Origin of the sequence: Winogradskyella psychrotolerans, from assembly GCF_018860545.1 — a bacterium.
Lineage (GTDB): Bacteria > Bacteroidota > Bacteroidia > Flavobacteriales > Flavobacteriaceae > Winogradskyella > Winogradskyella psychrotolerans_A.
In genome coordinates, this window is the sequence record NZ_JAHKPN010000007.1 from 1 (window position 1) to 47,519 (window position 47,519).

The window sequence follows — 47,519 nt, forward strand, 5'->3', positions numbered from 1 at the left end:
GGTTTACAGTGGAATACGATGAACCAAGCAACGGTGTGCGTAAAGAATTTAAAGCCCATTTTACTTTAAAAAGATAAGATTTAAATCTACTGATATAAAAGCCTGAACATTCTATAATGTTCAGGCTTTTTCTTTTGGTAGTATCAAGCTTGTGGTAGTTACATCTTATAATAGTCTAAAACCCATGCAAAGCAAATTGACGCGCAGTAACTAGAGTGAGATTAGTCTGATTCACTACATTGGTGATCTTTAAATATAACGAACGTAGAGATAGGATAGGATAGGATAGGATAGGATAGGATAGGATAGGGGATAGGATAGCCAGAAAGAGTAAATTATACTTAGAAATTTAACCTGTATGTTTTAACTATATTCTTGCAAACCAAAAAAGACCCAAATACATAATAAAAGTATTTAGGTCTTTAAATTTGTTTTAATGTCTGATTTATAAATTAAAGGCAAGTGTTAAAATGAAATCTGTTAACTTAGATTCAATTTGAGCAGTATCAGTTAAACCTTCAGAATATAATTGATAGTTGTAATCACGCTCTGATTGACTAAATGCAAAATCTAAACTAAGATCACCGAAATTATAACCTAAGCCTAAGGAATAACCAGTAAGATCACCATAAAAATTGTCGTTTTTATAAGGACTTTCTTCAAATCTATAGCCACCTCTGAAACTTAGTTGTTTATAACGATATTCTCCACCCAGTCTATATGAGATGGCAGAATCTAAATCATTACTAATACTAGTGTTCAAACTAGAAAAAACGGGATCTGTTGTTGGTTTAAATTTAGAAGTACTATAATCTTTTACAGCATAATCGAAACTTAATAATCCTTGTCTACCAAAAACATAAGCTAAACTACCAGTCACTTTCCCTGGTGTCTTTAATTTATATTCTTCGTATACATTAACCACATTAGGATTAACGATTTGATTAATGTTCGATCCATTCTCAAGTCTTGTAGTTGCTAGATATTGAGATGTTTCATCTGAAATTCTATACCAAGTAGGAGAGTTATAGGATATACCGACTCTAAATTCTTCAGTTATTTTGGCAATTCCACCAAGTTGAAATGAAAAGCCACTACCTGTGGTTAATAAATTGTTTTCGAAATCTACACGACTAACGGTAGAACTCGCGTTCGAGTTCGATTCATTAAGAAATGTGGATTGCTCATAATCTATAAAATGAGAATTCAGATTTAATCCAAGATAGAATTTGTCATCGTAACTTGTTGCAAAATTAAAAGCTAGTTTCCCGTTGTAACCTCTACTTGCATAAGCGTAGCGTTGGTTATAATTACCACCGTCTATACTAGAATAATAATAGTCACTTGTTTCATCTTCATCCGGGTTTATAATATAGCCCTCATATCCTAAAAAGGCCTGTTGGTTTTGAAAACCAAATATAGAACCGATTTCAGAATAAGCTTGTGAAACTGATTCTCCTGGTAAGGCGGAAATATCGTCGAGAGGTAATCCATTTGCATACGTAACAAAATAGGATCCAATAGTGTTATTTGGGTTCACACCACTCGCCACCCAATCATTATCTAAATCAGCAGTACGGTCATATGCAAAGCTTAATGAGAATTTTTTCCAACCGGAACTTGTATTCGTGTTTTTAAATACAAATGCAGCACCTAGTTGATTTAAATCTACATTAGTATTAGCATCAGAATTATAACTATCAAAATAATTAGTATCGTTATTTGTATTAAATATACCTAATGATACTGAGGCATGACTATTATTGAATATAGCAGAACCAGCAGGGTTTATATTAACACTAGACATATCTCCACCAAGGGCTCCGAAAGCTCCTCCCATCGCTCTGAAGCGCGCCGTTCCTTGAATCTCATCCATAGAATATCTTAGAGCATCATTAATGTCTTGAGCTAAAATATAAGACGTGCTTATTAAGCTTATGCCAAGCATAAGTAACTTTTTCATATGTGATTTTTTAGAATGTTTACAAAATTTTATCTTCTTCCCCCTCGTCTACTACTGCTAGAAGAACTACTGCTACCACTACTAGACCTAGAGCTGCTACTTGATGATCTTACAGTACTACTGCTAGAAGATCTTGACGAGCTAGAACTTGAGCGAACCGTTCCTGTAGATCTTGTAGTTCTAGTAGGTGTAACTGTTCTACTGGTAGGTCTCGTTATTGTTCTTCTAGTCGTTGTTGTAGGTCTAGTTGTTCTCAGAGTTCGAGTAGATCTTGTAGATCTTGTCGTTGTAGAAGGGTTTCTAACTGTTCTTGTCGTTGAATTAGTTCTAGTAAGATTATTTCGAGATAAGCTAGAGGTATTTGATAATCTACGTGTAGAATAATTATTTCTAGATAATGCAGAATTTGTTCTACGGTTTAAGTTGTTATTATTAAATAAGGATCCTCTTCTTGAATTATTATAGGCATACCTATTGTTTCTGTAGTAGCCATTGTTCCAACCATAATTATAATAGCCGTAACCATTGTTGTATCTCCAAGGAGCATAATGACCATAACCATATCCATAATATCCACTATATAACCAAGGGTTGTTCCAACCGTAACCGTAATTATAGCCCCAAGGTCTTGACCAACCATATCCAAATCCACCACCCCAAATCCAAGGACTGTTGTAGCCATACCAACCGTTATCAATATAATTAATGGTAACGGTATTACTGTTTTGTCCCCAGCCTCCGTAAGCAGGTTGTTGTTCTAGAGTATCTATGACTTGCTCTGTGTAATTCCCTTCATAAGAATCAATATCAGTAAAAATTTCGGACTCTTCTTGAATGGCATTAACTTCAGCTGAGTTTTCAGAGAAGTAATTTTTATAATAGTCAGAATCATTTACTGAAGTTGTAATAACTGTTTCTTCTGTATTATTTTCGTAATCTTCAGTAGCATAAATACCGTCATTGTCATAACCAGCATACTGAAACGAACCACAAGAAGTTAACACCGTTAAGAAACCGAGTGCAACAAAAAATGGCAATTTCTGAGTTAAAATAGTTTTAAATTGCATATCTCTTTTATTTTATTGTTGAACATAGCAAAAATAGTTAGTTTTGCTGTATTATTTAATACATTTAACATAAGCACAATATTTGTGCCAAAACACGGAAAATGAGTAAAAATCTTACTAGTAGAGCTGAAGATTATTCTAAATGGTATAATGAGTTGGTTGTAAAGGCTGATTTAGCAGAAAATTCTGCCGTTAGAGGTTGTATGGTTATTAAACCTTATGGCTATGCTATATGGGAAAAAATGCAAGCAGAATTAGATAGAATGTTTAAAGAAACAGGACATCAGAATGCTTATTTCCCATTGTTTGTGCCCAAAAGTCTTTTTGAAGCAGAGGAGAAGAATGCCGAAGGTTTTGCTAAAGAATGTGCCGTTGTGACGCATTATAGGTTGCAGAATGATCCTGATAATGAAGGGAAGCTAAGAGTAGATCCAGAAGCTAAACTAGAAGAGGAGTTGGTTGTAAGACCAACAAGTGAAGCAATAATTTGGAATACTTATAAAGGTTGGATTCAAAGTTATAGAGATTTGCCAATTTTAATAAATCAATGGGCAAATGTGGTGCGTTGGGAAATGCGAACACGTTTATTTTTAAGAACAGCTGAATTTTTATGGCAAGAAGGTCATACGGCACATGCAACAAAAGCAGAAGCACTTGCAGAAACAGAACTTATGAATGACGTTTACGCTGAGTTCGCTCAAAATTTTATGGCCATTCCTGTAATTAAAGGCGTAAAAACTGAAAGCGAACGTTTTGCTGGTGCTATTGAAACGTATTGTATTGAAGCTTTAATGCAAGATGGAAAGGCCCTTCAAGCAGGTACATCGCACTTTTTAGGACAAAATTTCGCTAAAGCTTTTGATGTTAAGTTTACAAATAACGAAGGGAAATTAGATCATGTATGGGCAAGTTCTTGGGGTGTTTCAACAAGATTAGTTGGCGCCTTAATTATGACTCACAGTGACGATAAAGGCTTAGTATTGCCACCTAATTTGGCTCCATCTCAAGTGGTTATTGTGCCTATATTTAAGACAGACGAACAGTTTGAATTAATTTCCGAAAAAGCAGAAAGTATCATTAAAGAGCTTAGAGCGCTAGGTGTTAGTTGTAAGTTTGATAAAAGAACAACACATAGACCAGGAGCAAAATTTGCGCAACACGAATTACAAGGTGTACCATTGCGAATTGCCATTGGACCAAAAGATTTAGAAAATAATACCGTTGAATTAGCAAGACGTGATACTTTAACTAAAGAAATTGTACCAATTGATGGTTTGGCGTCAACGATAAAAAATCTTCTAGAGCTTATACAAGAAGAATTATTTACCAAAGCTTTAAATTTTAGAGACGAGCACACCACAGAAGTCGACGATTTTGAAACTTTTAAAAACGTTTTAGAAAATAAAACAGGATTTATTTCAGCGCATTGGGATGGTACTATTGAGACCGAACAAAAGATAAAAGAGGCAACAAAAGCAACCATAAGATGCATTCCTTCAGAGAGTAAGAAAGAAGAGGGTGTTTGTGTTTATAGCGGAAAACCATCCAAGCAGCGTGTGCTTTTTGCTAAGGCTTATTAAATTTTTTTAAAAAAAAATTAATAAGGTGTTGCACAATTTAAAAATAGTTGTAAATTTGCATCCGCAATGGAAACGTTGCAGGTTCATTTAAATAATATAATAACCAAAATGGCCCGTTCGTCTATCGGCTAGGACGCATGGTTTTCATCCATGTAAGAGGGGTTCGATTCCCCTACGGGCTACAATTTTTAATAAGAAAATAATATAATGGCAAATCATAAGTCAGCTTTAAAAAGAATTAGAAGTAACGAAAAAAGACGTGTACTTAATAAGTATCAGCACAAGACAACTCGTAATGCTATAAAGAAATTGCGTGAGCTTACTGATGCTAAAGAAGCACAAGCTATGTTACCTTCTGTTATTAGTATGTTAGATAAATTAGCAAAGAAGAATGTTATTCACGCTAATAAAGCTGGTAACTTAAAATCTCAATTAACTAAACACGTTGCTGCAATCTAATTAATTGTAGTTTCTATTAAGATATTAAAAGTCTTTCCATATGGAAAGACTTTTTTGTTACCAGTATTTTGGAGTTTGTGCTTTAAGTATGCTCTTATTTTGTCTCTATCGTATAGCGAAGTAAATGTTATAATAAAGCGACTCTAATTCTCTCAAAAATTAAATGAGGTGGCATTATTAAAATAAACCTGTAATGTCACCATCATCACTAATATCTATGCCTTCAGAAGCAGGATGAGCGGGTAAACCAGGCATTCTCATCATATCACCTGTAATTGGTATTAAAAAGCCAGCACCAGATGCAATTTCAATTTCTCTAACCGTTATGCTAAAACCTTTAGGACGACCTAAAAGTTTAGGATTATCAGATAATGATTTTTCCGTTTTTGCGACACAGATAGCTAACTTATCTAAACCTAGTTTCTTAATACGTCTAAGTTGTCGTTTAGCATTAGATGTATATTCCACATAGTCAGCTCCATAAACCTTTTGGGCAATGGTTTCAATTTTAGATTCCACTTCATTGTCCCATGTATATAACGGTTTAAATTGAGTTGTGTTGGCTTCAACAACTTCAATGACTTGCTGTGCCAATTCAATAGCGCCTTCACCTCCTTTAGCCCAAACATCTGCAACAGCAACACGAATATTTTTAGTCTTAGCAAAATCTTTTATTATTTGAATTTCTTCAACACTATCGGATTCAAATTTATTTATGGCAATTATGGGTGATAGACCAAATTGTTCTATGTTTTCTATATGTTTTTCTAAATTTGGAAGTCCGTTCTCTAAGGCTTCTAAATTTGTGATTTTTAATGATTTTAAATCTGCTCCGCCATGATATTTAAAGCTCTAATTGTTGTTGTTAGTACTACTGCTTTTGGTGCGAGGTTGGCACTTTGACATTTAATATCTAAGAATTTTTCAGCTCCTAAGTCACATCCAAAACCGGCTTCTGTGACGGTATAGTCTGAAAAAGTCATTCCCATTAATGTGCCGATTACCGAATTAGTACCTTGAGCTATATTTGCAAAAGGTCCACCATGAATAATGGCGGGATTTCCTTCGATAGTTTGTACCAAGTTTGGTTTTATAGCATGTTGTAATAGGGCTGCCATAGCACCAGCAACTTTTAAATCTTTGGCATAAACGGGTTGGTTAGAAAATGTGTAACCAATAAATATATTGCCAATACGTTTTTTTAAATCACTTAAATCTTTAGCAATACAAAGAATTGCCATAATTTCTGAAGCCGCAGTAATATCAAAACCCGTCTCTCTTGGAATACCGGAAGACGTACCACCTAAACCAACAATAATGTTTCTTAAAGCTCTATCATTGACATCAAAGACACGCTTCCATGTCACCGTTCTTGGGTCTATACCTAAAGAGTTGGTTTTACTCTGAATATTATTATCAATTATAGCAGCGAGTAAATTATTCGCTTTTTCAATAGCGGAAAAATCACCTGTAAAATGTAAATTAATATCTTCTAATGGTATCACTTGTGCAAACCCACCTCCCGTTGCACCACCTTTTATTCCAAATACAGGACCTAAAGACGGTTCCCTAAGTACAACGGTTGTTTTTTTGTTAAGTCTATTTAGAGCTTCAGATAGGCCAATGGATATTGTTGTTTTTCCTTCGCCAGCTGGAGTCGGTGATATGGCAGATACTAAAATTAGATTGCTCTGATTTGCTTGAGTTTTATCTATGTACGATATTGGAATTTTTGCCTTGTTTTTTCCGTACATTTCAATACTATCAGGGTCAATTCCAAATTTTTTAGCTATTTCTGATATTGGCTTTAAGGTGACTTTTTTTGCTATCTGAAGGTCTGTCATAATAGTAAATGATAGGATTGTTCTTCTCAAAGTTAGAAGAATGATAGCGCATAAATTGTGATTTTTATCATGTGTAAAATTCTATTTTAAACTCTTTTATAACTAAATGCATTAAAGATTGTAACTTTGCAGTAAATTCTTAAAGATGCACAAAGCAGGTTTTGTAAATATTATAGGTAATCCTAATGTTGGAAAGTCCACGTTAATGAATGCGTTTATTGGTGAAAAATTATCAATAATTACATCTAAAGCGCAAACAACAAGGCATCGGATTTTAGGGATAGTCAATGGTGATGATTTTCAAGTTATTCTAAGTGATACACCAGGAATTATAAAACCGGCTTACGAATTACAAGAATCTATGATGGATTTTGTAAAGTCGGCTTTTGATGATGCCGATGTTCTAATTTATATGGTGGAAATAGGAGAGAAAGAGCTTAAAGATGAGGCGTTCTTTAATAAGATTACCAATTCAAAAATTCCTGTTTTATTGTTGTTGAATAAAATTGATACTTCCAACCAAGAACAACTTGAAGAACAATCAGAATTATGGCAAAGTAAAGTGCCAAATGCTGAGTTTTTTCCCATTTCTGCAACTGAAGGATTTAACGTTCAAAATGTATTTGATAGAATTATAGAATTACTACCAGAGTCACCGGCGTTTTATCCTAAAGATCAATTAACAGATAAACCAGAACGGTTTTTTGTAAATGAAGCTATTAGAGAAAAAATTTTAATGCATTACAAAAAAGAAATTCCGTATGCCGTGGAAGTAGATACCGAAGAGTTTTTTGAAGAAGATAATATCATTAGAATGCGTTCTGTGATAATGGTAGAGCGTGAGACACAAAAAGGTATTATCATAGGTCATAAAGGTTCTGCTTTAAAACGTGTTGGGGTAGAAGCGCGTAAGGATTTAGAGAAATTCTTTGGGAAGCAAGTGCACTTAGAATTGTACGTAAAGGTGAATAAGAACTGGAGATCTAATCAGAACCAGTTAAAGCGTTTTGGGTATAATCAGCGGTAAACTTTAATGGTGTCTTCCATAAATGCATGCAATTTCTGCATTTCAGACATGCCTTTTGAGCGTCCAATCCTTCCTGCAAAATACAATACAAACCAAAGTACTATCATGATGAATGATAGGCATAATTGTACGGCATAAGAATTCCCTAAAGTGACATTAGTATAAGCCCAAATTCCAAAACCAAAAAATAACCCAGCGACTATAAAGTGTAAAAACATAAATAGTGTCCAGACGGTTGGATTTGGTCCAAATAAACCATGTACAATAGCTTTATTTTCTTCGGTTTGATTAATTTCTAAGTGTAACTGAGGGGACCAAAAATGTTGATCTTTTTTCGGAATTTTTATAAAAACGTGATCGTCAACTCTAGAAATTATAAATTCGGCTTGAGTTAATTTTGTTTGTTCAAAACCTTTTAATAATGTCTCGTTAGTTGCATTGACTTCAAATTTGAAGCGTGGTCGTAAAACGATTTCATTAGACAGTTCCATATTTAAATTAAAGAGATGCCTTTCTAACGTAAAATTAGGAACTCACATCGTCTGTTTATTGAGTATTCTGTTTCTGTACAATTGTCACCACATGGTACCAAAGGTTTGGTTTCGCCATATCCTTTAGAGGTTAGTCTTGCTCTCGGAATATCATTTTCTACAAGATATTCTAAAGTAGCACGTGCTCTTTTTTCAGAAAGGTCCAGGTTATAATCATAACTCGCTCTAGAATCCGTATGGGCGCCTAACTGGATTTCCATCCTTGGGTATTTTTTAAGTAAGGCTACTAAAACGTCTAATGTTCTCGCAGCTTGGGGTTTTATATCCCATTTCGCAAAATCGAAATAAATGTTTTCTAATTCGATAAAAGTGTTTCCTTCATCATCATCGGTTACAATTTCTTCAGCATCTTTATAAGATTCAATTTCTAACTCAATATTAAACTCGATATTTCCTTTATCATTAGTATCGAAAAATTCAACTTGTGGAATATATTTTGGTTGAAAACCTTCTACCGAGTATTTTTGACTTGGCTGTGTTGGCAGTTTATAGCGTCCATCTTCGCCAACTAGTTGTTCAGCAACAACATTACCATCCTTATCAAATAATGTCACTGTAGTATTCGGTAATATGTCTCCCGTAACTTTGTCAGTAACTAAACCTTCAATAAAATAAGTTCTTTCATTTTGGACACGTTTAAACGTATAAATGTTGTCTAAGCCAGATCTGTTAGAAGAAATATACCCTGTATTTACAGAATCTGCGATTACAAAAGCGAAATCATCTTTTTCACTATTTATAGTTTCCCCTAAATTCAGGGCTTCTAAGAATTCATTCTGACTAATACTACTTGCAAAAAGATCGAGACCTCCTAAGCCATGTTTGCCATCAGAGGAAAAGTATAGTGTACTATCCTTAGCAATGAATGGGAACTGTTCTCTTCGGATAGTGTTGACGTTTTCTCCTAGATTGATAGGTGTGCCGAACGAATTATCCGCATAAACATCTACATAGAATATATCGAAAGACCCTAAACTATTAGGCATATCACTTGAAAAATAGAGACGAGTTTCATCACTATTTAATGAAGGGTGCATGGTAGAATAGGTTTCACTAGAAAAAGAAACTGGTTCAACATTGGTCCATTCATCATCAATATTTTCCGCTTTAAAAATACTAACAACAGCAATTTTTGTGGAATCTAAATCAATACGTTTTTTGAGATTTCTAGAGAAATACATCGTTTTACCATCTTTGGTAAAGACGGCATTACTTTCATGTTGCTTTACAGAATTAATCTCGTCGTTCAGTGGTTGAATACTATCTAAAGTTATGTCTTCACCTTCTTTTGAAACCACTCCTTCGTATAAATCTAAATAGGGTTTACCATTCCAATTATAATTCGGGTTTTCTATATTTTTAGTAGAAGCAAAAACAATTTTATCTTTATAAAGACCAACACCAAAACTGGAGCCTCCAACATCTTCAGTAATGTTTTTTAATTCATATTTATAAGGGACGATACGTTTTAATAAAGCCTTTAATTCTTCGGTGTTAATGGTGTCTTTTAAATGTAGCGTTGAAATTTCATCAGCTTTTTCATAATGTTTAGTGCCTTTTAAAACTTGAAAATATTTAAAATAGAAATCTTCGCTTAGATCAGTGCTAATTTTTAAATCATACACTTGTTTATAGGCTTTATAAGCGTTTTCAAATTCAGAATTATAATAATAACAATCTCCTAACTTTTCTAAATTACTAGCTGTTTTAGGAAGACTAGAAAAAATCTCTGCAGCTTCAACATAGGCTCTATTTTCATAAAGAATATTCGCTTTACTTGCGGATTGTGAAAAGCTCAGCATTCCTGTTGCCAGAATTGTTAATATTAGATATAGTTTAAACGTTTTCATGTGTTTATATTAATTATTTTTAACGGTCACATGCTGTTCGCGATTACTCATTTTCTTAAGTGATAAAATTTTTAACATGCTCGTTTCATGTATCTTCGTCTTCAATTAGAAAAATCTTGGGGATTTATCGTAGCCTTTGCCTAGATTACCGATGTTAAACAATAAAAGTAATTCGTGTGAACCAGAATTAAATCGACCTAGGTTAGAGATGGTATGATCGTAAGCATAGCCAATCCGAACTGCCGGTGACATCGTAAAATTAAGCATTCCAGTTACCGAATCGTCGTAACGATATCCTAAACCAAATTCTACCTTGTCATAAATTAACACATTGGCAGTTGCATCTATAGATAACGGTGCGCTATTAACGTACTTCGCCATAAAGGCTGGTTTGAATTTAAAATTATCGCCAAGGTTAAATACATAGCCACCTGTAAAAAACAAATGCATGTTTTCTGACGCTTCAGAAACCACTCCACTATCATCTTGAAGATGTTTTGATTTTAATAAATTAGGTGCTGATAAACCTAAGTAATAATTTTCTGAAAAATAGTATAAACCGGCTCCTACATTAGGAAACGTTCTATTGATGTTTTCAGCAAAAGCAGGATCTGGTAATGGATCTGAATACACAAAGCCATCAAAATTTGTACTGTAAAATGTGGCTCCAGCTTTAATTCCAAAAGATAATTTTGAATTTTTTCCAACAGGAAGGACATAAGCAATATCGGCAAAAGCACCAGTTTGTTTTACAACATCCCCAATTTCATCATGTACAAAAGAAATCCCTCCTTCCAAACGATCTGTGATTTTTGAGTGCACAAAAAGAGAGCCTGTTGTGGGACCTCCAACTGATCTTGCCCATTGTGATCTATAAAGTAAACCAATATTCATTGTAGTCTCATCATCAATTGCGTACGCAGGATTTATGACACTCATATTATACATATATTGCGTGAATTGAGGATCTTGTTGCGCATGTGATGAGAACCCTATGAATAGAGTTATAATCGCAATACTATATGTTGTTAATTTACTTATCATTTTAAATTGTCATAATTATCTATTCAGATAAACTCTGCCTTGTTGCGGTTCACGTTGGCCATCATTAAATTCTATAATATAAAAATAGACACCGGCAGGAAGTACAGTATCACTGTTTTTAGATGTGCCATCCCATTTAGGAGAATTAATATCTCCTTCATATAGTATGTTTCCATATCGGTTAAATACACTTAGCTTAAAATTAGGGTATAATATATCTAAATTGATGATGTCAAAGACTGGGTTAATAGGATCTCCGTTTGGAGAGAATCCATCCGGTATCAAAAGTTCACCTACACAAGAAATAAAACTTATAGTTACTTCTAATCGTTCATAACTTTCACAACCATATTCAGAGGTTAAGGATCCATAATAAACAGCTCCTTCTTGTAAAGCTTCAGTTACGTCATACGCAATACCATCAATAGGTTCATCATACCAAATAACAATATCATCATTAGCAATGTTATTAGAAAGGTCTGCAATTGTAGGATTATCTTCTATACAAAATTCAGCTCCATTATCAATAATCTCTGGTGGAGGCAGTTCTTCAACCAATATTTTTATAGGTTCTACAGCATTTGTAATAGCACTACAATCTTGGCCTAAAACAAATAATTGTGTCAGCGTCACAAATGTGACACCAGAATTAGGTAATAATGTTTGCGGAATTATGAAAGTTGCATTTCCTCCAGTTATTGTAATCGCGATGGTATTTACTGAATTATTGGCTTCTGTAAGAGAGTAAACAATAGAGTAATCCCCATCAGGTAACTGATTGGCTCCTGTAATATTAACAATAGCATCCTCTAAACCGACACAAATTACATTATTAGCCATAAACAAGGTTAAGCCTGTAACATCTGGAAGATCAATGATAGTCACTGTAACATCAGCGGAGTTGGTAATGCCACACTCAGTTGAAGTCACTGTATACGTGTAAATACCAGCCGGATCTAAAGTAGGATCAAAATCTCCGGTAGTACTTGTTAGAGCAGGTGACCATGTTCCTCCTGTATCTGGTGAACCTCCAAGGCTGTCAAAAAGATTAACAGTATCCGTTTGGTCTATACAAAGATTAAGATTGTTATCGCTACCTGCATCTGGTTCTGATAAAATTGTAACGGTTACAGTAGCGGTTGCTTCAGGGCATGATGATGTGCTATTTGAAACGGTATATGTATAGTCTCCAGCAGCATCAAGGTTAGGATCAAATTCACCTGTTCCACTCGTAAGTGCGGGTGACCATGTTCCACCAACATCAGGTGTGCCACCTAGACTATTAAATAAATCTGCCATGCTCGCATTACTACAAAATTCTAAAGAGCCATCGGTTCCTGCATCATTTGCAGTTGAAATTGTGACGGTTACACTAGCCGAGCTTGTACCGCATGCATTACTAATAGTATACGTGTAAATACCAGCGGCATCCGTAGTTAAATCAAACATTCCAGTTCCGCTTGTAAGCGCAGGATACCAGGTTCCTCCGGTATCAGGTGATCCATTTAAGCTATCCCTTAAATCTACTAAACTTGAATCATTAGTACATAATTCTAAATTGCCATCGTCACCTGCATTTGGTGTTTGTAAAATTGACACGTCAACGGTCGCGGTGGCGTCAGGACATGCAGCACTAACACTAGACATCGTATACCTATAAGTCCCGGCAGCATCGAGGCTAGGATCAAACTCACCTGTTCCACTCGTAAGTGTGGGTGACCACGTTCCTCCGACATCAGGAGTACCGCCTAAACTATCAAATAAATCTACAGTTCCATCCGAACTACAAAGTTCAATTGAGCCATCGGTTCCGGCATCATTTGTATCTGAAAAAGAAACAGCAACGGTAGCAGAATTTGTACCACAAGAATTACTTACTGTATAGGTATAACTGCCTTCAGGGTCAATATTAGGATCAAAAATTCCACTTCCGCTATCTAATGCCGGAGTCCATGTACCGCCTGTATCAGCTGCACCAGCTAAACTGTCAAATAAGTCAACTGTATTTGTTGAATCGCATAAATTAAGTGTACCATTATTTCCTGCGTTTGGTCCTTGTAAAACGGTAACTTCAACCGTAGCTGTAGCATCCGGACAAGCAGGAGTCACACTAGAAATTGTATATGTATATGAACCGGCAGCATCAAGGCTAGGATTAAATAGTCCTGATCCACTGGTTAAAGCTGGTGACCAAGTTCCACCAATATCAGGTGTACCACCTAAACTATCAAATAAATCTACCTCAGCATCAGTACTACACAAATCAATTGCACCATCAGTTCCTGCGTCATTGGTGTCTGAAAAAGAAACGTCAACGGTTGCAGAACTCGTACCACAAGAATTACTTATGGTATACGTGTAGATACCTTCAGCATCTATATTAGGGTCCAATATTCCTGTACCACTGTTTGGGGTAGGTGACCATGTACCTCCTGATTCAGGATTACCGGCTAAACCATCTAATAAATTAACTGTATTATTAGAATCACATAAATTAAGTGTACCATTATTTCCTGCATTTGGTCCTTGTAAAACGGTAACTTCAACCGTAGCTGTAGCATCCGGACAAGCAGGAGTCACACTAGAAATTGTATATGTATATGAACCAGCAGCATCAAGGCTAGGATTAAATAGTCCTGATCCACTAGTTAAAGCGGGTGACCACGTTCCTCCGACATCAGGAGTACCGCCTAAACTATCAAATAAATCTACCTCTGCATCAGTACTACACAAATCAATTGCGCCATTAGTTCCTGCATCATTTGTGTCTGAAAAAGAAACATCAACGGTTGCAGAACTCGTACCACAAGAATTTGTTAGTGTGTAGGTATAAATACCTTCAGCATCTGTATTAGGGTCAAAAATTCCCGTACCGCTATTTAATGTTGGTGACCACGTACCTCCAGCTTCAGGTGCTCCCGCTAAACCCTCAAGTAAATTGATTGTATTCGTGGAATTACATAAGTTTAATGTGCCATCATTTCCAGCATTCGGTTCTTCTAAAATTGAAACAGTAACTGTAGCAGTGTCATCAGGACAAAGGGTTGCACTATTTGAAACCGTATACGTGTACGTGTTTGCTGAATCTAAAGTTGGATCAAAAATCCCTGTTCCACTTGATAGTGCAGGAGACCAGGTTCCTCCAGTGTCTGGCGAATCTCCAAGACTATCAAACAAGTCTATGGTTGTTGTGTCTGTACTACAAAATTCTATACTTCCATTTGTTCCGGCATAATTAGCATCAATTGAAGTCACTGATACCGCAGCAGAAACTTCACCACATATAGAATTTATTGTATAGGTGTAAATGCCATCAGCATCTAAGTTAGGGTTAAAAACTCCTGTTCCACTTGAAAGTGCAGGAGACCAAGTTCCTCCTGACTGTGGAATTCCATTTAAACTGTCAAATAAATCGTATGTGTTTGAGATATTACATATAAGCAACGTTCCATCACTACCAGCGTCTGGCGACTGCTCTACGGTAACGACTACGATTGCCGAATCGTCTAAACAAGGTTCTGATCCATTGGTTGTATAGGTATAAGTTCCTCCAATATCACTATTAGGATCAAACATTCCGGTTCCACTAGCAAGTGGAGGAGACCAAGTTCCTCCTGAATCTGGTACACCTCCGAGACTGTCAAAAAGATCTATTGTGCCGTCATTGGTACAAATAGTAACGGATCCATCTTGTCCTGCATCTAGGAAAGGGGTAACAGATATTGTGACTGTAGCTGTAGCATCAGCACAAGGTGAGCTGCCTGCTACGGTATATGTATAAGAGGTGTTAGTATCAACTAATGGATCAAACATTCCGGTTCCACTAGCAAGTGCAGGTGACCACGTTCCTCCAATTTCAGGAGAGCCTTCGAGATAATCAAATAAATCAAAAGAACCAGTATTGCTACATATGTCAATTGTGGCATCTAAGCCAGCATCTGGTTCTTGTATAATTGTAACGACTACAGTGGCTGAAGCATCAGGACACGGTGCAATTCCAGGAACGGTGTATGTATAAGTGCCAGCAGCATCAATAGAAGGATCAAATAGACCTGTTCCACTATTTAATTCTGGTAGCCATGTGCCTCCAGTTTCAGCAGCACCTCCGAGACTATCAAATAAGTTTACTGTAGTTAAGTCATTGCTGCAAATTTCAAGTACACTGTTAGACCCTGCATTTGGCAATGGGTTTACAGTGATTGTAACTGTTGCGGATTCATCAGGACAAGGAGTATTTCCTGTGAATTCATAAGTGTAAACACCAGAAGTATCAATAGAAGGGTCAAAAATTCCAGTTCCGCTATTTAAAGCAGGTGACCAAACACCTCCAGTATCTGGTATACCGCCTAGGATATCAAATAAATCAATGGTTCCGCTTGTGTTGCAAATGTCAATGCTGGCATCTTCACCGGCATACATAAAAGGAGTAACTGAAACATTTACTGTTGCTGAAACGTCTGCACAAGGAAGCGTACCACTTACGGTATAAGTGTAAATGCCATCTGTATCTAAGGCAGGATTAAATTCACTAGTACCACTAGCAAGGGGAGGCGACCAAACACCACCAGAATCGGGTGTACCTCCTAAGCTTAAAAATAGATCAACGGCATCGCTATTGCTACATAAGTCTAAAGTGCCATCTATACCTGCATTGGGTTCTGGTATAAAAGTTATCGTTATCGTTGCAGATTCGTCAGGGCAGCTATTGTTGGAATTAACCGTGTAGGTGTAGATGCCTTCAGGATCACTATTAGAATCAAAAATACCTGTTCCACTATTCAAAGCAGGTGACCAAGTTCCTCCAGAATCTGGACTACCTCCAAGTTCTAAAAATAAATCAATTGTAGCATTGGTATTATCACATAGATTTATTGCATTATCTTCTCCGGCTTCTGGTGCGTTATCTAAAACTGCTAGAACAGCCAATCTTCCTGTACTTTCACATGGAGGATCTAAAGTTGTAGCATAATACGTCTGCCCATTAACTAAAGGAGTTGACGGAGGTAATTCTAAAGCAGAAAATAATGAAATATACCAATTGTTAGTGCCACTGGCTACTAAATCACCTACGGTAGGTGTAAATTCAGGAGTGACGCAAAAATTTTGAATCATATCTCCTGTCGGAACAGGTGTAGCACCAACCAGCACTAAAACAGAAAGTCTAGACGTTCTACAGTTGCCATCTAAACTAGCTTGGTCTGCATAGTAAATTGTGTTATCAATTAAAGTATCAGTATCAGTTAGAGGTGTACCTCCAGAAGGTGATAAATACCATTGCACATCATTTCCTACCGCCACTAAATCGCTGACTGTTGCAAGTGAAGGGTCATCTAAACAGATACCTTGAAAGTTATCTCCAACAGGTGGTCCGTAAATGGTAATGTCCACTCTAGCTCTTGTGCCACAAGATCCTGAACTATCATCGGCATAATAATCTTCTCCATCTATAAGACTGTCTGAGTTTGAAAGTGGAACAGTTGAGGTTGGTGAATCATACCAAACAATGCCACCTCCATTATCAATAGCCTCTAAATCGCCAACGAGAACAGATTGCACATCACATAGTGATTGTGTACTATTTGTTACAGTAGGACATTGGGCGTTAATAGTAGTTAATCCACATAAAACTGAAATAAGTAGAAATGCTAATCGTATAGGATATTTTTTAAAACTGTACTTTTTGGCTTTCATTAAAAAAATTTATAATAATTGCTTTTGTTGAAATCAATGCCATGTATTTAAGAACAGCAAGTTCGTAATATTACTCTTGACTTGCTATATTGAGAGATAGAGGGAAAACAAATATATGTAAATAGCCTATACATAACAAAATTAAAACAGACAGTTTTACAGTTTTTTTATAGGCCTAAAATGTTTATTAAATCTTGGAGTTTAAGGCGAAATTATTTTAACGTTTAATTTTGAAACTAATAGATAAATAATTATCAATGAATAGTATTAAATACTTCAAAAAAGTATTTGATACACAATTCTTTAGGCATTTGTGATTATAGTGAACTAGTACTTAAGTTCCATAATTCCTTCATCCGAATTGTATTGCATCAAATAAACACCATGGTTAAAATAGTTTCTGCCGCTTGTTTTCTGATATTCAAATTTGAGATGAGGTTGCTCTGATGATGTTGTATTTATAGATTCTTCAAATGATGCGCTTTGAGAAATTCTTAGTAACGTATCAAAAGTAACGTCGAACCCTAAAGCAGCATGTAGAGATGGTTTAACACTGAAAATGTCTTCGTATGTGTTTTCAAAAGCCGTAATATCATTTACGTTTTGAGGATCTGTAAGCGAAGGGTAAATCAGTTGTAAAATTCGAAATCTCATTTCTGAAACTTCCGATTGTTTTGGTAATAATGAGGATTCAAGCATTACCAACTGAATGTTATGGTTTGATAATTTACCCATTAATGCGGTCGTTGTATTCAGAAGTACAATGGTTTTTTTGCTGTCAAAAACAATATAGTTTAGTTTGTTTGGCATCAGCGCATTGTCTAAAGCATTAGATTTAAGGAATCCGGCATTATCGACCTTTAAGAATTTAGATTCTGGTAGTGTACTTAATATTACATCTTTATTTCTAGCTTCATCGAGATCACTAATTACAATTATATTGGCGTTTTGTAGTGCTAAATAATTTAACGTTTTAGTGATTTGAATATCTTCTGAAGGAATTGATTTGTATACGTAAACACTGTCATTTGAGACAATATTAGATTCTATATCAATTATTGATATTGGGGTTTCAGATTCAATACTAGGGAAATTTGAACCGGTCTCTGAAAATGGCACCAAAATAGCATTTTTACTATGTGGACTTTCAATGGTTATTTTAGATTTCGCAATGTTCTTTTTAATTAATGTGACATCAAAATCTAAATTTAAAGCTTTAGCTGAATCAATTGCTATCTGAGCTCCTTGGAAAAAATCTATATACTTTTGAAAATCAGCATTGACACTAATCATGTTTTGTCTTTCTTCTGGAGAACTCAATTCTTGACTAGAAAAAGGAGTGTAAAAATACAGGCCAGTTGAGGTTTCTGTAACTAAATTCGCAAATAACGCTTCGTTTTTATTCTTTGAGATTTTAGTGGTTGTATCTTCAGGTACGGAATCAGTTGAGTCCACTGTATCAGTTATGTCATTAACGTCAGTCGTTCCTGTTGTATTTATTGTAGTGCCAGAAACATTAATTGGCATTTTAATAATGTCACCAGCATTGACGGAGGTTAAAAGTTTTGGGTTTAAGGTCGTTAATTCATCTATCGACATACCTGCTTTCTTAGCCAATCCAAAAAGTGTTTCTTTTGGCTCTATAACATAATTCTTGTAACTATTTACCGTGCTTGTTGTGTCCGTTTCAGTAACGGTAACAGGAACTTCTTGCGTGTCCGGAGTTTCTTGTGGATTTGGAATTTCTTCAGTAACATTTACAACTGCACTATTGGGGTCCCTATTTACATTCAATCTGTGGCCAGCCATGAGCATATCCACAATGTGTGGGTTTTTTTCTTCAAGCTCAGCTATCGTCATGTTAAAACGTTTAGCTAATTGATATTTTGTATCACCACGTTGAACTAAATATTCTCCTTCAATGGTTGTTTCAGAGTTCTTATCTGGAATAATTAGCGTTTGTCCTATTTGTAAAAATTCAGAGAGCTGATTTGCATTAGCAGCCTCTAATTGCGCCAAACTAATGCCATATTTTCTAGAGATTCCCCAAAGCGTTTCACCTTTAACCACATAATGTTCCCCTTCTTTTGCTATAGGTTGATTTTCTTGTATGGTTTTATCTAAATTTATGATGTGACCAGCTTGAAGCATACTCACAATGTGTGGATTTTGCTGCTCTAACATGGCGATACTTACTCCAAAACGGCGTGAAAGACCAGATTTTGTTTCACCGCGTTTTACAATGTAATTACTAACAGTTGTATCGTTAATAATAGTGTTGTTAGAAGTCGCTGTTGTATTGCTAGAATTTGGAACACGTAAAATATGACCTGCATAAATGATATCTTCAGAACCGGGGTTAAGCTCAAAAATAGCATTAACACTGACTCCATATCGTCTCGATATCATATAAACGCTTTCTCCTTTTTTAATGGTGTGATCTATATATTTTTGTTGAGCTAAACTATATTTAGAGCCTAAAACCAAAAGTAATATAAGCGTAAAGTATTTCCCCATTCTTTGTAGAAATTTAATTGTAATGTGCTGTATCTTAAATGATATGTGTGTTTTATCTGTATTTTTTGTAAACTAAAATAAGCCAATAAGAAAGGGGCTGTTCTTGAAAAAGAAACCTAATTAATATACCACAAAAAATGTAAATAAAATCCTATTTAATACACGCGATAAAATTACTAAAAATAAATACCATTTCTGTTAAATTCCTACTTGTTATCAACAGGATGTTAACAATATTGCGTGTTGGTTTTACCACTATTTATTTTGTTAATAATAGTTTTGAGTATATCTAGTGAAAAGTCTATAATAGTTCACCGTAAAACCTAAGTATATAGTATCTTTGTAGCCTTAAATAAAAATACAATGAGCAATATAGTAGCTGTAGTAGGTCGCCCTAATGTAGGGAAATCGACATTTTTTAATCGTCTTATAAAAAGACGTGAAGCTATTGTTGATGCTGTAAGTGGTGTCACAAGAGATCGTCATTACGGTAAAACAGATTGGAATGGTAAGGAGTTTTCATTAATTGATACTGGTGGATATGTTGTTGGTAGTGATGATATTTTTGAATCAGAAATAGATAAACAAGTGGAGTTAGCCATTGACGAAGCGGATGCTATAATTTTTATGGTCGATGTTGAATCTGGTATCACTGGAATGGATGAAGACGTTGCTCAATTATTAAGAAAAGTAGACAAGCCTGTTTTTTTAGTCGTCAATAAAGTTGATAACAATAAGCGTTTAGAAGATGCTGTTGAATTTTATTCGCTTGGTTTAGGTGAGTATTATGCGATTGCTAGTATAAACGGTAGTGGAACAGGCGATTTATTAGACGCCGTAGTTGAAGCATTACCAGAAAAGGAAGAGGAAGACGAAGATGAGTTGCCAAGATTTGCTGTTGTTGGAAGGCCTAATGCTGGTAAATCATCATTTATAAATGCACTGATTGGCGAAGATCGTTATATCGTAACGGATATTGCAGGTACAACCCGAGATTCTATTGATACAAAATATAACCGTTTTGGATTTGAATTTAATTTAGTTGATACAGCTGGTATTCGTCGTAAAACGAAAGTTAAAGACGACTTAGAGTTTTATTCTGTAATGCGTAGTGTTAGAGCAATAGAACATTGTGATGTTTGTTTAGTAGTGTTAGATGCGACACGCGGATTTGATGGACAAGTTCAAAATATATTTTGGTTAGCAGAACGCAATAGAAAAGGGATTGTCATTCTTGTTAATAAATGGGACTTAGTTGATAAAGACACCAAAACGGCTAAAGAATTTGAGCAACACATTCGAAAAGAAATCGCCCCATTTACAGATGTGCCAATCGTTTTTATTTCAGTATTAAATAAACAACGTATTTTTAAAGCGATTGAAACAGCAGTTGAGGTTTATAAAAATAGAACTAAGAAGATTAAAACAAGCGTGCTTAACGAAGCTTTATTGCCAATAATAGAGCATCAACCACCTCCAGCAAATAAAGGGAAGTTTGTAAAAATAAAGTACATTATGCAATTGCCAACTCCACAACCGCAATTTGCATTTTTCTGTAATTTACCACAATATGTCAAGGATCCTTACAAGCGATTTTTAGAAAATAAATTGAGAGAACAATTTGATTTTAATGGTGTGCCGATAAGTGTCTACATGAGAAAAAAATAAAGATTTTAATTTTTTATGAAAAGGATAGCGTACTTCATTTTTCTCTTATGGTTTGGGCTATCTCATTGGTATGGGTTTTCTCAAAATTTACCACCTGAAATTAGTGTTTCTGGTGGGGAAGTGTATTGTCCGCAATCACAAATGCCCATAGTGACGTCTGTATCTATTACAGATCCTAATCCTGAAGATACGTCGTTATCCGAGATTTTTGTGCAAATAGCTGAGGGCTATCAAAGTGGAGAAGATATTTTAGAGTTAGTTGGGACTAATCCTAATATCACATCGAGTTGGAATAGCTCAGAAGGACTTTTAACCTTGTCCGGACCAGCAACGTTTAATGAGTTTGAAAATGCCATTTTAAATGTTGTTTTTCAAACCACACAAACCATTTTTACAGAAGATCGACAGTTTTCAATAAATTTAGGAGACGCTAATTACTTACCAAGTACAGGGCATTATTATTTTTATGTGTCTAATCCAGGCATTACATGGACAGAAGCACGAGATGCAGCTGCTGCACAAACTTATTTTGGACTGCAAGGCTATTTAGCCACGTTAACCTCAGAAGAAGAATCGCAATTAGCAGGTGAGCAAAGTGCTGGTACAGGGTGGATTGGCGGTTCTGATGCAGAAATTGAAGGCACGTGGAAATGGGTAACAGGACCAGAAACCGGGACTGTGTTTTGGCAAGGTGGTGTTAATGGAAATGCGCCAAATAATGAGTTTTCTTTATGGAACTATAACGAACCTAATAATGCAGGTAATGAGGATTATGCCCATATAACAGATTCATCAATTGGTATTTTAGGGGCGTGGAATGATTTATCTAATACCGGAGACACCAATGTGAGTAGCGCTTACCACCCTCAAGGTTATATTGTGGAATATGGAGGTTTACCTAATGAACCAGATATTAGTCTTTCAGCAAGTAGCACAATCGTAATGCCGAGAATTTCAAATAATGATATAGAGGTCTGTGGAACAGGTACTTTTATCTTATATGCAGGATCTTCAACACCCGAAGTCTGGTGGTTTGAAACGGAAACGTCAACGACTCCAATTCACGCTGGGTCTATTTATGATGTACAAATTAATGCCACTACAACCTATTGGTTATTACCTGTTGTTCAAGGATGTTCTACTAGTTTAGAGAGATATCCTATGACAATAACCATTAATGAAATACCTAGCGTTAATGATATTACGATTAATCAATGTGAGGACGAAGTGATGGATGGTCTTTCTAACTTTAACCTTAATGCTTACAATGATGTTATTGTAAATGGTGATTTAACTAATTTGGAGGTTCAATTTTTTGAATCGATGGATTTAACCACCCCTATAAATGATGATAATTATAATAATCTAACCAATAATCAAGTGGTCTACGCACAGGTGTTGAACTCGGATACCAATTGTAGCGCAATAGCAGAAGTAGTGCTGTCAGTAAATACAAACATTGCCAATTATACGCTTTTAACAGCATGTGATAATTTGGACGAAACCGGTTTCGTGAGTTTTGATTTATCTCTAGCCGAAAGTCAGATTTTAAATGCGTTATCTTCCGATGTTATGGTTTTGGGCTATTATGAAACCTATAGTGATGCTTTACTTCAAGAAAATCCATTGAACACAAATTTCACGAACACACTACCGTATAATCAAACCATTTTTGCAAGATTGGAACAAAATGGAAGTTGTTATAGTATTGGAGAGGTTAACTTACAAGTTGAATATTTGCCAAATCTGCTTCAAGATGAAACCATTTATTATTGCTTAAATAGTTTTCCGGAAACGATTACATTAGAAGGCGGAATAATAGATGCAATTCCAAATAACTTTTATTACAATTGGTCTACAGGTGAAACCACAATGAGCATTGAAGTTAATGAACCTGGTATCTATACCGTAGAGGTCACAAAACCTTTTGGCTGTTCTAATATGAGAACGATTACGGTATTGCCATCAGATACCGCAACTTTTGAAACCATTAATGTTACGGATTTAGCTGAAAATAATACCATTTCTGTTTTCGTATCAGGTGACGGCGCGTATGTGTATGCATTAGATGACGAGAGCGGAATCTATAAAGATTCACATATTTTTGAAAATGTACCAGCTGGAATTCATGTTGTATACGTTAAAGATATAAAAGCAGATTGCGGCATTGTGTCAAGTGATATTTCTATTTTGGGGTTTCCAAAATTTTTCACACCGAATGGAGATACTGTAAATGATACCTGGCAGATTACAGGGTTTACTTCAGAATTGTCAGAGACCGTGGCTATAGAGATATTTAATCGTTATGGAAAACTGGTTGGTATAGTAAATTCAACTAACCAAAACTGGGATGGTACAAGTAATGGAGAATTTCTCCCAACCGATGATTATTGGTTTATTGCAAAATTCGTAAATGGCAAAACATTTAAAGGTCATTTTACCCTCAAGCGGTAATTTTATAATAATTTTAAGAAATTTCATACGATTTCTATCTTTCTTGCGTTTTCAAATTAGCTATTCATCAATCAATCAACCGCTCATCATGAAAAAACTTTCACTAGTTTTTGCAATCTTATTTGCATTACAATCATTTTCTCAAGAAAAATCATTTGAAATTATAGGAACACTTAAAGCTGAAGATACCGAACAGCCATTGGAGTCTGCAACGGTGTATGTAGAGCGTGTTAAGGACAGTTCAGTTGTTTCATATACCATTTCTGATAAATACGGAAAGTTTAAAATTGAAAATTCAACCTACGATAAAAGCTTAAATTTCTATGTATCCTATGTGGGTTATAGAACATATTTTAAGGTTATAGAAATTGACAAAGAACAGATTGATTTAGGTGCAATTGTAATGCCGTTAGATAACCAACTCGATGAAGTTTTAGTAAAATCTACTGCTCCAATAACCATTAAGAAAGACACTTTAGAGTTTAATGTAAAATCATTTAAGACTAAAAAGGATGCAAATGTTGAAGATTTACTAAAACAATTGCCTGGAGTAGAAGTCGATGACGAAGGAGGTATTACAGTTAATGGAAAGCCGGTAAATAAAATATTGGTAAACGGCAAGCCTTTTTTTGGTGATGACCCTACGATTACTACTAAGAATTTAACTAAAGATATTATTGAGAAAATTCAGGTGGTAGATACCAAAACCAAATCGGAATCTTTTACAGGCGAAGAAGGAGACAAGGAAAACAAAACCATTAACCTTACCATAAAAGAAGAAAATAATAAAGGAGTTTTTGGTCGTGTTTCTGCTGGAGCCGGAACTGATGACCGTTATGAATACGCAGGTATGGTGAATTTGTTTGATAATGACAGAAGAGTAAGTGTGCTTGCCGGAGGAAATAATACAAACTCACCTGGGTTTAGCTTTGGTGAAATCTCAAAAATGTTTGGTCGTGGAGGCAGTGTATCTTTTGATAGCAATGGTTCTTTTACTATAGATGGTCGATCTTTTGGTGGAGGAGAAGGGATTACAACGTCTCAAAATGCAGGTGTTAACTATGCAGATGTTATTGGCGAAAAAACCGATGTATCTGCAGATTATTTCTTCTCATCGAGTAACTCTGAAAATGAATCGTCATCTGAACGTGAAACCATTTTATCTAATTCACGCTATTTTACCAATTCAGATTCAAGATCAAATAACGATACGGATAACCATTCTTTTAATTTGGAGTTTGAGATTGAAACCGATTCTACCTTTCAAATTAATATAGAGCCGTCTTTTGGTTATACTACATCTAGAACACTTTATAATAGTAATGAAGAAACCTTAGATGAAGATCTGTTGTTAACCAATCAATCTGATGTCAACTCAAATGTAGAACGTAATATAAAACGGTTTTCTAATGACATCTCTATTACTAAACGTTTAGGAAGTCGTGGAGCTTTTATTAAGGCTGAGATTGAAACGAGTGTCAATCAACAAGATAGCGATGACTATTTAACTTCGAATACAGAGGTTTTTGGAAGTAATCCAGAAGTTATAGATAGAAATCAGTTTACTGATGGAGAGAATAACAGTTATGGTGTGTCAACAAAATTATCGTATAGGTTACCCTTAATAACTAAAAAATTCTTTTTGAATTTAGATTATGAATACGCTAGAGATAAAGATAATAATAAAGAAAGCACTTATGATTATAATGATGTCACGCAGGGTTTTACAGATTTTAATACCGATTTAAGTACCGATTTTCAGTATACAGATAATAGAAGTATTCCATCCGTAGGCTTATCATATCGAGGAGAAAAGTTATCTACGAGTTTCGATTTAGGTTATAATATAAGAACTTTAAAAAATCAAGATGGATTACGACCAACATTTAATGTAGAGCGCAATTTTGAAAATATTGAAGTGAACTCGTATATAAGCTATAGGTTCAGTCCTAAGTCTTCCTTTTATGTTAATTATTGGTTAGATAATGAGCCGCCAGGATTACGACAACTTCAGGCCTACGAAGATGTGTCAAATCCACTTCAAACAATCATTGGTAATCCTAATTTAGAACCTTCAAATAATCATAGTTTTTATTTGGGATATAATGCATTTGATTGGCAAAAAGGTACAGGCTTTTATGTAGGCACCAATGCTAGTGTTTCAAATAATCAAGTGGTGGCAAAAACTACTGTAGATGAAGAAACACTTAAACGAACAACGACTTATGTTAACGTTAATGGGAATTATAATATAGGATCTTGGTTAAACTATAATAAAGATATTAAGCTTGATACCTTACGAACAATTAAGTTGAAGTTGAGAGCAAGTTATAATATCTCTGAAAGTATTAATTTTAATAACGATGTTAAATATGCAAGTAAGTCTGATAGAATTTCACCACGGTTAGGCATAGATTTTATATGGGATAAAGTATTTGAATTTAAACCTTATTATCAGGTAAGTTTTACTAATACGGCATATGATATTGAGGCTTTTGATGATCGTCAATTTACAAGTCATAATGCAGGAGTTAGAACAGCAACTTTTTTACCTAAAAACTTTGAATGGCGAAATGACGTGAGTTTTAATTACAATCCTAATGTTGCCGATGGTTTTCAGAAAAGTGCTTGGTTTTGGAACTCAACTTTAGCCTATAGTATGTTTAATGATAAGGCTGTGGTCACATTAAAAGTATACGATTTGTTAAATCAAAATACTAACGCGATGCGAATAGCAACACAAGATTACATTGAAGATAAGCAAAGTACCGTATTAAGGCAATACTTTATGTTAAGTCTAAGTTATAAGTTTAATAGCTTGGGAAGTAAAGGGGAAACAGATGATGGAGGCGTTTTCTTTATGGATTAATTCCAATGTAGAATTAACGCATCTAAAGCTTTATCTACTCCAAAATAGTATTTCTTAGACCTAAACTTCGGAAGCATAAGGCTATCAATTATAACTTGGCATTCATAATCTGAAATCGATTGTGCTGTTCCGGTTCCTGTTGAAATAGCAACCGCTTTATCAAATTTTGAAATGGTTATAATTAGGCCGTTATCTTTTTCTTTTGTTCCAATGCCCCAAGAGTTTCCAGCGTCAGTACCAAAAGCTTGAGCTGTAGTAAGTGGAGGCAACGAGTCTACGGTGAGAATAGCAATTTGGTTTGTGGTCTCAGTTTCATATTGAATAATTTTATCAATTAAAGAATCTTGTTGACTACTTGAGAATAAATGAGATGCATCTACAACCCGTTGTTGTGATGGATTAAGTGGAATATATGTGGATATTGCTGAGGTTTCAGGCTGTTTTCGTTTACAATTTAAAAGCAAAACAGGAAAAATAAATATCGAAATTATGAGTTTTAATCGCATGGATACGTATTAAAAATGAATAAAATTCAAGGATAGCTGAAATATAAGATTACCAACTTCCGCCAGCTCCACCACCAGAGAAACCACCACCTCCTCCAAAGCCTCCGCCACCGAAGCCTCCACCGGAGCTACCACCAAAACCACCTCCGAATCCACCGGAAGAGGAACCTCGTGAATAATTTCCGCGACCCATATTACTTAAAATAATGGCTTCGAGTAGACTTCCTGTGCCAGATCGGTTTCCTCTATTACCACCATTTCCACCACCACGTGTTTTAGAAATAGCAATGACAAAAATGATGAATATGATGAATAAAAAGATAATCATTTCAATAGGCATACCATTGGAAGATGGTGTTCTGTTGTTTTTATAAGCACCACTCAATATATCAAATATGGCATCGGTTCCTTTGTCTAGGCCTTTATAATAATCACCATTTCTAAATTCAGGAATAATGATATTTCGAGTAAGTTCACCAACAATACCAGCAGTAAGTCTATCTTCCACTCCATAACCAGGTGAAATCCATATGTCACGATCAGTTCTAGCGAGTAATATAAAAACTCCATTATCTTCTTCGGCTTGTCCAATGCCCCATTTTTGTCCCCATTTTGGAGCTAATAAGCCTATGTTTTCTCCTTTCGTTGTTGGGATTATGACAACAATAATTTCCGTAGATGTACTATCGCTGTAGCGTTGTAACTTTTGAGAAAGATTATCAAACTCGTATTGTTTCAGAACCTTGGTGCTGTCAATTACAGGAGGAATAAAATCCGGTTTATCAGGAATGTTATATTGGGCATTTGCAGTAAAGCTGAAGCTTGTTACTGAGCTTATAAAAAGGGTTAATATGATAAGTTTAATACTTTGCATTAGCTTTTTGAAATCGTATTATCCAATTCGTTAATATCATTGTGTTGCCACGGAAAGTGTTTCGATAATGATTTGCCAGATTCTATTACGCCTTCGATGATACCTTGTTTGAAATTCTGAGATTTGAATTGTGCAGCGATTTTGTTGCGAGTCGAATTCCAAAAATCAGCACCTACAATATTGTTAATGCCTTGGTCACCACAAATAACAAATGATTTATTTTCAACTGCGATGTAGATTAATACACCATTCCGTTGTGCTGTATTATCCATTTTTAAATCATGAAAAACTTCTAGGGCATGTTCGTAAACATCGCCATCACATTCCTGTTCAATGTGTACGCGAATTTCCCCAGAGGTTTGACTTTCTGCAATCCTAATGGCTTCAACGATTTCCTGTTCGTCTTCCGCACTAAGAAAATCTTCAAGTTTAGACATCGTTTCTATGTATTAAAAATCAAATTCTACATCTACAGGTTTTTCAGCTCCTGCTTCTGCATCAAAATAAGGTTTTTCATCAAAATTTAAAAACCCAGCTAAAATTGTATTTGGAAATGTATTAACATGAACATTATATGGTTTAATTTTTTCATTATAACGTGTCCTTGCGGTTTGAATCGTGTTTTCCGTACTCGTTAATTCATCCTGTAATTTTAAGAAATTTTGATTCGCTTTCAATTCAGGATAGCGTTCTACGGTTACTAATAAACGAGACAAAGCACTACTTAGTCCACCTTGAGCTTGATTGAACTGAGATAGTTGTTCTGGTGTAATATTAGATGGATCAATGGTTGTTTTAGTAGCTTCAGACCTTGCTTTAATTACAGCTTCTAAAGTACTTTTTTCAAAATCAGCGGCTCCTTTAACCGTGTTTACTAAATTTCCGATTAAATCATTTCGTCTTTGGTAAGATGTCTGGACATTTCCCCAAGCTTCTTTTACGTTTTCGTTAAGTGTTACAGCTGTATTATTAAAGTTTTTTCCCCAAGAATAAAAACCGAATCCGATGATTGCAATTATAATTACAGGAATTAGCCATTTTTTCATAATAATTAGTTTTAAAGTTGTGTTTTAATTTTGTTAAGTTGTGCTTTTATGCTTTCTAGCTTTTCGATAATTTCAAATTTCTCTAAAGCTTGTTTTTTTTCTTCTTTAAGATGCGTTTTTGCTCCTTCTAAAGTAAACCCTCTTTCTTTTACTAAGTGGTAAATGAACTTTAGATTCTTAACGTCTTCAGGAGTAAATTTTCTATTGCCTTTTGCGTTTTTTTTTGGCTTTAAGACATCAAATTCCTTTTCCCAAAAGCGAATTAATGAGGCATTGACCTTAAAGGCTTTGGCGACTTCACCAATACCGTAATAACGTTTTTCTGGTAGATCTATATGCATCTTAATCGAGAGATTGGTTTTCTAATGACGCCTTTTTCAGTAATATATCGTATTCTTCAGCGGATAAGTTACCGTAATAAAAATTAATAGGATTTATACGTTCACCATCTTTAAACACTTCATAATGTAAATGTGGAGCTTCAGATCGCCCTGTGCTACCCACAAAACCTATTAAATCCCCTCGTTTTACGCGTTGATTCACTTTAACATTATACTTATATAAATGGGCATATAATGAAATATAACCATAACCATGATCGATTCTAATATGATTGCCGTAACCAGTAGATCGGCTATCAGCACGTTTTATGACCCCATTACCAGAAGCATAAATAGGTGTACCCCGCGGAGCCGTGAAATCCATGCCGTAATGAAATTTTCTAACCTTTGTAAATGGATCCGTTCTATAACCGTAACCCGATGCCATTCGTGTTAAGTTTTCGTTACTTATAGGTTGAATCGCAGGTATGGCTTCTAAAAACTTCTCTTTATCTTCAGCAAGTTTTGCAATTTCATCTAAAGATTTTGATTGTACAACAATTGCTTTTTCTAAAACTTCTAAGCGTTTATAGCTTTCTGTGATAAGTTCAGAATTACCAAAACCTTCGTATTTTTTATAGCGATTAATCCCTCCAAATCCTGCTCTACGTTGTTCGGTTGGTATGGGATTGGCTTCAAAATATAATCTATAGATGGCATTGTCGCGCTCTTCAACATTTTCTAAAGCCGCAAATGCATCATCTGTACGTTTGCTAAGCAATTCGTATTGCAGTTCCATATTTTGTAATTCTCTTGCTAATTGTCGCTCTTTAGGGGACTCAATATATTGACTAGCAATGAAAATCATTAATAAAGCAAATAGTCCTGCGGCCGTTAGAAATAAAGCAGCATACTTCGCCGTTGTCGATTTCTTACGCTTTATTTTGCGATACGAAAGCGTTTCAGAATCATAATAATATTTTACTTTAGCCATGTTTGAATTTATGCTATTTTTGCAGCTAATAAGCGTAGAAACCAAGCATCTTTTATTAGCGTAACGTTCAAACCTACAAAAATAATATTACATTGTATTTTATTGTGAATAATTTGTAGGTTCACAAACACCAAAATTTAAAATAAAAATTGGTGAGTAAAGATAAAAAAATGTTTTGCATTTGCGTTAATTTAATAACACAAGCTCTAATTTTAAAATATGAAGTCTCAAGACATACGATCTAAATTTTTAAATTTCTTTGAAGGAAAACAACATCTTATTGTTCCTTCTGCACCTATGGTATTAAAGGATGATCCTACATTAATGTTTGTTAATTCTGGAATGGCACCTTTTAAAGAGTACTTCTTAGGAAACGCAGAACCAAAGAAAAATAGAATTACAGATTCTCAAAAATGTTTGCGTGTATCTGGTAAGCATAACGATTTAGAGGAAGTGGGCTACGATACCTATCACCACACCTTATTTGAAATGTTAGGGAACTGGAGTTTTGGTGATTATTTTAAGAAGGAAGCTATTGCTTGGGCATGGGAGTTGTTGACAGAGGTTTACGGAATTGATAAAGATATTTTATACGTGACGGTTTTTGAAGGCAGTGACGATAAAGATCAATTAGGAATGGATACTGAAGCTTACGATATTTGGAAGCAATATATTGCTGAAGACCGTATCTTAAAAGGCAATAAAAAAGATAATTTCTGGGAAATGGGAGACCAAGGTCCTTGTGGGCCTTGTAGTGAAATTCATGTAGATATTCGTTCGGCAGAAGAGAAAGCAAAGGTGGATGGAAATACCTTGATTAACATGGATCATCCGCATGTGGTTGAAGTATGGAATTTGGTTTTCATGGAATACAACCGAAAAGCCAATGGATCTTTAGAGGCATTACCAAATAAGCATATTGATACAGGCATGGGCTTTGAGCGTTTGTGTATGGTCTTACAAGGTGTACAATCTAATTATGATACGGATGTTTTTACTCCAATTATTCGCGAAGTTGAAACTATTACGGGTAAAAAATATGGGCAAGATGAAAAAGCAGATGTGGCAATTCGTGTAATTTCAGATCATGTGAGGGCTGTTGCGTTTTCTATAGCAGATGGGCAATTGCCAAGTAATACAGGTGCTGGTTATGTTATTCGTAGAATTTTACGAAGAGCGGTTAGATATGGGTTTACATTCTTAGATAAAAAAGAGCCATTTATATACCGTTTGGTTGATGTGTTGAGCAAAAAAATGGGAGAGGCATTTCCTGAATTACGTGCTCAAAAAGCATTAATTGAAAACGTCATTAAAGAAGAAGAAGCGTCTTTTTTAAGAACCTTAGATCAAGGTTTGGTATTACTAAATCGTATTGTTGAAGATACTAAAGGAGATACCGTTTCTGGTGAAAAGGCATTTGAATTGTATGACACCTATGGTTTTCCAATTGATTTAACAGCTTTAATTTTATCTGAAAAGCAGTTGAAATTAGACGAAAAAGGTTTTAAAGATCATTTGCAAAAACAAAAAGATAGATCGCGTTCGGCAAGTGAAACTTCTACGGAAGATTGGACGGTTATAAAAGAAGACGATATTGAAGAATTTATTGGTTATGATACTGAGGAAGCCAATGTAAAAATTACGAGATATAGAAAAGTGACTTCAAAAAAAGAAGGAGAAATGTATCAGTTGGTTTTCAATTTAACACCATTTTATCCTGAAGGCGGAGGTCAAATAGGAGATAAAGGATTCTTGCAAGACACACATGGCGACGTCGTTTTTATTTTGGATACCAAAAAGGAAAACAACGTTATTATTCATTTAGTAAAAGAATTACCAGAACATATTAACGAAAGTTTTAAAGCCGTTGTAAGTAGTGAACACAGAGCTTTATCGTCAAGCAATCACACGGCAACACATTTATTGCACCAAGCATTACGAACCATTTTAGGCGAGCATGTTGAGCAAAAAGGCTCTTTGGTAAAACCTAAATCATTACGTTTTGATTTTTCACACTTTTCAAAAGTAACACCTGAGCAATTACAAGAAATAGAAGATTTTGTAAATGCACGAATTGAAGGTAAATTACCTTTAGAAGAAGGGCGAAATATACCAATGGAAAAAGCGATTGAAGAAGGAGCCATGGCATTGTTTGGAGAGAAGTATGGAGATACGGTAAGAACCATTCGTTTTGGGAAGTCTATTGAATTATGTGGTGGAATTCATGTAAAAAACACGGCAGATATTTGGCATTTTAAAATCGTGTCTGAAGGAGCTGTTGCTGCAGGCATTAGACGAATTGAAGCGATAACAAATAAATCTGTAAGAGATTATTATTCAGAAAATAACGCAGCATTTATCGAAATGAAAGGCTTATTGAACAATGCAAAAGAACCTGTAAAAGCGTTAGAGCAGCTTCAACAAGAGAATTCCGATTTAAAAAAGCAGATTGAAGGCCTTTTAAAAGATAAAGCGAAAAATATAAAAGGGGAACTTAAAAGTGACTTAACCGAAATCAATGGCATTCAATTCTTAGCTAAAAAATTAGATTTAGATGCTTCTGGTGTTAAAGATGTCTGTTTTGAATTAGGTAGTCAGTTTGATAATTTATTTTTATTATTTGGTGCGGAGAATGATGGTAAGGCAATTTTGTCGTGTTACATTTCTAAGGAATTGGTAGCTAGCAAAGGTTTAAATGCTGGTGCCATTGTTAGAGAATTAGGTAAACACATCCAAGGTGGAGGTGGAGGCCAACCGTTCTTTGCCACTGCAGGTGGTAAAAATCCTGATGGGATTACAGCTGCTTTGGAGGCTGCTAAGGGATATTTAGTGTAAAAAATATCTCTCACAAAGCCGCAGAGGCGCAANNTTGCGCCTCTGCGGCTTTGCGAGAGCATGTAAAGTCAAAAAGTATTTCGGGAGAAGACTCCCTGGCGTAATGAAAAAAAGTTATATTGAGTTCATATAAATCTTTGCGACTCTGCGGCTTTGCGAGAAAATGTATAAAAAATGATAGAAAACGATATATCTAGAATTATAGTCGATGTTTGTTATCACATTCATGTTGAACTTGGTCCAGGTTTATTAGAATCTATTTATGAAGAAATTTTATATCAGGAATTAAAAAATGAAGGTTTAATGGTTGAACGCCAAAAACCTTTGCCTGTAACTTGGAGAGGAAAGCAGTTGGATTTAAATTATAGAACCGATTTAATAGTTGAGAATAAAGTTATTATAGAGGTTAAATCTGTTCAAGAAATTCACCCCGTTCATCCAAAGCAATTATTAACATACCTAAAACTTTCAGGAATAAAGTTAGGCCTATTGATTAATTTTAATAGTCCTTTAATAAAGACAGGAATAACGAGAATAGTTAACAATTTATAGGTTATGCGTTCTAAAAAATCTTTGCGCCTCTGCGCCTTTGCGAGTAAAACATGAAGCTACTAACAGAAATACCATTGCCACCACAGCAACATAATCAAATAGATTACAACTCTAAGATTTTACTACTCGGCTCATGCTTTTCAGAAAATATTGGAGAGAAGTTCAACTATTTCAAGTTTCAATCTAAGGTCAACCCTTTCGGAATATTATTTCATCCTTTAGCAATTGAACAACTAATTACTCGTTCCATAAATAAAGACTATTATTCTGAAGACGATTTACACTTTCATAATGAACAATGGAGCTGTTTAGATGTGCATTCTAAATTAAATATTGCCTCTAAAGAAGACTTATTAGAAACTCTTAATTCTCAAATAGATGCGACTTGCAATCAACTCATTAATGCAAGTCATGTCATAATAACCCTTGGAACAAGTTGGGTCTATAGGTATATCGCATCCGATAAAATTGTTGCCAATTGCCAAAAACTACCACAAAAACAGTTTTTAAAAGAGTTGCTTTCGATTGAAGAAATTACAGAATCGTTAGAAGCAATTATCACGTTAGTGCGAGATATTAATCCCAATGTGAATTTTACTTTTACGGTGTCACCAGTAAGACACATTAAAGATGGCTTTGTGGAAAATATGCAAAGTAAAGCGCATTTAATTGCTGCAATTCATAAGGTTGTTGAACCTAGACATCAAAACAATTATTTTCCTTCTTATGAAATTCTAATGGACGAGCTTCGCGATTATCGCTATTATGCTGAAGATATGATTCATCCTAACCCAACTGCTATAGATTATATTTGGGAAAAGTTTCAGAACGTTTGGATTTCGGAAACGACTTCGGGTACTATGGATGCGGTTGAAACCATTCAGAAAGGACTTCAACATAAACCATTTAATTCAGCATCTGAAGCACATCAAAAATTTCTTCAAAAACTAGAAGATAAAAAAGCGAAGTTACAGATAAAGTTTCCACATATTACTTTCTAGAGTTCTCAATTGTTGCGTTGATAAAATCTACGATGATAAATTTAAAAATTGAAACTAAGTATTTATAAAACTAAGCGATCTCGAAGTCGACGTTTTAGAACAAATGAGTAAAGGCTTAAGTTATAATGCGATTGCGGATAATCTCGTTCTTTCTACAGGGCCGATAAGAAAATATATTGAAAATATATACCGAAAACTACAATTGCATAATAAACTTGAAGCGGTACAGAAGGCCAGACGTAATAATCTTTTTTAGAGTTTCCTTGTTTATTGTTATTTTCGTAGTTTAAATATAAAATACAATATGAAAAAGCTAATTTTTATTTTTTGCACCTTTGGTTTAATTTTTAATTCGTGCTCAGATGACGCATCCGAGACCATTGACAATCCTTCTTCTGATGGAGTTTTTCTGAAAATTATAATTGAAACTTATGAGGGGGAAGAGTTAATTACAAATTTCACCTACTTAGATGATAAGTTGATTGAAGTTTCCGATTCTGATGGTTACAGTGAAGTTTTTATTTACAGTAATGATGTATTAACTACAATTGAAGAATATCAAGATGATGTTCTAGAGGCTGAAACAGAATTAGAATATGATAGTAATAATCGCTTAATTAAAGAATCTTATACCTATGGTTCTGGCTCACCACAGGTCAATGAATTTACTTATAATTCCGATGGAACTATAACAATGGACGAAGCTGGAATCAATACCTATACCTACAGCTACGACGTTCTTGGTAATCGTATAACTGAAGCGCATGAAGAAGGAGATGAAGATTACAGTTATACTTATGATTCTAACAATAACCCATTTATAAATATTCATCAAAGAAACGTGTTTGAATTACTAGGAAGAGCTACTTATGCCAATAATATATTAAGTTATATTAATACAAGTAGTGCAGCTTTTTCTGATGATTTTACGAGTTCTTATTCTTATAACGCTAGTGATTATCCTACTAATGGTTCTACAACCTATAATCAAGGGTCGGTAGATCAGGAAGTGGTGACATTTCAATTTATATACGAGCTATAAAACCAAAAGATAATGCATAAAAAAACTCAAATCTTAAAAAGGTTTGAGTTTTTTGTGCTTTATAATATGTCTCTAATTTATCGGTTTACTCTAACACTTTCTGGCACCAAAACGGTATAATCACCATTATTTCTAATAACATCACGTACGATAGAAGATGAGATAAAAGAGGTTCTAGAAGCTGTTAATAAAAATACAGTTTCAATTTTAGATAGTTTTCTATTGGTATGTGCTATGGCTTTTTCAAATTCAAAGTCCGCAGGATTCCTTAATCCTCTTAGTATAAATTCAGCATCAATTTCTTTACAAAAATCAATAGTTAAACCTTTATAAGTGACCACTTTTACTTTAGGTTCGTCTTTAAAGGTGCCTTCAATAAATGCTTTTCGCTCTTCTAGAGAAAACATATATTTTTTTTCAGCATTGATACCTATAGCAACAACAACTTCATCAAACAATTTTATGCCACGTTTAATAATATCAAAGTGACCGTTAGTAATAGGGTCAAATGATCCAGGGAATAGTGCTCGTTTCATTTATTCGGTTTTGTGGTCTCCAATATAAATGTTGGAAACATTATAAGTTCAAATATAATTATTATTTACTCAAGGCTTCTTCGATAGCATTTCCAAATAAATCACTTAAGCTAATCTTAGCTTCTGCAGCTTGTTTAGGTAAAATACTTTCTTTTGTTAAACCTGGAACTGTATTTATTTCTAGTAAATAAGGTTCATTGTTTTTAGCAATAAATTCACTTCTCGAAAAACCTTTCATGCCAAGAATTTCATAAATCCTTTTGGCTTCAGTTCTCACTTTATTGGCATAATCTTCAGAAATACGAGCCGGAGTAATTTCTTGAGATTTTCCTTCATACTTGGCTTCATAATCAAAGAAATCATTTTCAGAAACAATTTCCGTTATAGGTAAAACAATAGTTTCATTTTTATACGATAGCACTCCAACAGAAACTTCAACACCATCTAAAAATTGTTCTATGATAATTTCATTATCTTCTTTAAATGAATTGTCTATGGCTGCCTGTAAATCTTCCTTTTTATAGACTTTAGAAATGCCAAAACTGCTTCCTGCTTTATTCGCTTTAACAAAACATGGTAAGCCAACTTTTGAGACTATAGCATCTTCATTAATGACATCACCAAGATTTAGATAATAGCTTTCTGCAGTTTTAATACCGTAAGGTTGTAATGTGGCTAATAAGTCACGCTTATTAAACGTCAATGCTGCCTGATACATAGAACAACTTGTTTGAGGCATATTTAATAATTCAAAATAGCCTTGCATGTAGCCATCTTCTCCAGGAGATCCGTGGATAGCGTTAAATACACAATCAAATTGTATTTTAGTTTCATTTACTAAGACCGAAAAATTATTTTTATCTATTGGGAATTCTTCATCTAAATCATTGACAAAAACCCATTTGTCTTCAAAAATATGAATGCGATAAGCATTGTATTTATCCTTGTCAAGAGCGTTATACACCACGTTACCACTCTTAAGGGAAATTTTATATTCACTAGAATAACCTCCCATTATAATTGCAATATTTTTCTTCATCTTTACGCTGAACTTGTTTCAGTAACTATGCCCTAAAAATCGGGTGTCTTTTAATTAAAAAAAGCTATAGTGTAAAAGTATCATTTATTTTCTATAATCTAATTCTCTTATTCATACGTATTTTATTTTTGTGTCGTTATTATTTCTTAGTTTTGTCAACAATTATTAGCATATGAGTTTTGTAAAGTTTCTTACCAGTAAAGTGTTTTTTAAACAATTGGCATTAGCCGTTGTTGCCCTAGTCGTAATATGTTTTATTGCCTTTAAATGGTTAAAGGTATCTACCAATCATGGTGAATTTGTTGTTGTACCAGATTTAAAAGGGAAATCATTGGAAACCGTTAGTATAGAATTAAAAGATCATGACTTAGCCATGGAAATACAAGATTCAGCAAATTACAATCCTAAATACCCTAGGTATTCTGTGATTGAGCAAAATCCAGTTGCGGGAGCTCATGTAAAGGAAAATAGAAAAATTTATTTAATCCTAAATCCTTCTGATTACCGTAAGGTTGAAGTGCCAAATATTTTAAAACGCACCTTTAGACAAGCGAAACCACAATTGGAAGCTTTAGAATTTGAAATCGGTGAAATTACCTATAAAGATGCGATTGGTGAGGGGGTTATCTCTATGTCACATAAAGGTAAGCCGTTAGCACCAGGTACCTTATTACCCTTAACATCTAAGATCGACTTGGTATTAGGTAACGGTAAACTATAATATAAAATAATGCCAAATATTCCTGATATTTCAGACCAAGAAGAAAACGAATTATACGAGCATCACGCCTTTAGAGTTGTTGCGGGTCAACAGCCACTTCGTATCGATAAATATTTAATGAATTTTATTGAGAATGCCACACGTAATAAAATACAAGCCGCGGCAAAAGACGGTAGTATTTTTGTGAATGATGTCCCAGTAAAATCGAATTATAAAGTAAAACCTAACGATTACATTACGGTTAAGTTTGAACATCCTCCTCATGAAAATCTTCTAATTGCTGAAGATATTCCTATTGATGTGGTTTATGAAGATGATGATTTGCTTGTGGTGAATAAACCAGCAGGTATGGTGGTGCATCCTGGACATGGTAATTATTCTGGAACCTTAATAAATGCCTTGATTTTTCATTTTGAAAATCTACCCAATAACTCAAGTGAGCGACCTGGTCTTGTGCACAGAATAGATAAAGATACCAGCGGTTTGTTAGTGGTTGCTAAGACCGAAGAGGCTATGGCTCACCTGTCTAGTCAATTTGCTAAAAAAACAAGTGAACGTGAGTATGTGGCACTTGTTTGGGGAAATATGGAAGAAGAGGAAGGTACTGTTGAAGGTAATATTGGCCGTCATCCAAAAAATAGATTACAGAATACCGTATTCTTAGATGATGAAGAAGAACAAGGAAAACCAGCCGTAACACATTATAAAGTATTAGAGCGTTTGGGCTATGTTACTTTAGTGTCTTGTAAGCTCGAAACGGGCCGTACACATCAAATCCGTGTACACATGAAGCATATTGGTCACACCCTTTTTAATGATGAACGTTACGGAGGGGAACGCATCTTAAAAGGAACTACATTTACAAAATATAAGCAGTTTGTAGACAACTGTTTTAAGATTTTACCGCGACAAGCCTTGCATGCTAAAACTCTAGGGTTTGTGCATCCCACTTCAGGTGAGTTTATGAGATTTGAATCTGAGATTCCTGAAGATATAGCACAATGTATTGAAAAGTGGAGGCATTATGCTAAGCACGTGGATTAACACCCAATTCCTGTGAAAGCAGGAATCTCTATGTCGTATTTTACGGACATTATTTTAAGCCTAGTTTAATATTTATATTTTGGGCGTTTCATTTTTATAACCCTACAAGAGTTTTTAAAACCGTGCAGGAAAAAATGAGCAGGCTGTCCATTATATCTTTTTTTCGTGCCTCAAAAAAGAATGCCATTTCCATCCTTAACGCGTACTAATTCAATAGTAATTGCCATAGATGAGCACTTTAGGAATCCGTTAAGTTATGTTGATTTTGATAGTTGTATATTACAGATAGAAATTCACTATAACAGTATCAAGATTAGTTCTTACTAATATTTGAAACTCTTTCTTTTAGGTCGTACTTTTACATTTGAAAGAGAAAATTGTTTAACCTTTAATGAGATTCCTGCTTTCGCAGGAAGTTGACTATGAAACTAGTACTATCACCAGCAAAATCCTTAGATTACGATACTAAATTACCAACGTCTAAAACGACAGAAGGTGTTTTTTTAGATGAAGCAGACCGCTTAAATAAAAAATTAAAAAAGAAATCAGCAAAAAGTTTATCTAAACTAATGCATATTTCAGATAATTTAGGACAATTGAATTTTGAGCGTAATCAAGAATGGGAATTACCGTTTACAAAAGACAATGCTAGGCAAGCTATTTATGCATTTAGTGGTGACGTCTATAGAGGATTAGATGCCTATACCATTGATACCAAAAAAATAGACAAAGTTCAAGATACTGTTCGTATTCTATCAGGATTATATGGAGTGTTAAAACCCTTAGATTTAATTCAACCTTACCGCTTAGAAATGGGAACTAAAATGCCTGTTGGTAAAAACAAAAATCTATATGAATTTTGGCAGAATAAAGTGACAAAAGCTTTAAATGAAGAATTGGAAGATGACGAAATTTTCCTCAATTTAGCAAGTCAGGAATATTTTAAAGCTATTGACACCAAAACTTTAAAAGTACCAGTGATAAATGTAGCTTTTAAAGAATTTAAAAATGACAAGTATAAAATCATCGCCATATTTGCTAAATTAGCAAGAGGTTTAATGACAAGATATATCATTGATACAGATGCAAAAACCTTAGATGATATAAAAGGATTTAATTACGAAAACTACGGTTTTAGTGAAGAATTATCTTCGGAAAATGAATTAGTTTTTACAAGATAGAACAGCCCTAAAACTACCAAATTTAATTTATGTATTACTTACTAATAGCGGTTCAAGTATTTTGTTTGTATCATGCTTATAAAAACGGGAAGCCTTATTATTGGTATTTTCTCATATTTTTTATTCCGGCTATCGGTTCTTTAATTTACATTATTACGCAAGTATATAATAAGAGTGATGCAGAAAAAATTCAGGAAGAGATTACAACGGTTCTTAACCCGACTAAAAAGATAAAGGATTTAGAAAAAAAGCTAGCATTTGTTGATACGTACACGAATCGGATGGCATTGGCAGATGCCTATTTTGCAAATAACGATATTCCAAACGCCATTTTAAACTATAAGAAAACATTAGAAGATATAGTTCAAGATGATTTGTATGCTCGGCAAAATCTGATACGATGTTATTTTCAACTCAAAGATTATGCTGAGGTGATAAAACAAGCCGAATACATCAAATCTACTCCTGAATTTAAAGGGTCTAAACAACAATTTTGTTATGGATTAGCCTTAAACGAATTGGGTAAACCCGATGAAGCAGAAGCCCAATTAAAAGATATAGACAGACCCTATTCTAATTATGTAGAACGTTTAGCGCTTGCTAAGTTTTACATAGAGAATAACAGAATTGCTGATGGTAAAGCGTTGTTAAATGAAATCTCTATAGAATCTAAACGTTTAACAAAACCAAACCGAAAACTTTACGGTGCGACTATTGTTGAGGTTGAGCGTGTATTAGCGTCGCTCAAGTGATTTACTAAGCATGAGAATCTAGTTGTAATCATTAGATTATTCATTCATAGTATCCGTAATTTTATCAATATTTAAGCTATTTGCCATAGCATTAAATATATCGTGATAAGCCCCTTCGTTATCATACAATTCTTCATGAGTACCTTCTTCCATAACTTTTCCTTTCTCTAAAACGATGACGTTTTCAGCATCTATGATTTGTGAAATACTATGGGATATGATGATTACGGTTCTCCCTTTTTTAATCGAATCTAAACTCTTTTTAATCTGTTGCGTGGCAATGGCATCTAAACTTGCCGTAGGTTCATCTAGGAAAATAATTGGTGGGTTCTTTAAAAATAGGCGCGCAATTGAAACTCGTTGTTTTTGGCCTCCAGAAAGTAAAGTGGCTTTGGAGTTATAGCCATCAGGGAGTTCCATAATTTGTTCGTGTATATGGGCTTTTATGGCTGCTTCAACAACTTCATCATGTGAAGCATTTTCTTTTCCATATAAAATGTTCTCTTCAATAGTGCCATTAAAAATGTGGTTTTTTTGTAAAACCAATCCGATATTATCGCGCAACCATAGCGTATCATACTCTTGTAAATCCACACCATCTAAAAGAATGGTACCTGAAGACGGTTCGTAAAACTTATCCAAAAGGTTAACTACGGTACTTTTTCCGGCTCCACTTAAACCAACCATAGCATTTATGGTATTTGGCTTAATAACCATGGATACATCAAAAAGTGCTTTTGTACCATTTGGATAGGCGAAATCAACATGTTTTAGTTCAAAATTCCCAATGACTTTTTCAGGAATATAGGTGCCACTAAATTCTGTTTCATCAGCGTCCATAATGTCAAAAAATGCTTCCGAATAAATTGAAGCATCATTTACTTCATCATAAATTCTATGCAATTGACGTATAGGAGCAGATACATTATTGAACAATAAAATATGAAACATAATAGCTCCAATACTCATGGTTCCGTTTAAAACAAAGTAAGCTGTTAAGACGATGATTATAACAACCCCAAATTGTTCTGTAAAGGTTTTTACTCCATCAAATAAAAAGCTTAATTGGCGGGTTTTCATTTGATTTTCTGTCATATCTAGTTGTATGACTTCATGTTTTTCACTTTCCAAATGCTCTCTTGTGAACGATTTAATAACGGTTATAGAATTAATTAAATCGATAATACCATTGTTTCTAGATTCTCTAAAACCTCGCATGGTACGTCTAAACCCTTTTAATTTTTTGGCTTGTAAACTACTGATTTAAAAAAATAATGGGATAATGCCAAGACTCACTAATCCGACATAAAAATTAGCTTGAAACATAAAAACCAACGCAATAATAGCGGTTGTAAATAAAGGTAAAATGTCGATAAAGAAATTCTTAACCAATTGTGTAAGACTTGATACTCCAAGATCTATTCGGGTTTGGAGTTTGCCACTTTCATTTTCTGAAGAGCTATAAAACGCCATTTTATAGGTTAGAATTTTATCGACGACTTGTTGTGCAAAATCACGAGAAATATAGATTTTCATCTTTTCTCCGTAGAATTTTTGTCCGAATTGCACAATGGCATAAATCAATTCTTTTGATAATAAAATGACACTGATAGTGATTAATAGGGTAAACCCATCTTGTAGCGTTTTGTTCTGCTCTTTTATTACAGTAAGCTCATCAACAGCATATCTTAGGATCAGCGCATTTACTTGAGCGAGAAAAGCACCCACAAGGGTTAACACTAAAGTCGCGATGACTAAATGTCTATAAGGTTTTATGTAACTAAATAGCTTTTTAAACAGTTGAAATAAACTGATGTTAGATGCTTTTTTCCATTTTTTAGCCATAATAGGAATGTAATCGAAATTTTAATTGGTTTGTAGACGTTGTAAAATCTAGTCGCATTTATCTATTAGAATTAATCTTGAGTTCCCCAAGGAGCCGTTGGTGTTTTAATCGTTTTGGTTAAATCAAAACGCACCGTAAACAAACGGTCGGTTCCGAGACGGCGAAGGTTGTATGTTAAACTCGTTTCGTCAATAGTAAACCACCAGATATTAGTAGCGGCTGCTGGCAATATTTTTGAAGTATGTGCATCAGCAGGAAACATTTGCAAATGGGCTAAGCCATGATTAGAACTTGTACCACCATATTGCGTTAATTCTTCTTCTGTACCATCTTCATGACGATGATCGTGCTTTAAGCTTATGATCTTGTTATCATTCATTTTTAAAACCCAAGTACGCGATTTATCGTCGCCCACAAAAAAAGGAATTCTAATTGTATTTGTGTCACAAGAGCGCACATGCATTACTAATGTTTTACCTGTAAAACCATCACCTTCTTTACCACCTTCTGTAATTTCACCTTCGTAAGCATTGCCACAATGTGCTTCAAGTTGTTGCCAAAATTGTTCGGAACTAGTTTGATCTTGTGATACAATATATAGAGGAAAGAAAAGTAAAAGATAGAAGAGTATTTTCATGTTTGTTCGGTTTTTTAATTCAAATCGGGAAATGCCTTTTCATTATTTAGACAAAATATTACGCTTAAAGTTAAGTGTTTTGCTTAACGTGTTCACAGAATACGTTTGAAATTTAAAAATTTAGATAAAGATTCTGGCAAAATTGAATTCTGCTTTCAGATTTATTTTTTTAAGTTAAATATATACTTAAAAAAGATACGTTGAATTTCCGTGTTTACTATTTTAGTGAAAATATTAATTATGAAAAAAACATTACAAATAGGAAATGGTGTCGCTTTAGTAGCAGCTATTGTTATTAATTACTTGTCCAATACAGGACTCCTAAATAATACAACAATTGGTGAGGTCTCTAATAGTTATGATTCATTGTTTACACCAGCAGGTTATACATTTGCGATTTGGGGATTGATTTATATAATGCTTTTAGGATTTGCTATTTATCAAGGTAGAAGTCTTTTCGTAAAAGTTAAAAATGACGATTTTGTTCTAAAAACAGGTTGGTGGTTTATGCTGTCTTGTCTATTTAATTCACTTTGGGTATTTGCATGGATTTATGAATATACCGCTGTGTCTTGTGTTTTTATATTTCTATTGCTATTCTCATTATTGAAGATTGTAATTAACAACCGAATGGAATTAGATGATGAACCCTTGCCAATTATCGCGTTTGTTTGGTGGCCTTTTGTAATATATTCAGGTTGGGTTACGGTGGCAAGTATTGCTAATGTCTCTACGTATTTAGTTAAAATAGGTTGGGAGGGGTTTGAGTTGTCTGCTGTAACTTGGACGATTATAATGATTACAATTGCAGTTGCGATTAATTTGGTGATTACTTGGAAAAGAAATATGCGTGAGTTTGCCCTAGTTGGTGCTTGGGCTTTAATTGGTATAGGTAATGCTAATAAATTGTCTCACGATACTATAATGTATATTGCTTTTATTAGCGCCGTTATTTTAGTAATTAGTAGTTCTATTCATGGTTTTAAAAACCGTGAAACTAGTCCGTTTAAGAAGCTTTAGTCGCTCAATAATTTGGTGTTTCTGTCAGTGGAATGGGTTTCAAAAATTGAAATTCCACTGTGAAATATGTCAATTTCAAAATCACGATGATAAGAATAACGGTCTTCTAAAACATTTGTCATATAAATAAATCCTAAAAATAAAGCAGTGTAGCTTATCCAAAATATTTTCGTAAAAAGTTTCGGAATATTGATTTTCCAAATTCGATTTAGGAGGAGTGTTATAACTAGCCAAAACAGAAAATAGGTGCATAAGTTAATTACCATTTCTGTTAGAAAATATTGGGTAGATAATGATGTGTGAAACCCTTCACATTTGTAAATCATCGGAAATCCGTAAAAGAAAACCTCTTTATCGTCAATTACAATTCCGTACGACCACTTTGTTATAATTCCAAAAGAAATTAAAGTTAAAGGTAAGGTGAATTGGAATATTAATTTTTTCATTTATTCAATCGAGAGGTAAAAGAGTGAGATATGGTCTTCTCTGAACTATGGCTGCAGGGTAAAATTGAATTATGCTGAAAAAATATAGCTCCTATTCGGTGAAGTGTAGTGCTTTCTTCTACTGTATGTTGCAAAATGGCTTTTTATTCTCCTTCTCAATATTGCGCTTTTATGGTGTATGGTACTTTTCGAAAATCTCAAATACGCGACCATAATTATAGTCGATATTATCAACTGCTTTTTTCCAATTAATATTTAGAATCGCAATGCGAGTCTCAATTGAACCATTCCATCTTGTGCTAAATCCATGTTTCGTTAATACAGTAATTATTTTTTCGGCCACTTCTTTTGCAAGTTTATCATCACGATTATAACTATCAAAACCAATAAATAGCATTTTTTCTTCTCCAATTGCTCTTTCTAAATCTTGTGTATGATAATAGCAATAGCCTTTAACGCTAATTCCCCTTTCTTTCAGTTCGGCGATAATTTCAGCAGCATCTTCTTCTCCGTCGCTTTTCGTATAACCAGCTCTGTGAAGCGAAATGATTTTATTTTTATTGAGTTCATCAAAGGATTTTACCAATCTATCAAAATCGGTTGGTGTTTCCCATTTTAGGCTGTCAGCTTGATGTTTTTTTAATCTGATGTCGATTTCTCGTTTTAACCATTTTTCATCGAAATCACTTTCGTCATAAAACATTCCACATATACTTTCAAGTAAATCATCTTCATTTTCAAACCCAAAAAGTATATCTTTTTCAAGTTGTTCAATTGCTTCGTCTTTGATCTCTTGTGTCATATTTTAGTGTAATTTGTTGGTTTTTTACATTTTACACAATGTGATTGTGTATGGTTAGTTGCGTGTTTGAGCAACTAAATTAGCAAACTTTTACGAACCTGTGAATATTCCGCAGGAATTTTCGCAAGTAGTCTAGAACCAAGCGATTAATAATTCCGAAATACTTTTTTCAACAGTCAGTTCGGTTTTTCTCAATCTATCGAATTGATTTATTAAAATTCTTTATTGTTATAAAAACACATAAAAATTTTCGGCATTATGTTTATTTGTTTTCCAGCATCTATTTTAGATACTTTCAGTTAAACTTCTAACAACACTAATCCAATTTTCTTAAAATGAGCTTGTACACTTTCTACTTTTTCCGTTTGGATATCGAAATAATAATGTTCGTATTCATATCTTATGTTTTCCGCACCAAAATTTACTATCATTTTACGATGTATTGTTTTTAATTTTTTGGATGTTTTAAATTTGTGCCTTTTCATTTTATCGTTTATTCTTTCAGTATATTTTTTTTTCAGCGTTCTGCTTGGATATTATTGCCAACGAGTTTGTATATGGTTTGTTGCGTGGTTGGGTAGCTAATTTAGCAAACTTTTACGGACCAGAGAAAATTCCGCAGGAATTTTCGCAAGTAAGCAAGAATAAAGCAATTAATTATACACGGTGTTGTAAACAGTTATTTATTCTAATGTTTTTTCAAAATTCTCAAACGAATTAAATCTTCCTTTGATTTCTCCATTATTATTTAAATACAAATACGTTGGAAAAGACCATATTGCCATATCTTTTGTAACTCTTTTTAGAGAGTCAATTTCTCTGAAGTTTTTCCAGTTGTAATTGTGTTTTTTTAGATATTCTTTCCAGTCAGAGTGATTTCGGTCAGTAGAAATCCCAATTAGTTCTACATTCTTTTCTTTAAGTAAATCCAATTTTCTGGAAATCAACTTATGGTCTCTGATACAAGGCGGACAGTTAATGAACCAAAAATCAAGAAGATATGTTTTTGATTTTTCCAATTCAATTGATGACATTTCATTCTCAATATTCGCAAACTTATAATCTCCCGTATTTAAAGAATTTACCTTTAATATGTTTTCTATTTTTCCGTGAATGCTTATAAAATGATTTTTTAAAGTATCGCTTTGGGTTGAAAGTATATCAAATAGTTTTCCAATCTTGGCTTGGTCATTCTGATTTCTGTATATGTATGGGCTTGCAATATTATATGAAAATGGACTTTGGGTATTTTGTCTAATATTTTCAAGAAGAAAGTTGTCAATTGTAATGCTATCAGCTTTATTTTGAGTTAATTCACGATAGTTTTTTGAAAAATTGATAGACTTATAATATAATTCGGAATTTAGAATTGTATCGATTTCTAATTTTTTGTTAAGTTTTCCACTTACAATTACATTGTCTCCATTTAACCAAAGTTGATTTGATTTTCTTCCATTTTCTGTGTAAAAATCGATATTATATAAATCATTTAATTTTTCTTTAAAGTTTACTTTAATTGTGTCCTTAAATGGTAAAAAGAAACTTTCTGTTTGTCCAATATTAGAAATCCAAACACTATCAATTTTAGTGTCGGCTTTTATTATCAGATTAATATCGGATAAATCAATTTTATTTGGTTTTATTTCAGATTTACAACCAAAAATGAAAGCGAATATCAATAGTGCAATTGTTTGTTTCATATTAGTTCAAGGTTTGTTTATAATGTCTCGTCCTGAAATAT

General features: G+C 34.3%; 36 protein-coding genes, 1 tRNA gene and 2 pseudogenes. 17 read left to right on the forward strand and 22 right to left on the reverse strand.

The window, feature by feature from the left end; translation table 11 throughout:
• Positions 1–445: 445 nt before the first annotated feature.
• On the reverse strand, positions 446–1,963 hold the full coding sequence (locus KO515_RS02630; RefSeq protein ID WP_215934834.1) for an OmpP1/FadL family transporter: 1,518 nt from the start codon (positions 1,961–1,963) through the stop codon (positions 446–448).
• Positions 1,964–1,992: 29 nt separating this feature from the next.
• Complete coding sequence (locus KO515_RS02635) at positions 1,993–3,030, reverse strand: hypothetical protein (protein ID WP_215934835.1); 1,038 nt, start codon at positions 3,028–3,030, stop codon at positions 1,993–1,995.
• A 101-nt stretch (positions 3,031–3,131) separates the two neighbouring features.
• Between KO515_RS02635 and proS the strand changes: the two genes are divergently transcribed.
• The 3 genes from proS to rpsT all read left to right on the forward strand — a co-directional run bounded on the left by proS (position 3,132) and on the right by rpsT (position 5,069).
• Positions 3,132–4,610, forward strand: coding sequence for a proline--tRNA ligase (proS, locus tag KO515_RS02640; protein ID WP_215934836.1), 1,479 nt, complete (start codon positions 3,132–3,134; stop codon positions 4,608–4,610).
• Positions 4,611–4,720: 110 nt separating this feature from the next.
• Positions 4,721–4,792, forward strand: a tRNA-Glu gene (locus KO515_RS02645).
• 25 nt (positions 4,793–4,817) lie between these two features.
• Positions 4,818–5,069 (forward strand): 30S ribosomal protein S20, encoded by a 252-nt coding sequence (gene rpsT / locus KO515_RS02650; protein ID WP_215934837.1) that lies wholly within the window; start codon positions 4,818–4,820, stop codon positions 5,067–5,069.
• Positions 5,070–5,246: 177 nt separating this feature from the next.
• Here the strand turns inward: rpsT and KO515_RS02655 are convergent.
• Positions 5,247–6,913: pseudogene (locus KO515_RS02655) on the reverse strand (formate--tetrahydrofolate ligase).
• A gap of 145 nt (positions 6,914–7,058) precedes the next feature.
• Here KO515_RS02655 and era point away from each other — a divergent pair.
• Complete coding sequence (era, locus tag KO515_RS02660; RefSeq protein WP_215934838.1) at positions 7,059–7,940, forward strand: GTPase Era; 882 nt, start codon at positions 7,059–7,061, stop codon at positions 7,938–7,940.
• Here era and KO515_RS02665 read toward each other — a convergent pair.
• The 5 genes from KO515_RS02665 to KO515_RS02685 form a co-directional block, all read right to left on the reverse strand.
• Positions 7,931–8,431, reverse strand: coding sequence for a GTP-binding protein (locus KO515_RS02665; protein WP_215934839.1), 501 nt, complete (start codon positions 8,429–8,431; stop codon positions 7,931–7,933). The genes era and KO515_RS02665 overlap by 10 nt on opposite strands.
• Before the next feature lie 23 nt (positions 8,432–8,454).
• Complete coding sequence (locus tag KO515_RS02670; RefSeq protein WP_215934840.1) at positions 8,455–10,341, reverse strand: OmpA family protein; 1,887 nt, start codon at positions 10,339–10,341, stop codon at positions 8,455–8,457.
• A gap of 105 nt (positions 10,342–10,446) precedes the next feature.
• Positions 10,447–11,385, reverse strand: a complete 939-nt coding sequence (locus tag KO515_RS02675) for a PorP/SprF family type IX secretion system membrane protein (RefSeq protein ID WP_215934841.1) — start codon at positions 11,383–11,385, stop codon at positions 10,447–10,449.
• A gap of 15 nt (positions 11,386–11,400) precedes the next feature.
• Positions 11,401–17,076 carry a gliding motility-associated C-terminal domain-containing protein gene (locus KO515_RS02680; RefSeq protein WP_215934842.1) on the reverse strand — a complete coding sequence of 1,892 codons (5,676 nt, stop codon included), beginning with the start codon at positions 17,074–17,076 and terminating at the stop codon, positions 11,401–11,403.
• A gap of 327 nt (positions 17,077–17,403) precedes the next feature.
• A complete protein-coding gene (locus KO515_RS02685) occupies positions 17,404–19,593 on the reverse strand; it encodes a LysM peptidoglycan-binding domain-containing protein (protein ID WP_215934843.1) in 2,190 nt (729 codons plus the stop codon).
• Between the two features lie 363 nt (positions 19,594–19,956).
• Here KO515_RS02685 and der point away from each other — a divergent pair, with 363 nt between their 5' ends.
• From der to KO515_RS02700, 3 genes are all read left to right on the forward strand, one after another.
• Entirely contained in the window at positions 19,957–21,261 is a 1,305-nt protein-coding gene (der, locus tag KO515_RS02690; RefSeq protein ID WP_215934844.1) for a ribosome biogenesis GTPase Der, read from the forward strand.
• Positions 21,262–21,276: 15 nt separating this feature from the next.
• Positions 21,277–23,715, forward strand: coding sequence for a T9SS type B sorting domain-containing protein (locus KO515_RS02695; RefSeq protein WP_215934845.1), 2,439 nt, complete (start codon positions 21,277–21,279; stop codon positions 23,713–23,715).
• An 88-nt stretch (positions 23,716–23,803) separates the two neighbouring features.
• Positions 23,804–26,584 (forward strand): outer membrane beta-barrel protein, encoded by a 2,781-nt coding sequence (locus KO515_RS02700; protein WP_215934846.1) that lies wholly within the window; start codon positions 23,804–23,806, stop codon positions 26,582–26,584.
• Here the strand turns inward: KO515_RS02700 and KO515_RS02705 are convergent.
• From KO515_RS02705 to KO515_RS02730, 6 genes are read right to left on the reverse strand one after another with little or no spacing between them, the layout of a single operon-like run.
• Positions 26,581–27,090, reverse strand: a complete 510-nt coding sequence (locus tag KO515_RS02705; protein ID WP_215934847.1) for a TPM domain-containing protein — start codon at positions 27,088–27,090, stop codon at positions 26,581–26,583. The genes KO515_RS02700 and KO515_RS02705 overlap by 4 nt on opposite strands.
• 49 nt (positions 27,091–27,139) lie before the next feature.
• Entirely contained in the window at positions 27,140–27,964 is an 825-nt protein-coding gene (locus KO515_RS02710) for a TPM domain-containing protein (RefSeq protein WP_215934848.1), read from the reverse strand.
• On the reverse strand, positions 27,964–28,401 hold the full coding sequence (locus KO515_RS02715) for a TPM domain-containing protein (protein WP_215934849.1): 438 nt from the start codon (positions 28,399–28,401) through the stop codon (positions 27,964–27,966). The genes KO515_RS02710 and KO515_RS02715 overlap by 1 nt, the downstream gene beginning before the upstream one ends.
• 12 nt (positions 28,402–28,413) lie before the next feature.
• Positions 28,414–29,010: a LemA family protein gene (locus KO515_RS02720; protein WP_215934850.1), complete on the reverse strand. Its 597-nt coding sequence runs from the start codon at positions 29,008–29,010 to the stop codon at positions 28,414–28,416.
• A gap of 11 nt (positions 29,011–29,021) precedes the next feature.
• Positions 29,022–29,351 (reverse strand): MerR family transcriptional regulator, encoded by a 330-nt coding sequence (locus tag KO515_RS02725; protein WP_215934851.1) that lies wholly within the window; start codon positions 29,349–29,351, stop codon positions 29,022–29,024.
• A gap of 1 nt (position 29,352) precedes the next feature.
• Positions 29,353–30,324, reverse strand: coding sequence for a M23 family metallopeptidase (locus KO515_RS02730; RefSeq protein WP_215934852.1), 972 nt, complete (start codon positions 30,322–30,324; stop codon positions 29,353–29,355).
• A 219-nt stretch (positions 30,325–30,543) separates the two neighbouring features.
• On the opposite strand from KO515_RS02730, the gene alaS reads away from it, so the two are divergent.
• The 5 genes from alaS to KO515_RS02755 all read left to right on the forward strand — a co-directional run bounded on the left by alaS (position 30,544) and on the right by KO515_RS02755 (position 35,754).
• A complete protein-coding gene (gene alaS / locus KO515_RS02735) occupies positions 30,544–33,159 on the forward strand; it encodes an alanine--tRNA ligase (protein WP_215934853.1) in 2,616 nt (871 codons plus the stop codon).
• Positions 33,160–33,333: 174 nt separating this feature from the next.
• Entirely contained in the window at positions 33,334–33,711 is a 378-nt protein-coding gene (locus KO515_RS02740) for a GxxExxY protein (RefSeq protein ID WP_215934854.1), read from the forward strand.
• 50 nt (positions 33,712–33,761) lie between these two features.
• Positions 33,762–34,712, forward strand: coding sequence for a GSCFA domain-containing protein (locus KO515_RS02745; protein WP_215934855.1), 951 nt, complete (start codon positions 33,762–33,764; stop codon positions 34,710–34,712).
• Positions 34,713–34,776: 64 nt separating this feature from the next.
• Positions 34,777–34,968 carry a response regulator transcription factor gene (locus KO515_RS02750; RefSeq protein ID WP_354668262.1) on the forward strand — a complete coding sequence of 64 codons (192 nt, stop codon included), beginning with the start codon at positions 34,777–34,779 and terminating at the stop codon, positions 34,966–34,968.
• Positions 34,969–35,016: 48 nt separating this feature from the next.
• Positions 35,017–35,754 (forward strand): hypothetical protein, encoded by a 738-nt coding sequence (locus KO515_RS02755; RefSeq protein WP_215934857.1) that lies wholly within the window; start codon positions 35,017–35,019, stop codon positions 35,752–35,754.
• A 77-nt stretch (positions 35,755–35,831) separates the two neighbouring features.
• Here KO515_RS02755 and coaD read toward each other — a convergent pair whose 3' ends face one another.
• Together coaD and KO515_RS02765 are read right to left on the reverse strand one after the other, a co-directional pair.
• A complete protein-coding gene (coaD, locus tag KO515_RS02760) occupies positions 35,832–36,290 on the reverse strand; it encodes a pantetheine-phosphate adenylyltransferase (protein ID WP_215934858.1) in 459 nt (152 codons plus the stop codon).
• Positions 36,291–36,351: 61 nt separating this feature from the next.
• The gene (locus tag KO515_RS02765) at positions 36,352–37,329 is read right to left on the reverse strand and encodes a D-alanine--D-alanine ligase (protein ID WP_215934859.1); all 978 of its coding nucleotides are present in this window, start codon (positions 37,327–37,329) and stop codon (positions 36,352–36,354) included.
• Positions 37,330–37,501: 172 nt separating this feature from the next.
• Here KO515_RS02765 and KO515_RS02770 point away from each other — a divergent pair, with 172 nt between their 5' ends.
• The 4 genes from KO515_RS02770 (at position 37,502) to KO515_RS02785 (ending at position 41,027) form a co-directional block, all read left to right on the forward strand.
• Positions 37,502–38,050 carry a PASTA domain-containing protein gene (locus tag KO515_RS02770; RefSeq protein WP_215934860.1) on the forward strand — a complete coding sequence of 183 codons (549 nt, stop codon included), beginning with the start codon at positions 37,502–37,504 and terminating at the stop codon, positions 38,048–38,050.
• 9 nt (positions 38,051–38,059) lie between these two features.
• Positions 38,060–39,094 (forward strand): RluA family pseudouridine synthase, encoded by a 1,035-nt coding sequence (locus KO515_RS02775; protein WP_215934861.1) that lies wholly within the window; start codon positions 38,060–38,062, stop codon positions 39,092–39,094.
• Positions 39,095–39,516: 422 nt separating this feature from the next.
• A complete protein-coding gene (yaaA, locus tag KO515_RS02780; RefSeq protein WP_215934862.1) occupies positions 39,517–40,275 on the forward strand; it encodes a peroxide stress protein YaaA in 759 nt (252 codons plus the stop codon).
• Positions 40,276–40,304: 29 nt separating this feature from the next.
• Positions 40,305–41,027 carry a hypothetical protein gene (locus KO515_RS02785; RefSeq protein ID WP_215934863.1) on the forward strand — a complete coding sequence of 241 codons (723 nt, stop codon included), beginning with the start codon at positions 40,305–40,307 and terminating at the stop codon, positions 41,025–41,027.
• Positions 41,028–41,063: 36 nt separating this feature from the next.
• Here the strand turns inward: KO515_RS02785 and KO515_RS02790 are convergent.
• Positions 41,064–42,842, reverse strand: a pseudogene (locus KO515_RS02790) (ABC transporter ATP-binding protein).
• A 101-nt stretch (positions 42,843–42,943) separates the two neighbouring features.
• A complete protein-coding gene (locus tag KO515_RS02795) occupies positions 42,944–43,510 on the reverse strand; it encodes a hypothetical protein (protein WP_215934864.1) in 567 nt (188 codons plus the stop codon).
• A 240-nt stretch (positions 43,511–43,750) separates the two neighbouring features.
• Between KO515_RS02795 and KO515_RS02800 the strand changes: the two genes are divergently transcribed.
• On the forward strand, positions 43,751–44,530 hold the full coding sequence (locus tag KO515_RS02800) for a tryptophan-rich sensory protein (RefSeq protein WP_215934865.1): 780 nt from the start codon (positions 43,751–43,753) through the stop codon (positions 44,528–44,530).
• Here the strand turns inward: KO515_RS02800 and KO515_RS02805 are convergent.
• The 4 genes from KO515_RS02805 to KO515_RS02815 form a co-directional block, all read right to left on the reverse strand.
• On the reverse strand, positions 44,527–44,976 hold the full coding sequence (locus KO515_RS02805; RefSeq protein ID WP_215934866.1) for a hypothetical protein: 450 nt from the start codon (positions 44,974–44,976) through the stop codon (positions 44,527–44,529). The two genes, KO515_RS02800 and KO515_RS02805, sit on opposite strands and share 4 nt — an antisense overlap.
• Positions 44,977–45,145: 169 nt before the next feature.
• Entirely contained in the window at positions 45,146–45,778 is a 633-nt protein-coding gene (locus KO515_RS02810) for a DUF6891 domain-containing protein (protein WP_215934867.1), read from the reverse strand.
• A gap of 299 nt (positions 45,779–46,077) precedes the next feature.
• Positions 46,078–46,209 (reverse strand): hypothetical protein, encoded by a 132-nt coding sequence (locus tag KO515_RS18860; protein WP_289846259.1) that lies wholly within the window; start codon positions 46,207–46,209, stop codon positions 46,078–46,080.
• A 252-nt stretch (positions 46,210–46,461) separates the two neighbouring features.
• Positions 46,462–47,478 (reverse strand): TlpA family protein disulfide reductase, encoded by a 1,017-nt coding sequence (locus KO515_RS02815; protein ID WP_215934868.1) that lies wholly within the window; start codon positions 47,476–47,478, stop codon positions 46,462–46,464.
• Positions 47,479–47,519: the final 41 nt, after the last annotated feature.

Bases quoted from the DNA above. Each gene is read 5' to 3' on its own strand.
- KO515_RS02630 (WP_215934834.1), bottom strand. From the start codon at position 1,963: ATGAAAAAGTTACTTATGCTTGGCATAAGCTTAATAAGCACGTCTTAT.
- KO515_RS02635 (WP_215934835.1), bottom strand. From the start codon at position 3,030: ATGCAATTTAAAACTATTTTAACTCAGAAATTGCCATTTTTTGTTGCA.
- proS (WP_215934836.1), top strand. From the start codon at position 3,132: ATGAGTAAAAATCTTACTAGTAGAGCTGAAGATTATTCTAAATGGTAT.
- rpsT (WP_215934837.1), top strand. From the start codon at position 4,818: ATGGCAAATCATAAGTCAGCTTTAAAAAGAATTAGAAGTAACGAAAAA.
- era (WP_215934838.1), top strand. From the start codon at position 7,059: ATGCACAAAGCAGGTTTTGTAAATATTATAGGTAATCCTAATGTTGGA.
- KO515_RS02665 (WP_215934839.1), bottom strand. From the start codon at position 8,431: ATGGAACTGTCTAATGAAATCGTTTTACGACCACGCTTCAAATTTGAA.
- KO515_RS02670 (WP_215934840.1), bottom strand. From the start codon at position 10,341: ATGAAAACGTTTAAACTATATCTAATATTAACAATTCTGGCAACAGGA.
- KO515_RS02675 (WP_215934841.1), bottom strand. From the start codon at position 11,385: ATGATAAGTAAATTAACAACATATAGTATTGCGATTATAACTCTATTC.
- KO515_RS02680 (WP_215934842.1), bottom strand. From the start codon at position 17,076: ATGAAAGCCAAAAAGTACAGTTTTAAAAAATATCCTATACGATTAGCA.
- KO515_RS02685 (WP_215934843.1), bottom strand. From the start codon at position 19,593: ATGGGGAAATACTTTACGCTTATATTACTTTTGGTTTTAGGCTCTAAA.
- der (WP_215934844.1), top strand. From the start codon at position 19,957: ATGAGCAATATAGTAGCTGTAGTAGGTCGCCCTAATGTAGGGAAATCG.
- KO515_RS02695 (WP_215934845.1), top strand. From the start codon at position 21,277: ATGAAAAGGATAGCGTACTTCATTTTTCTCTTATGGTTTGGGCTATCT.
- KO515_RS02700 (WP_215934846.1), top strand. From the start codon at position 23,804: ATGAAAAAACTTTCACTAGTTTTTGCAATCTTATTTGCATTACAATCA.
- KO515_RS02705 (WP_215934847.1), bottom strand. From the start codon at position 27,090: ATGCGATTAAAACTCATAATTTCGATATTTATTTTTCCTGTTTTGCTT.
- KO515_RS02710 (WP_215934848.1), bottom strand. From the start codon at position 27,964: ATGCAAAGTATTAAACTTATCATATTAACCCTTTTTATAAGCTCAGTA.
- KO515_RS02715 (WP_215934849.1), bottom strand. From the start codon at position 28,401: ATGTCTAAACTTGAAGATTTTCTTAGTGCGGAAGACGAACAGGAAATC.
- KO515_RS02720 (WP_215934850.1), bottom strand. From the start codon at position 29,010: ATGAAAAAATGGCTAATTCCTGTAATTATAATTGCAATCATCGGATTC.
- KO515_RS02725 (WP_215934851.1), bottom strand. From the start codon at position 29,351: ATGCATATAGATCTACCAGAAAAACGTTATTACGGTATTGGTGAAGTC.
- KO515_RS02730 (WP_215934852.1), bottom strand. From the start codon at position 30,324: ATGGCTAAAGTAAAATATTATTATGATTCTGAAACGCTTTCGTATCGC.
- alaS (WP_215934853.1), top strand. From the start codon at position 30,544: ATGAAGTCTCAAGACATACGATCTAAATTTTTAAATTTCTTTGAAGGA.
- KO515_RS02740 (WP_215934854.1), top strand. From the start codon at position 33,334: ATGATAGAAAACGATATATCTAGAATTATAGTCGATGTTTGTTATCAC.
- KO515_RS02745 (WP_215934855.1), top strand. From the start codon at position 33,762: ATGAAGCTACTAACAGAAATACCATTGCCACCACAGCAACATAATCAA.
- KO515_RS02755 (WP_215934857.1), top strand. From the start codon at position 35,017: ATGAAAAAGCTAATTTTTATTTTTTGCACCTTTGGTTTAATTTTTAAT.
- coaD (WP_215934858.1), bottom strand. From the start codon at position 36,290: ATGAAACGAGCACTATTCCCTGGATCATTTGACCCTATTACTAACGGT.
- KO515_RS02765 (WP_215934859.1), bottom strand. From the start codon at position 37,329: ATGAAGAAAAATATTGCAATTATAATGGGAGGTTATTCTAGTGAATAT.
- KO515_RS02770 (WP_215934860.1), top strand. From the start codon at position 37,502: ATGAGTTTTGTAAAGTTTCTTACCAGTAAAGTGTTTTTTAAACAATTG.
- KO515_RS02775 (WP_215934861.1), top strand. From the start codon at position 38,060: ATGCCAAATATTCCTGATATTTCAGACCAAGAAGAAAACGAATTATAC.
- yaaA (WP_215934862.1), top strand. From the start codon at position 39,517: ATGAAACTAGTACTATCACCAGCAAAATCCTTAGATTACGATACTAAA.
- KO515_RS02785 (WP_215934863.1), top strand. From the start codon at position 40,305: ATGTATTACTTACTAATAGCGGTTCAAGTATTTTGTTTGTATCATGCT.
- KO515_RS02795 (WP_215934864.1), bottom strand. From the start codon at position 43,510: ATGAAAATACTCTTCTATCTTTTACTTTTCTTTCCTCTATATATTGTA.
- KO515_RS02800 (WP_215934865.1), top strand. From the start codon at position 43,751: ATGAAAAAAACATTACAAATAGGAAATGGTGTCGCTTTAGTAGCAGCT.
- KO515_RS02805 (WP_215934866.1), bottom strand. From the start codon at position 44,976: ATGAAAAAATTAATATTCCAATTCACCTTACCTTTAACTTTAATTTCT.
- KO515_RS02810 (WP_215934867.1), bottom strand. From the start codon at position 45,778: ATGACACAAGAGATCAAAGACGAAGCAATTGAACAACTTGAAAAAGAT.
- KO515_RS18860 (WP_289846259.1), bottom strand. From the start codon at position 46,209: ATGATAGTAAATTTTGGTGCGGAAAACATAAGATATGAATACGAACAT.
- KO515_RS02815 (WP_215934868.1), bottom strand. From the start codon at position 47,478: ATGAAACAAACAATTGCACTATTGATATTCGCTTTCATTTTTGGTTGT.